This window comes from Andreprevotia lacus DSM 23236, from assembly GCF_900176275.1.
Taxonomy (GTDB): domain Bacteria; phylum Pseudomonadota; class Gammaproteobacteria; order Burkholderiales; family Chitinibacteraceae; genus Andreprevotia; species Andreprevotia lacus.
Window position 1 is genome coordinate 170,116 of sequence record NZ_FWXD01000003.1, and the last position, 57,671, is coordinate 227,786.

A 57,671-nucleotide genomic window follows, 5' to 3' on the forward strand; every position below is an offset into this window, starting at 1 on the left:
AATGCGGCGGACAGCGCGGCCCCCTTGATCTGTGCACCGGTCGCGGCCACACCTGCGAGCCGCTCCAGCGCCTGAGTGGCTAACAATCCATCGCCAAACAGCGTGCTCAATACGCGCTGCCAGATGGCAATGCGCGCGCTTGCATCCGGGCGTGGAAATTCAATTACATGGCGAATGCGGCGCAGGAATGCCGGATCGATATTTGCCTTGAGATTGGTGGCCATCAGCACGATGCCGTCAAAACTTTCCAGCGCCACCATCAGATGGCTGATGTCCATATTGGCGTAGCGATCCTGCGCATCGCGTGTTTCCTCGACGCGCTTGCCATACAGCGCATCGGCTTCATCAAAGAACAGCACAGCGTGCCGGCAGGCCGGCGAGGACAAGATGCGCTGGAAGTGCTGCGCCGTTTCCCCCACCCATTTACTCAATACCGCCGAGACATCGATGCGCAACAGGTCCAGCCCCAGCTCGCACGCGATCACCTGTGCCGCCATGGTCTTGCCCGTGCCGGGGGGACCGGCAAACAGCGCGGTGAGCCCGCGTCCGTAGGGATAGAGTCGCTGCGTGGCCGCATCGGCCCAGAAACGGTTGCGCTCGGCGGCCTCAAAAGCCAACTCGCCCAAGCGTTCGCGCACGGTCTCGGGCAGCACCAGATCATCCCAGCCCAGCTCGCCATCGATATGCTGGGCCAACCCGCCCAGGTCATCGCGGGTCAGTACGCGCGCATGTCGTGCGGCCTCTGCCGCCGCCGCAGGCTGCATGGCTGCCACCTGACGAATCTGTTGCTGGCTCAGTGCGTAGCGTGTAGCCAACTCGCCCAGCGGCGCAGCTGGCCAAGCCGCGGCCTGCGGCAAATGGTGCAGCCAGAGTTGATGGCGTGCTGCTGCATCGGGAGCCGGCAGCGATACCGGCAAACGCTGCAGCGCCGACGGAACCGGGGCAGTCGTACCAAGCGAGAACTGCAAGGGAAATACACTTAGCCCGTGTTGCAGCACCAGTTTGAGCAAGTGAGCGCCTTCTGCAGCAGCAAACACCGGTGCAACCCGATCCAGAAAGGCCTGCCGCTGGATGCGTATGGCAAGCTCCTTATCTGGCGCGTGCCCTTGCGGCAACACGCACAGCGCCGGCAAACCCAGCTGACCGGCGACTGCTGCGGCGAAGTCCAGCCCTGCCTGACTGTCGTCGCCCAACACCTCCACCAGCCAGCGCTCACCCGCCGGCAGTTGTTGTGCAATGCGGCTGGCCGTCTCGGCCACCGGCCAATCGGGTAACGCCACCGATGAATCAATGATCTGCACGCACCCGATCAGGGCGCGATCCAGCTCTGGTGCACCATCCAGCCATGCCTGGATATGCGGATCAAGCTGCAGTACGGCATTGCCGTCGCCGGTGTCGTGCTCGCTCACCAGCAGCCACAGCCGCAGCGGCGATTCGCTGGGCAGGCGCAGCCGCTCGGGGTGGCCGAAGGTGCGGCAAGCCACCAGCAGCGTGAGTTGCAAGGCCCACGGGTCGTGCTGCACCAGCTCGGCACGCAGTTGCGGCGCCAGGCTGGCCGTCCACAGCATGGCAACGACATCACGCTCCAGCACATTCAAGCCAAAACACTCGGCCAGTGCGCTCAGGCGCCCGCCCTCTGGCGCCGGTGCATCGCTCTGGCGTGCCAGCACGGCGCTGACATAAGCCTGCCAGGCCAGCCGTTCGTCGAGCGCGATGGTTTGCGCCTCGTGCACCGCATTCATGGCGCTACGCCCCAGTTCGGGCCGGATTCGGCGCCGCGCACAATTACGCGCAAGGGGACGAGACTGCCGGTGGTAATACCAGCCGGCAGTTTGAATTCGATGCGGTTGGGGCCGCTGCGTGGCCAGAACTGGCCGGCAGCGGGTGCGGCGGCAACGCGGGTGAGCTTGCTGGCGCCGGCATAGCATTGCAGATCGCTGCTGCCGAGCGCACTGGGGTCAAAGCCGTCGAGCATTAGCGTGCCCAGCCCGCCCCCACCAAAGCTGATCGCGCTGATGCGCGGTGCAATGGCCAGCGGCGCCGGGTTGGAGATGCTGTCGAAATCGCGCTGGCTGCCATCGGGCAAGGTCACGCGATCCACGGTGCGCACCTGCACGCTATAGATGCCGGGCAGCAGCGCCTGCGCACTGGCCGTGGGCTGCGCGGTGGCCGTCAGCACCGTGCCGTTGCCGGCCAGACCCCATGCGGCATCAGCCACCACGGGCGCGGCAAAGTCAGCGTGGCCGATCAGCAACTGGCTCTGGCTGTTGCCCAGCTCGCTGCCCAGCACGCTGAATGGCTGACCATAGGCCACTTCAGCCGGCGCGATGTCGACCTCGTGCAGCGAGGGGTCGCCGGGGATATTGAACTGCACGGTATTGCGCGTGGTATCGATCACCGGCCGGCCGCGCGTTTGCGCATGCACGCCCAGGCCCAGCACACGGCCGGCGCGCGTCTGCAGTACTTCCGGCTCCAGCAAGGCGGCGCTGATCTCGAAATAGGCCGCCATACGCATCGCCTGCGTGCCGGACTGCCAGTATTGCGATGACTCCTCCACTGCCACTGGCCGCAGGCTGATGCGCAGGCGGTTGCCCTGCCCGCGCAGTGCCAGCGGCAGCGCCTGCACCATGCCGCCCAGGCCGAGGTCGATCATGGTGTTGTCGTCGATCACCGGATAATCGTGCAAGGTCTTGACCGCCAGCCCCATCACCAGCTGATCGGCATAGGCACGCTTGGCAGGCTGCGCCATATTGCTGCGCGGGCAGAGCACGTAGTTGAGCGTCAGCCCCATGGGCTTGTAGCGCTGCGGCGTGCCGTCGTTGGTTTCCCAATCCTGCCCCTTGGTATAGGCATCCTCGCGCAGGTGGTAGAGGTAAAAGCTCAGCGCGTAATCACCACTGACCGCATCGGGTGGTGCGGGCGATACCTCCAGCGTGGCCGAGGCTGGCCAGTCGGCAAACAGCGGCAAGCGCTGCTCCAGCAGGTTGACGACGGTCTTGGTGATCAGGCTCAGGTCCAGCAGTGCCATGGTTTCCTCACAACTGACCGATGCCGAAGCGATAGGTGGACGTAACAATGCTGCTGGCCGTCGGTGCGGCGGCAGCCAGTACGGTGATGACTTGCGGCGATGGCGCAACACGCCCCGGCACAGGGGTGGTGGCCGGGCTTGCCGCAGCAACGGCTGCCTGCGCGGCTGCAGCTGCCACAGCGGGGTCTGCCGCAGAGGCCGGTGCAGCCAGCGGGGCCGGTGCTTCGGGCGGCTGCAGCTGTACTTGGCCAACCGGCTGCAGCGGCTTGCTTGCGTTCACAACGGCTTGCGGTGCAACGGCCTGCGGCGAATCAGCTCTCGGCGACGCCGCTTCGGCGTGCACTGGCGAGATGGCCTCGGGCATCAAGGGCGCAGCGAACAATGGCGAACCCAGCGCGCGCATGAAGGCATCGGCCTGCCCCAGTGCAGACAGCGGCTCGTCTGCGGGCACCATTGGCATCGCCGCGGTCGGCGCAAGGTCGGCGGGCGGCGTGATTTGGGCTTGTGCAGTTACAGGTACAGCGAGTAGCGATGCCGGCTGCAGCGCGGGTGGTTCAGGCCGGGGATGTGCTGGCGCATCCAGCGCAGCCGGCTCCGGCCAGATGGGTGCATCTGCTGCCGGGGGCGACAGCGGATCAATCTCGGCCGTGGATATCGACACCGCCGCGGCGGCCTGCGGCTGCACGAGGCGCGCAGCAGGCTCATCCAGCGGCCAGGGTGCTTCGTCGGCAAACGGGTCGTGCAGCACACCACCCGAGGTGGCGGGCGCTTCGAGCAGCGCACGGCGCAGCAGGCGTTCGAGGTAGTTCATGCCCTGCCCCAGCGCAGATTCCCGCGCGATGCCAACTGCCTTGCCACAGCGTCGCCGGTTTCAATCAATGCGCGGCGCGTGCTGCGCGGCAGCGCCAGGATTTCGCGCAGCGACCAACCATAGCTGCCGGCCAGGCGGTGGATTTCGGACAGCAACAACGCGCGCTCGCCCAGCAAACGTTGCAGCAGGAACGATTGCAGGTCGAAATGCGCATCCTGCACCGCGCCGCATTCGCTGCACGGTGCAGTCAGCTCGACATCGATGATGGGGGCCTGTGCCTCCAGCTCGGCGCAGGCAGCCGCCATGCCGGCAGGCGACATGCCCAGCACGGCAGCCAGCGCGGCCACACCATCGCGCGCGCCATGCTCGGCGGCGGTCATTTCCTCTTCCGCCGTCGGGGCACGCCAGTTGCTGCCCTGCGCCGTACGCCCTGCCGCCAGATGCTGCTGCAGCTCGCGCAGCGAGAACGACAAGTCATACTTGCTGTGGCAAGCCGGGCAGCTCAAGGTGGAAACGATACGGTCCCCCCACAGCTGGCGGTACAGCGCGGCCAGCAGCGCATCGCGCTCCGTAGCCGGCATGCTGCCGGCACGCGGCGCGGCGCTGTGGTCGAGCAGGCGGTCGAGCAAGGCCACCGCTGCACGCGTGTCCACGCCCTCCACGGCCAGCTCGTCGCGCCCGCTCAGCTCGCGCAGTGCCAGACGGCGCACCGGGCTGGCGGGCGTGCTTTGCAGGATTACCGTTTCCGATCGCATGGTCTGCCCGATCCGCGCCGCCTCAGCTTTCTGCCGGCTCGTTCACGTCGACGTCACGCTCCCAGCCCTCGTTCTGCAGCACCATGTGCTCGATGGCGATGGCGTGGCCATTGGCGTCCAGCTCGGGCAGGGCCTGGTATTCGGACACCCAGCAGCGGTAGATCTTGTAGGCCAGCGCCACCTTGCCCTGCTCGTTCAACAGCTCGATGGTGATGTCCTTGCGGAAATTCTTCAGCGAGATCGCCGCATCGCCCTGCGTGCTGTAGATCAGGTTGGCCCAGGCTTCGAACTCCGGGTCGTGGGTGAGGCCGCGCTCCAGCGTGATCGGCTCGAACTTCCACAGGCTGGGCGATACGCGCGAGCTGCTCGGATCGCCGCCCTCGCGGTGGGTGACGACCTCGGTCGAGCGCTTGAGCGCCGACACCTTGGACACGCCCGCCACATAGCGGCCGTCCCATTTCACCCGGAATTTCATGTTCTTGTACGGATCGAAACGTTGCGTATTGACCGGAAATTGCGCCATTTTTTAGGTTTCCTTGTCGTTGGGTTGCGTCGGTGCGGTCACGATCAGGTCTGAACCTGGCCGGCAATCTGCTGCAGCGACAGCACGACGAACTCGGCCGGCTTGAGCGGCGCAAAGCCGACCAGCACGTTGACGATGCCCAGATCGCGGTCGTTCTGCGTGGTGGTGCTGGCATCGCATTTAACGAAATACGCCTCGCGCGGCGTAGCGCCCTGGAACGCACCCTGACGGAACAGGTTGTGCATGAAGGCACCCACGTTCAGGCGGATCTGCGCCCACAGCGGCTCGTCGTTCGGCTCGAACACGGCCCACTTCAGGCCGCGATACAGGCTCTCTTCCATGTAGAGCGCCAGGCGGCGGATGGGGATGTATTTGTATTCCGAGCCAAAGCCGTCGTCGCCATCCATGGTGCGCGCGCCCCAGTTGACGATGCCGTTGGGGAACACGCGGATGGTGTTGACCGCCTTGGGGTTGAGCACGCCGTTTTCGCCGTCGGAGAAGCGGTACTGCACGCCCAGCACGCCGCGCAGATCGGCCTCGGTGCCGGCCGGAGCCTTCCACACGCCCCGGCTGCCGTCGATGCGGGCAATCAGGCCGGCAATGGCGCCGCTGGGGCCAACCAGCACTTCCTTGCCGTTGTCGTCGATCTTCAGGTTGGGGTAGAACACCGCCGAGTAGTCCTTGACCAGACCGACACGCAGCGTATTCACGCCCACGCTCACGTCGGTGGCCTTTTGCGAATCGCTCCAGTTGGCGGGCGGATCAATCAGCAGAAAGGCGCGGCGGCGTTGTGCGAACACAGAGGCTGGCCCCCACAGCTTGCGGGTGTCACCATCGCTGTGGCCCGCATCCTTGGGCAGCAGCAGCAGGTTGAACAGGTCGATCTCGCGGTCGGCCACCGTATAGGCTTTTTCGTAGTCGGACGGCTGCGGCGTGCCGCCGTCGTTGCCGCTGACGCCACCTTCATAGAAGGTGCCGCCCGGCGTAGCCGCCAGACTGTAGTAACGGGTATTGAGCACCGGCGAGGCAAATGCGGAGGCAGCACCGGTGGCCGACAGCGTGCTGGTCACACCATCTGCCAGGCTGCCCACCGGCAGGATGGCGAGGCGATTGCCCCATACCTCGGCGGTCCACTCGAAGGTCGGGTCGCTGGCGCGCTTGGCCACCACGGCGGCGGCCAGGATGGCGAGCTTCTCGCGCACGCCGCCACGACCGTCGTCGTCATTGGTGGCCGAGGCATCCTGGAACAGATGCGCCGGCGCGGTCACACCCGCAGCAGTGGTTGTTGCCAGGCTGCTGGCGCCGTTGAGCTGGATGGAGGCGCCACCGGTTGCCAGTGCCGTCGGCGCATTCTGCTTGGTGCCGGCAAACTGCAGGAAGTCCGAGCCGGCAGCCAGCAGGTTGTTCATGCGCGTGACCACGCCGCTCGGCGCCGGACGGCGCACGGCGGAGCGCGAGACTTCGATACCGCCCTGCGCGGCGCCCAGCAACAGCACGCTGGCCAGATCGGCGGTCGAGGCCGGGTCGATGAACACATCACCGCTGCTGCTGGCGATCTTGAGCAGATTGGTGGTGGCGTTGTTGCCCTCGCCCACCGGGCCGGGGATCAGGGTTGCGGCAATCGGCGTGGTGGACGGCAGCTGGGTGTTGATGAGTGCGGTGAGCGCGGTCTGGAAGTTGGTCGGGAAGCTGGCGTTGTTGGCCGGCATGGCCAGACTGCTGAGGTCGATCGGCCACGGCGCCGAGCCGTTCACGCTCAGGCGGAACCTGCTGCCCTTGGCCAGCAGCGCAATCAGGTTGGTACGCAGCACGGCCACCGTAGAAGCGCCGACGGCATAGCCGCTGAGCGAATACCCCTCGCCCGACAGCGGCGTGGCCTTGTTGGGGTCGGTGACGGCGATCAGCGCCGAGCTGCCGTTGACGACATCCTCGATGTAGCGCTGGTTGTCCTTGTCCATCGACAGGTTGAGGTAGGTTTCCACCCCGTTCTTGACCAGCGCGCCGTTGGCCAGCCGCACCCAGCGGAAGACTTCCAGATTGAAGGTCGCTTCCGGCTGCGCGGTGTTGTAGTTCACCGACAGGCGGATATCGTTGCCCAAGAGGCCTGCCGCGCGTGCAGCCACCTTGAGCGTGCCGCCGGCGGCGCCCGATTCATCGCGCAAGGTCAGCTGGGCCGGTGCGGCGCTGCTGTCGGCAATGCGGATCACCCAGGCTTGCGTGCCGCCATTGGTGAAGAACAGCTTGATGGCCCTAGCCAGATCGCTGCCGGCATACGTGGCCGAGAAAGCCCGTACGAAGTCCTCGTAGCTCAGGCACTGCACCGGGGCGAACAGGTCGCCGGTCTTGGCACGGCCGATGAACAGGGCAATCGACGTTCCGACGCCAACGATGGTCCGCACGCCGCTCGGTATTTCCTGGACGTACACCCCTGGATAACTGACTGCGACTGGCATTCACATCTCCTCAGGTCTTGATAGGCTGGCTGAATCGTCCACATGCGGCCCTTCCGCCGGGATCAGCGCACCAGTTGCAGTCGTTCGCGCCGGGTCGGCCAGCGCATAGCGCACGCGGCCATCGACAGCGGTGGACGCCACCACCACGCGGCGGCTCTCCAGCCAGGCCAGCAATTCGGCCAGCGCATCGGTGCTGATGGCGACTTCCGGTATCCACCAGGCGCGCATGCCCTCGACCGTATCGGCCGCCTGCGGATGGGCCTGCCAGTAGCGGGCCAGCGCCTGTATGGCGAGCTGATGTCTGGTGTCGTCCATCTGCGCCCTCGTGAACGCGACTGCAGCTGACTTCATGCAATTGCCATACCCGCACACCTACTGACGACAAACCCTTGAAGCTATGATTGTTTTTGAAAGCAATAAAAAAGCTGCGCGCATGAAAACATCCGGCATGTACACAGCCCGGCCGGCCGCAAAGCAAGCAGGCAGGCGTGCTGCGCCAGGTGGACACAATCAGCCATGCAGATGGATGTTTTTGTCCTACCCTGCACGTGGCGCGGGCGGGCAGCGCAAGCCCACGATGGCCAGGACGACAAAAACGACCCGGCAAGCCGTAACGCGGCGGCAAAAGGGAGATCAATGCTGGGGGAAATGCAGGCGAACGAGCGCTCAGCCGCGATAAAGGCTGGCGTCGATATGGTGTTTGCGGATCAGCTCGAACAGCGCGCGGCGGTTCTTTTGTGCCAGACGCGCCGCCTGGGTGATATTGCCTTCGCACGTTTGCAGCAGGCGCTCGATATAGCTGCGCTCGAAGCGTTCGACCGCGCGCGCCTTGGCCAGATTGAATGATTCCGCCTCATCCGTGACGAGGGGCTGGGGCAGGTCCAGATCGGCCGGCAACAGCATGCCGCCATTGCTCATCAGCACGGCCCGCTCCAGCACATGCTTGAGTTCACGCACATTGCCGGGCCAGTCATGCTCGCGCAGCGCCGCCAGGGCATCCGGGTGCAGCTGCGGCACCGGCAAACCCTGGTCACCGCAGAGTTGCGCCACGAAATGCACGGCCAGCAGGGGAATGTCCTCTGCCCGCTCGCGCAGGGCAGGCAGCGTGAGCGACAACACATTGAGGCGGAAAAACAGGTCTTGCCGGAAAGCACCAGTCGCCACCAGCAGTTTGAGGCAACGGTTGCTGGCCGCCAGCACGCGCACATTGGCCTTGTGCATGGTGTTGGCGCCCACCTGCCGGTATTGCTTGTCCTCCAGAAAGCGCAACAGCTTGGCCTGCGCGCCCAATGGCAACGAATCGATTTCATCCAGGAACAGCGTACCGCCTTCTGCCTCGCGCACCAGGCCGGGCCGGGCGGCATGGGCATGGGTGTAGGCGCCCTTCACGTGGCCGAACAGCTCGTCCTCGACCAGCTCCTGCGGGATGGCGCCACAATTGACCGCCACCCACGGCCCCCCCGCCCGCTGCGATGAATAATGAATGGTGCGCGCGCACACCTCCTTGCCGCTGCCGGTCTCGCCGAGGATCAACACCCCGGCTTCGGACTGGGCAATCCGCCCCAGCCGGGCAATCTGGCTGCGAAACGCCGGGCTCTGGCCTATGGGCTCGGGCAGATTGCCCGCCGGGCGCGGCAAGGGTGCAGCCTGGGGCGGGTTTGCCGGCATCGCGGCGCGGGTACTCAAGGCACGACGCAAGCGGGCCAGCAGCTCGTCGGCACGGAAAGGCACGCCCAGAAAATCACTGGCCCCGCTGGCCAGCAGGCCCAGCAGGCCCTCGCCCGGCAGATCGTCGGCCACTACCAGCACCGGAGTGGCGGGCTGCTCGCTGCGCCAGCGGGCGATCAGCGCGCTGGCGGCCGGCAACGCGGCCGCTCCGGTCACCACCAGCGCCAGTGCGGCCTCGGGCAGTGCCCGCCCATGATAGGGGCTGAGCGACTGGCAAAGGTCGGCCAGCGCCAGATCACGGCAGTCAGCCAGCGCGGCCCGCAGGGCAGGCAACGCAGCACTGTCCATGCACAAGGCGGTAACCGCAACCGAAAGAGGGGACATGACTTCTTGTACCTGCTGGGCAGCTGAATACGTGTGCGAGAGCCTGTTTTTTACCTCTAGCCCGGCACAAAATCCAGTGCAGCCGATACCCGTCAAGCCGCGAGAATGCTGGATTTTCAAACTTCATTTCAAGACAAGACAGTATCTATGTGCGCTGCTGCCAGCGCCGTTTGCCACGCAGCCTGCGGCCCGGCTGGCGCCGACAGTAAACCGCGACCGATCGCGCACACCGGAAAAACGTCAGCAAGCCGACATCAAAGACACGATGATGTTGTCATGAACTTGTGGCAGGTTTCACACTTTTTCAGGTGCACGCACAGGGCCCGGCGGGGAAATACCGTCCCTGTCAGCACGGGGATGGCATGCGCCCTCCCCGGTCAATCACACAAACCCGATATTCCAGCTGCTGGCATTGAAGTTGCGCAAATTGGGCAGTACGGTCAGCAGGTCGGTATTGGATATGCCGAACCAGCCGCCCAGCGTGGCGGCATACTGATCGACTGACAGCGTGGGTAGCAAGCGTCCCTCGCCCACATCATCCGGGCCATTGTTGGCAACGGCCGGCGGCGTGCCGTAGAGCTGCTTGCCCTTGACCGCGCCGCCCAGCACGAAATGCATGCTGCCCCAGCCATGATCCGACCCGTCGTTGTTGCCCGACAGGGTGCGACCGAAGTCCGATGCGGTAAAGGTGGTGACCTGGCTGGCCACGCCCAGATCGACGGTGGCGTTGTAGAACGCCGCCAGCGCGCTGGATACCGACGTCAACAGGCCCGGGTGCACATTCAGCAAGCCATCGTGCGTATCGAAGCCCCCTAGCGACACGAAGAACACCTGCCGCTTGGCACCAATGGCACCCGCACTGGCGATCATGCGCGCCACCATCTTGAGCTGGTCGGCCAGGCTGTTGCCGGTCGGAAACGCGGTGGTGATCGCGCTGGCCGGCACCAGATTGCTGGTCAGCTGGCTGCCGGTATCGAGCGCGCGCTTGGTCACCCGGCTGTATTCCGCTTCAAGCAACTGGGGGCTGGGCTGGGTGATCAGTGTTTGCAGCGCCGCGGCAGCACCGCTGGAACCGAACAGGCTGCTGGCAGCGCGCAGCGGCACCGGGCCGCTGGTCGATACCTGGTATTGCACCGCAGTGCCACCGGACAGATACACCGCATTGCCCGATACGTTCACGCAGGTAAAGGTGGCATTGCCGTTGCCCGCCATCACCAGATCGCCCATGCGGCCACCCCAGCCGGTGGTCGCCCCTTCGGGAGAGGACGATTGCCACACCGACTGCTGATCATTGTGCGAAAACAGCTTGGGCGGCAGCGGTACTGATTTGGCCTGGTATTGCGCCTTGGTGGTGGGCTGCACCAGCGTACCCACGTTCAGCACCGTCGCCATCTTGCCTGCATTGAAAATGGGCAGCAGCGGCGCCAGCTCGGGCGCCAGCGCATACTGGCGCCCCCCGGCGAGCGCCTGCGTGGGCACCAGCACTGTGCCATCGAGCGCACTGCGGGTGTACGCCAAGGTCGGGCGCAGGCCGTTGTAGAGGTTGTAGTTGGTCTGGTCGTAGGGAATCAGGGTGTTGGCGTAATCGTTGCCGCCATACAGAAACACGCAGACCAGTGCCTTGTAGTCGGTTGCACCGGCAGCTGCAGCCTCACCCATGGCCGCCAGGCTCATCGCCCACGGCGTGGCCAGTCCTGCCAGCGACAGAGCGGAAGCCTGCTTGAGAAAGGCACGGCGGGACGGGTCCATGACATCGCGTTTCATCGTCTTGTCTCCGTTCACTTCTGTACCAGATATTCGGGGGCGGCCATTGTCAGCAGGATGGCGGCATATACCCGGTTATTGCGCGTGGCATCGGTACCGGTGGGCATGCCGGCAATGGTGTTCTGCAGCAAGGACACGGTATTGGCCCCCAGTTGGTTGGCCGCCAGCAGCAGATTGGCCTGCGCCACCAGTGCAGCCGGGTTGTCGACCAGCGCCAGCAAGCTGGCGTACTGCCCCTTGATGTCACTGATACCGGTACCGATGGCCAGCTGCATGTAGTTGATGTAACCCAGCACCGACGACTCGTTGGTAATCTGGAATTCCGGCGCCACCAGCCCGGCCGTGGCAATTGCACTATTGGGCGGCACATAGCCGGGGCGAAAGAAATTGAACACGCTGGACGAACGCAGCGGGCTTTGCCCCAGCCGCGTGGCCGGATCCGAGGTATCGCCGATGGCCCAGGCATCGCTCGGTGATGTCGCCCCGAATGCGCGCGCCCAGGCAGTCAGCCGCAGGATCGGCTCGCGCAGCTTGCCAAAGCCAGTTTGCGCGGCGGTGGCGCTGTTGCGCGCCTCGTCGTCCAGCAGCAGCGCGCGGATCACCGCGCGCAGATTGCCCTTCACCCCGCTGCCATCATTATTGAACACAGCGGCGATGCGCTGCACATAGGCCGGGCTGGGGTTGCTGGTGACCAGCCGCTGGATCAACTGCCGGCTCACGAACGGCGCGACGTTGGGGTGCGCAAAAATGATGTCCAGCGCGGCATTCAGGCTGGCTGCGCCATCCAGCCCGGCCGGCACGGTGGCCCCCAGAAAGGTGCTGGCCCCGGTCTCGTGGCGGGCAGCCACCTGCACCATCGGGCGGCGTTGAAAGTCCGGCGTGTTGCCATTGCCCACCGACAGGTCCCAGTCCCAGCCGGTGAAAATGCGCGCCAGCCCGGTGATGTCGTCCAGCGTATAGGTTTCCTGCGTCTTGCCGTTTACCAGCCTGGGCGTGCCATCCGCATTGAGCTGCAAGAGGCCGATGGTGAACAGCTGCATCAATTCGCGCGCGTAGTTCTCATCCGGAAAGGCGCCAGTCTTGGCGTTGTATTTGACGTTGCCGCGAAAGGTCAGGTATTCGCCCATGGCCGCGCTGGTCGAGACTTGCTGCAGCAGGGTGCGGTAGTTGCCGAAGGCGTTGTTTTCGAGGATGTCGAGATAGTTGGCGGCGGCAAAGGCGCGCCAACCGCCTGACAAGCCATTGATCGATACCACCAGCAGCTCGGACAACGCCAGGGTCACACGCTGGCGCAAGGTATCAGGCGAGGCAATCAGCTTGCGCCATGCACAGGCATCGAAGCCATTCATGCCGTTTTTGTTGCCGGCCGTATCAAAGCTTTTGCTCGCCAGCCAGTCACAGCGGCTCATGCTCTGTGGCAACGCCATCTGCTCGTCGATCCACGCGGCATAGCCTATGGCCTGCACGCGCGTCAGTTGCGCGGTATCGGCCCCGGTGGATGCCTGCGCCAGAAAACGGGCCGCCTGCTGCGCACTCGGCGCAAGTTGCGGCGGCAAAGTGGGAACCGGGCTGGGGACAGGTGTCGCCCCCCCGCCGTTCGGACTGGGGCTTGGGCTGCTACTACCGCCGCCTCCGCCGCAAGCCGCCAAAGTGCCAGCCAGCGCAAGAACGACCGCCCCCTGTCCTGCCAGGCGAGCCAGACCATCGCCCTCTCCGGCGACAGGGCTTGGTGATGAAGGCTTGGTCTGCATCGGCAACTCCAACATGAAAGCGTGAGCAAAGCGACAGGCTAGCTCAACGGGGCAACAGGGTAGCCGGTTTACGCCACACGACCAACGAGGGTGCTCATAATTGCACGGCGGGCGATCAACCGGCGACGCAGCATGCGCCGCCGGTGGGGAAGATGCAAAGCAAGCCCGGCCGGGCAACGCCAACCAGGATTGCTTAGTCGCGCTTACAGCAACTCGACGGACGGCTGATTCACCGGCACCCGCAAACGGGTGGTCTGCTGCAATGCCGGCGACGGTGCCTGGCCATTGCTCAGCCGTGCCACCTTGCGGAACTCGACCTGCAGCTCGCCCGGCAGCACGGTGACCACCGCATAACCCTGTGCATCGGTATCGGCATACTTGATCCACGGGTTGTTGACCGGCGCCACGCCGGTCTGGCTGTTGGCAAACGGGTTGAGGCGCTTGGCCACTTCGCTGGCCGGCACATTGGCAGCCGGGATCTTCAACGCGGCAGCCAGTTGCTGCTGGATCAGCCCGGCCAGTGTCATTGCGGCGACCGAGCGCGATGCAGCAGCCAACGCGGCGATGGTGGTGGCAATGGTCGCTCCCATGGTGCCGCCGACGGTGTCGTTGAAGCTGTTGATCGGCGCAGCCGACAGGCTGGCGGTAGCAACAAACGCAGCGGCGGGCACCTTGCCGGCGGCAATCGCGGCCCCCACGGCCTGCTGGATGGCGCTGGTGTTGCTCAGGTCGGTCACGCCTGCGGCCATGGCGATGGCGGCGGACAGCATCTGGATGGCAATCGCCTCGGCCTTCTGCTCGGAAATCACCACCAGCGGCGCGGCTGCAGCAAAGGTCGGGTCGGACGTGCTGCTGGCAAAATAGCTGTAGAACGAATCGCTGCTGATGCCAGCCGTGACCAGATCGACCATGGTGGCCGCACCGGTGCTGTAGTCGTCATACACGCTGCCGGCATAGAAGCTGTGGATATCGCCGGTCAGCGCCACCACATTGCGGATGCTCTGGTTGCGCAGGAAGCCGACCAGGTTCTTGCGCTCGGCGTTATAGCCGTCCCACTGGTCGGCGTTGAGCACGAACTCGGTCTTGAGCGCGGCCGGCGCACCGGGAATGGTGCTGCCATCCAGACGCATGCGCAGCAGCGAGACCTCGTTGCCCCAGAACTTCCAGGTGGCCGGGCTTTGCTGCATGGTTTGCTGCCACCAGTTGCGCTGTGTCTGGCCCAGCATGGTCACCGGGCTGAGCGGGTCCAGCCCGGCGGCGGTTGCCGCAGCGATTTTCTTGCCTTCGATGGCGGCCAGCGTGGCAGCCGGCACCAGATAGCGGCTGCCGATGCTGCTGCCGACAGCGGCCTCCGGGATGACGTGGTCGGCGCGGTACAGGCGCTCGTCGGTCATCACCAGATGCGCCAGCTTGCCAAAGCGGAAGTCGCGGTAGAGCTTGATGTTGGTGAAGGCCGGGTTGCTGGCATCGAAGGTCACGTCAGCCGGCATGAACTCGAACCACGCCTGGTTGGCGCTGCGGCGGCGTGCGGTGTCGTGGTCGTTGTCACCCACACCGGTGGCTGCGTTATAGGTGCCATTGGTATAGGTGGTGGCATCACCCCAGCAATCGTCCGAGAACTCGTGGTCGTCCCAGGTGGCGATCAGCGGGAAGCGCGCGTGCACGGCCTGCAGGCGCGGGTCGCTGCGGTATTGCTTGTACAGCGCGCGGTAGTCGGCCAGGGTGGATGCGTAGCGCGCACCGCTGTTGCCGCTCTTGTACGGGCCATCCGGCAGGCTGAGCTTGCCGTGGCGGCTTTCCACGCTGCCGTTCTGGAACGATTCGCCGACGGTTTCGTAGATGTAGTCACCCAGATGCACGATGAAGTCGAGATCATCGGCCGCCAGCAGATCGAACGCGCCCCAGTGGTTGATGCTCCAGTCCTGGCAGGACAGGAAGGCAAACTTGAGCCTGGCCACTTCGGCATCGCTTGCCGGCGCGGTGCGGGTGCGGCCAACGGGCGAGCGGCTGTCGCCGGCAACAAACTGGTAGTAATAGGTGGTGGCCGGTGCCAGGCCGGTGATCTTGTGGCGCAGCGTGTGATCCCACGCTGTGAGCGCACTCAGCGCGACTTCGGTGGTGGCGCCGATCAGCGCATCGGTCTTGCCGATCTGACCGCTGGCATCGCTGCTGGTGATGATGAGCTTGACCGCGATATCGGCGCCACTGCTGACGGCAATCGGGTCGGAGCCCTGCGGCAGCACCCGGGTCCAGAACAGCACGCTGTCCGGGCGCGGATCGCCACTGGCGATGCCTTGCGGAAACTGGAACAACGCGGGTTTGCTGTTGTTGTCCGGCGTGGTGCCGTCGCTACCGCCGCTGGAACAGGCGGCCAGCATGCCGCCAAGGCTGGAAACAGTAATAAAGCCAGTCAGTTTGAGAAAGCCGCGCCGATCCATGGTGATATCCGTGCCAATGTAAAAGCACGCACACTACGACGCGAAGATGACCGGATTAAAACAGTTATTTGAATTTGTGTTGACGATGGGCACGGGCTGCAGCCGCCCCTATATGGGCGGCCCTGCCTGCGTGCAGCGAAATCAGATCGCGAGTTGGTCCAGCGCAGCGCCGGTAGCGAGGAAATCGACCACCCATTGCGGCTTGCGGCCACGGCCGGTCCAGGTCTGGCTGGCATCAGCCGGATTGCGGTATTTGGCGACGCCGGTCGAAGTCGATTTGCCGGCCTTGCCTGCAGCACCCAGCAGCTCTTCCAGCGAGAAACCGTTTTCGGCAGCCAGTTTCTTGATGGCGGCAATCGCGTCGCGCTTTTCGCTGACTTTGCGTTGCTCGATGGCTGCGGCAATTTCCTTTTGCAGGTCAAACAATTGTGGCAGGGTGTAGGCCGAAAAATCGGTCATGACGGACTCCAGTTGATTAGTCAGGCAAAGAATGAATCATACGTTAAGGAAAGCATTTACCGCTATCAACCTGACGGGCATTTTTTCACTCCCATCTTGATTGTTGTATAGCGCAAGTGCACAAACCGGCAGCAACAAACCGAAAAAACCAGATGGCTCAATGGATTGGCGAGCAATCGGCAATTATGTACAGCCCTATTCCCCTATCCGGACCTTAGGCAAACACACAACAAAAAAGGCGAGCCTTACGGCTCGCCTGACATGAATACCTATCCAGCTAGCTGGACTGTTTATTTGAGTGGCGTCGGCCCGTTGTTGTAATACCGTGCCGCCTGCACAAACCACCAGTGATCATCGGTCAGCTGCTGGCCACCCAGACCGATATTGTCGGTCGAGTCACCGACACCGGCACCAAACAGCGCGGTCACCACGCCGGCATCACGCGCTTCGGCCCAGTGATTGCCCCACACGATATTGCTGCCGCTGCTGCCGATCTTGCTGTCGCCAGCGGCATTGGTGGCGTAATAGGACGGTGCGAATACACTCGGGCTGGCACTGAAGGTATCGCCGAAGAAATACGTCGGGCCGGTATCTTCATAGTGCTTGCTGCTGTTATTGCCCAGCGTAGCAAACGGCGCGCCGGTATACGGGTTGTTGCCCACCGAGCCGTTGACATGGCCGGCCGGCAATTGCCACAGCACCACCGGTTTTTGCAGTGCCGCATGCAGCGTGCTCACGTAGTAAAGGTAGTTGTTCCAGTGGTCGGCATTGAACTGCCATTTGCTGTTGCCCGCTGCACCACCGTCATAACCATACTTGTCGAAGGAAATGAAGCTGGCGCCATAGCTGGTAATGCCGGCCGTGTTGTAATAATTGGCCACACGCTGGGCGCTGGCGGCAATATACGGACGGCCATTGGCCCAGCCATGTTCGGATGCATCGGTAATATGCATCAGGCCCTGGCCGGAAGCACCGCTTTGCGCATCGGACCAGACATTGATCTGCCAGCCATACCACGCATTTTTGCTGTACTTCTGGATGATGTAATTGACTGCCTTGACGAGGCCGCTGACCGTATTCGGGAATTGCGGATCGCTGGCGGTCAATACGCCGCTGGCATAAGCCTGATCGACACGCGCGGTAATCTGGTCAGCGCTCAGGCCAGAGTTCTGCATCAGGTAGCCGATGAAATCCGGCTCGATTACATAACCCACCGGATCATCACCCGCCTCGGTATTGGCGATGGTGATCACGTTCAGCCAGTCCTTGAAGTAGGCCTGCATGTACGTGGCGTCCTGCACGTGTGCCAGATCGGTCGGATAGCTCTCGCCACCATCCGCAATGTTGTAGAACACCAGGATGGGGATCATGCCCAGTTTCTTCGATTCGCGAATGAAGCTGGTTTCGCGGAAGCAGGGAATGGTCGTCCAGGTGCACCAGCTGGTATTGCCCGGCACCGATGCGCCGCCATTCAAATAGACATAGCGGAAATCGCTGCGGGTATTGAGGTCGCCATTGCCGAAGTTCTGCAGTGTCGCCAGCGAGGTTGCCGTGTCGTCCGATACAGTCCCCAGCGACAGATAGTTGGGCACGCCCGGCAGGCTGCCATCGGCGTTCTTGACGCGCACACCGATCAGCCGCACCGCACCGCTGGCATCGCTGATGCGGATGCCGGCCCGGCCCGGGGCCCTGGCCACGACGGTGAGCTTGCCGGCGCTGACGCTGACGGTAGCCACCGCCGGATTGTTCGATGCCACGGTGAACGACGGGCTGGATACCCCCGCCACCGACAGATCGACCACGCTGCTGCTGTTCAAGGCCACGGTCTGCTGCAGCGCCTGGCCATCGCCATCCCACTGCGCCACGCTGATCAGCGATGCGGCACCCACGGTGGTATAGGCGGCATCACTGAGGTTGCTGCCGGCCGAGTTGATCACCTTGACCTGATAGGTGTAGATGCCCAGCTTCTTGCCCGTCACCTGGATCGTGCCGGTCTGCGCGCCTGTAGTGGCAGGCACGCTGCCGCTTTGCACCTTGCTGCCGTTTTCATACAGCTCCCAGCTGGTGGCGGTATTGCCCGACCAGATGTTCCACTGGATGGGGAAGTCACCCGCGTGGTTGTAGTTCTGGATCTGCATGGTCGGCTTGTTGGGCACGCCGGCCACGACAGGTGTTGGCGTAACAACCGGCGTCGGGGTCGGCGTCGGGCCGCCGCTGACCGGTGTCGGCGTGACAACCGGCGTCGGGGTGGTGCCTGTGCAGTCACCGATCATCAGCCACGATTTGCCGCTGCCGACCGAACCGCTATCGCTGGCCGGGTTGCTGGTGGTCCACCAGTTGGCCTGATAGTTGAGACCCTGATAAGTCACCTTGTCGCCGGTGCTGTAGCTGCGGCTGGAATCCCACTGGGCAAAGCAGGAAGACGGCACCGGTGTGGCCGAGGGCTTGGGCGTTGCGGTGGGCGCCGGCGTGGCAGTCGGTACAGGGGTCGCCGTGGGCAGCGGTGTGGCGCTGGGCTTCGGCGTCGGGGCGGTCGTCGGCACCGGCGTTGCGGTCGGCTTGGTGGTCGGCGTTACGGTCGGGGTCGGCGCCGTGGTGGGTTTGGTAGTCGGCGTTACGGTCGGAACCGGTGTCGCGGTAGGCTTGGGTGTCGGGCTGGGCGTGCTGCCGGTATCCGGCCCCAGATCGGTCCACAGCGAGGCCAGCGCGGGCGTCCAGCCGGTACCGGTGTAGTCGGTCTGGCTGACCACGGCTTTGTAGTCGTGGCCGTTATACAGCACGATGGTACCGGCTGCGTAATAGGTATCCGGCTGCCAGGCCGGGTAGGCTGCGAACGCGTGCGTCGCTGCCAGGACGGCCGGAATGGCCGCCAGCATCAGGCGTTTCAACATGTTGTCCATCTCCTCCAGCCTTGGTGGGTCGGCTGCAAGAGCGGCCGTGGCGGGTGCCGGCCTTATCGGTGCCGTGTCTGCCCGCCTGCGGGAACGGCAAGCTGGTTGGTCCGTCCCCCGCAGCCATTAGCGGGAATATTCACAACGATGTCAAGCGTACGAAAGTACAGCCCAGCGGTGGGCACCAGCAGCGAGGGTTGGGGTGCCGGCAAACGAGCATGCGCGTGCAGCCCATGCGGGCCGGCAAGCCGGTGAATCAGGCGTGCTTGCGGCGGAAGTCATCCATGAAGCCAGCCAGCACCTCGACCGCCGGCAGGGTCAGTCCGTTGTAGAGCGAGGCACGCAAGCCGCCCACCGAGCGGTGCCCGCCCAGCCCGGACAACCCTGCTGCCGTGGCTTCGGCCAGGAACTGCTGCTCCAGCGCCGGCGTGGCCAGGTTGAACGACACATTCATGCTGGAGCGATCCTGCACACGCGCACGACCACGGTAATAGCCATCGCTGGCATCGAGCACGCCGTACAGCAGCTCGGCCTTGGCGGCATTGCGCGCCGCCATGTTGTGCAGCCCGCCCACCTCGTTCAGCAGCCAGCGCGTTACCAGCAGCACCACATAGATGGCGAACACCGGCGGCGTGTTGAAGTTGGAGTGTGCCTTGACATGGCTGCGGTAATCCAGAAAGCCGGGCAGATCGTCCGGCGCGTGCGCCAGCACTTCGTCACGCACCAGCACCACGGTGACACCCGCCGGGCCGATGTTCTTTTGCGCATGGGCATAGATCAGCGCAAAGCGCTCCGCCTCGCAGGGTTTGGACAGGAAGTCGGACGACATGTCGCACACGCGCGGCACATCATCGCGGCCCAGCACGCGCTGGAACTGCAGCCCTTCCACTGTTTCGTTGCTCACGTAATGCAGATATGGCGCATCGGCGGCGAAGGCCAGCTCACCGTCATCCGGCAAACGGGTAAAGCCGCTGTCCTGGCCACTCCACAACGTGCGTATCGGCCCTTCGCGGCGTGCTTCGGCCAGCACCTTGCCGCTCCAGTAGCCGGTATGCAGGTAGTCGGCCGGTGCGGTTGCGCCGTGCAGCAGGGTCATCGGCACCATGGAAAACTGCTGTGTGGCACCGCCTTGCAGCAGCAGCACGTGATAGCTGTCCGGCAGGCCCAGCAGGCTGCGGATATTGCGTTCCAGCTCGGCCACCACCGCGGCAAACCAGTCGGAGCGATGGCTGATGCCCAGCACCGACAGGCCGACCTCCGGCACGGCAATGATGGCCTGCTGCACCTGCTGCAGCACGCTTTCCGGCAGTGCGCCCGGCCCGCCGGAAAAATTAAGGCTGTTGGGATTCATCTGCGTCATGCTCATGCCCTCCATGGCCATCAGGCCGCAGCCTGGCCGGCTGCCTGCGTGCGCAACAGCAAATCGCGGAAGGCGTTGCGCACCTTGGCCATGTGGATTTGCTTGTACGGAAACATGTGCTCCTCATCCATGGCGTGCACCACCATGGCGTGGTCGATTTCAAACACCAGCAACTCGCCATCGCGGGTTTCAGCACAGTCGATACAGACATAGTCCAGCCCGGTGCGACTGGCGATCTCGTCCAGCGCAACACGATGGCGCGCCACAAAGTCGTCGAAGCGGTCCATGAAGGCCAGCTCCTGGGCGCGCTTGTCGGCGTCGTCATACATGCCGGCATTCAGGTAATGCACCATCCAGTGCGACGACACTGCCATATGGCAGGCAAACGCTTGCCCGCTGACCAAGGCCACGCGCGCCTTGCGAAACTGGCCGTCCGCGCCGCTGTAATCGACAAAGCGGGAGACATAGAAATCATCCCCGCCCTCGGCGGCCAGATAGGCCGCGAGCGCGGCCGTATCGGCAATGCGCGCCAGCCCATGCCCGCCGTGCGAGCCCACCGGCCGCACGATGAGCGGGAAATCGCAATCCGCCCAGCACGCCAGCGCAGCAGCGGTGCCGGCAGCCACTTGTTGTAAAGTGGCACGGTCAGTGCGCCAGGTCGGCGGCATCAGCAAGCCAGGCACACCCTGCAGCATGGCGCTGGCGTATTCGCGCCCCACCTTGGGGATATGGCTGGCATGGTTGAGCACCGGGCGCGGCCACTGCGCGAGGATTTCGGGCAGCGCTTGCAACATCACCTGCGTGGCATCGCTCTCGCCCATGCCCACCAGCAGCACGTCGTGCTCGGGAATTTCCTCGGCAAACCAGGCTTGCGGCGACAGGTAGTAATAGATCAGCTCGATGTCGGTGTTTTCCAGCAGGCATTCCAGCGGCGTATTGGCCGACAGTTCACCATCGGTCATCAGCACCAGCACCGTCAGGCGTGGCGGCTGGCTGGCTGCCGGGATGCGATAGGTGCGCGCCATAGACAGCGCCTGCCCCTGTATCGCCAGACCGGAATCACGCTGGCCGATGGCCAGCATCAGCGTCGAGAGCGTGAGCCACAGCGCGGCGTTGTCCGGCTCGGCGCCTGCCTGCGCCAGCATGGCCTGCGCCAACGGCCGCATGTCGACACCGGCAATGCTCATGCGCAAAAAGGGCGCCATGCCCTTGTAAGGCATGCTGAAACGGGAAGTACCGGCAAGCGGGCTGGAGGTGAAAGTCACGCTGGGATTCCGGAAGGAAAGCGGCCGAGCATACCGCTCTCTTGCAATTGGCGACAGTAGCTGCCTACAGCATGCAAGTAGACGCGCGGCATGGCAATCGCGGTTTGTCTGGATGGCGGCGCGCATGCAGGCAGCGGCCGACGGTGCTATCGTTGCACTTTAGTCCATCCTTTCGGCCCCGCATGGTCATCCTATCCGGCACTGGCAGCTGGCGCGCCCGGCTTGCACTCCCGCTGACGCAACGCGCGGCAACCGCACCGCAACACTTCATCGACTATTTCAGCTACGCCAACGCACTGACCGGCAACCCGCGCCAGTTGCGCCCGGTTGCGCTACCCACCGACTTCCTGGCCGACGTCGCCCAGGCCATCACCGAGCTGCCCGCCACGCTGCAGCAGCGGCTGGCCAGCAAGCTGCTGGGCATCTACTTTGTGGCCGGGCTGGGCTCGACCGGGCTGACCGACGTGCTGCTGGACGAGAGCGGTAACATCATCGGCTGTTTCGTATTGCTTGATGCCGAGGTGCTGATGCAGCGCACCGCCAACCAGTGGGCCAGCTGGAAGATCAACATCCCCTTCCGGCCCGGCAACGCCAACCTGGCATTGCGCATTGCCGATGGCGCCGACAACACGCGCAAGACCGCGATCCAGCACATCCTGCTGCATGAGTTTGCGCATGTGCTGTCCACCGGCGAAGCCATCCTGCCCGACTGGTGGCGCAGCAGCGCCGAGCTGGGCAATACGGCCGACTATGCCTTCCTGCAACTGGCGTGGACCATCAGTGCCGACAAGCGCATCGTCCCCACGCTGGCCAATACGCTACCGCTGCTGGACAAGGTGGATTACGCCGGAGACCGCCCGCTGGCGGCAACGGATGTGCAGCCCGTGTATCAGGCGCTGGCACAAAGCGCCTTCCCCACCTTGTATGCGGCAACCAGCGTGTATGACGACTTTGCCGAGTCATTCGCCGTCTACGTGCACACCGAGCTGCTGGGGCGCCCGTTTGAAACGACGCTGAGCGATGGCACGCGCACCGTGCTGCAGTTCAACGCAACAGACTGGCTGCAGCGCCAGCCAGCCCGGCGCGCGTTTTTGCGTCAGTACCTGACTGCGAACTAGGGCCTGTTAACACTTATTTCACGCTTGCGTTCGGGGTAGTTCGGGATGGAGCGCAAGGCGCAGAACGCGCCGCGGTACGGGTACCGCAAGCGGTTTGCAACGCAGCGAACCGCCCGAAATACCCCGAACCCGCAGGGCTGGGCCGCAAAGAGGCCATCTACGGCGTTACGCGCCTTGGCAATAACCGGTTATTGCCTGCGTTGCGTGCCTTGTAGCTGACCTCTTTGCGGCCCAGCGCAAGCGCGAAATAAGTGTTAACAGGCCCTAGGCCTCGTGCTCGGGGTACTCCCCGGCCCGTTTGTGTTGCCCCACGCGCTGTGCACGATAAATGCCGTGATGACCGGAAAAGAGATATGCCATGGTGCAAGCCAGCAAGGCATAGATACCGACATCGGCGCCGAACAGCTCCATGGCCATCAAAGTCGACGCCAGCGGTGTATTGGACGCGCCGGCAAACACTGCGACAAAACCCAAGCCGGCCAGCAACGGCAAGGGCTGGTGCAATAATGGCGCCAGTGCATTGCCCAGTGTGGCGCCGATATAGAACAGCGGCGTCACCTCACCCCCTTTGAAGCCAGTACCCAACGACAGCACGGTAAAGGCAAACTTGCCGGCAAAGTCCCACGGCGCCAGCGGCTGCTGGAAGGCCTGCACGATGGTCGGAATACCCAGGCCGATATAGCGGTCAGCCCCCAGCGCCAACACCGCTGCTGCGACAACTATCCCACCCAGCACGGGGCGCAACGGGGCATAGGCGATACGCCGCTTCATCCAGCCGGACAGGGCATGGCTGGCACGGGCAAAGGCCATGCCGACCAGGCCGAACAGCAACCCGGCCACCAGCACGGCTCCAAGGCTGTAGATGCCGATGGCAGGAATGCTGCCGATCGCATAATGGGTATGCAGCACGCCCCACCACAGCGCCACGCGGTCGGCCACGATGCCTGCAACCACGCAGGGCAGCAATGCGTCATAGCGCAGCCGGCCGATGGCGAGCACCTCCAGCCCGAACACCGCGCCGGCCAGCGGCGTGCCGAATACCGCAGCAAAGCCGGCACTGATGCCGGCCATCAACAGTAGCCGCCTGTCCTCGTGTTGCAGGCGGAACAGGTGGGTGAGCTGATCGGCCAGCGCACCGCCCATTTGCACCGCTGTTCCCTCGCGCCCCACCGAGGCGCCAAACAGATGCGAGATCACCGTGCCGCCCAGCACCAGAGGCGCCATGCGCAGTGGCACCACTTTCTGCGGGTCGTGGATTTCGTCGATCAACAGGTTGTTGCCGGCTTCGACACGGCTGCCCAAACGCAGATAAAGCCAGCCGACCACAAAGCCGGCCAACGGCAACAACAGCAGCAGCCAGCGGTGCGTTTCACGCGTATGCGTGGCCCAATCAAGCGCGAACAGGAATGCCGCGGTGGCAGAGCCAGTGGCAAGCGCAGCAACGCTGGCCAGCAGCACCCATTTGGCCAGATAGACGAGTTGGGACAACAGCGAGGAAATCTTGAACATGGCACCAGATTTGTCGTGTGGGCAAACCCGGCGGGTGATCGACAGGCGCACCTGCAGCGCGTCCGCCACCGGGAACGTGTGCAGGCATCATCAGCCGGTCAGGGCGGTTTGGGGAGGAATGCCATCTCCGTACCCTGCAGATTCTAGAACCGGCCCGCCCATGATGCAACGTCGGGGACAAATTCGCGCACTGCATTTATGCTGAGACATTACCGCTACTGCCCTGCCCCATGTGCGTCAACTACCGTTCGCTGCCCGCGCAAACCCTGCAGCAATACATGAACCTGCCCGTAATCGATAGCGGCTGGGCTGACGAGGTCTGGCAAGACTATGCAGCCCCCATCGTGGTGACCGGCGAGCGTGGCGATACCGAGGTGTTGCTCGCCAGCTATGGCATGGTGCCCAAGCGCAAGCTGCCGCCGGGCGCAAAACACTACGCCACCATGAATGCACGCGCCGAAACCGTGGGCCAGCTCAAGAGCTACAAAACGGCCTGGGCCAGGCAATACCGTTGTCTGGTGCCCATGCAGGCGTTTTATGAACCCTGCTATGAATCCGGTCGCGCCGAACGCTACCGCATTGCCATGGCGAATGAAACGCCGTTTGCCGTAGCCGGTATCTGGCGCCCGTGGGCAGAGGAAGACGGTGGCTACAGCTTTTCGTTCAGCCAGATCACCGTGAATGCCGACCAGCACCCGCTGATGCGGCGCATGCACAAGCCGGGGGACGAAAAGCGCAGCCTGGTCATTGTGGCCCGCGCAGACTACGACGGGTGGCTGAATGCCGCCACGCCGGAGGAGGCACGCAGCCTGCTGCGGCTGCCACCGGATGGAGCACTGTCCGCCCGGGCGGCCGAGCCGGCCCGCAATGCCAGCCTGTTCTGACTGATACGAAACAGGAACACCCGAATGCGCCGCACCCCACCCGAGAAAAAACGACTCAGCCTCGCCAAAGACCGCCGCAATGCCTATGGTGAATGCCCGACATCGAGCCGGCGCAACATCCGCCGCAACAAGCAGTTCAGCCGGCGCGCGGCACGGCACGGAGCCGACGCCATGCTGCGCACCGCCACGCTGGATGAGGAGAGCGCGGCAAACGCCGAGGTCCGCGCGCGCGGCAGCGCCGAGCTGAAGCGGCGGCAAGGCTTTCGCAAATCGCCGGATATCGCGCTGGCAACCATCATTGCCAGCAAGCAGGCCAGGCGCGCCAGATTGCGACTGCAGCCACGCCGTGGCAAACGCAGCATTAAGGCATCACACGAAGAGTAAGCTCAGCCAATTACCCTTGCCCGGGCCGGGCATAAAAAAAGCCTGCCGAACCGGCAGGCTTTTTGCGTCCATCGCGCTTACTTGCGTACGCGATTGAACACGATGCCTTCGCTATCGAACAGCAGGCAATCATCTTCCGGGAACAGTACGTGGATCGAATCACCGTACTTCAGCTCGGTGGTGTGACCCGGCAGCTTGAGGCTGAGGATGTCGTTGATGCCCGGGATTTCGATGTACGCCAGTACATGGTCACCCAGGTGCTCGATCAGGTCGACGCGGGCCGGCACGGCACCAGCTTCACCCATGGAGGCCACGCGCAGATGCTCCGGACGGATACCCAGCGTCACCTCATCACCGACCTTGCCGCGCTTGGCGTCAACGGCAGCACGCAGTGTCACGCCCTTGGGCAGGCGCACCACGGCGATACCCTGCTCAACGCCTACCAGCTGTGCCTTGAGCAGGTTCATCTTCGGCGAACCGAGGAAGCCGGCCACGAACAGATTGGACGGGTTTTCATACAGATCAAGCGGCGAACCGACTTGCTGGATGATGCCGGCGTTGAACACCACGATACGGTCGGCCAGTGTCATGGCTTCGACCTGGTCGTGGGTCACGTAGATCATGGTGGTGCCGAGGTCCTGGTGCAGCTTGGACAGCTCGACGCGCATGTTCAGACGCAGCGACGCGTCCAGGTTGGACAGCGGTTCGTCGAACAGGAAGACCTTGGGGTTACGCACGATGGCGCGGCCGATGGCCACGCGCTGACGCTGACCGCCCGACAAGGCCTTGGGCTTGCGCTCCAGCAGATGAGTAATCTGCAGGATTTCAGCGGCCTTGTTCACGCGCTGGGCGATTTCTTCCTTGGCAGTGCCGGCAAGCTTGAGCGCGAACGCCATGTTGTCGGCAACCGACATGTGCGGGTACAGCGCGTAGGACTGGAACACCATCGCGATACCGCGCTTGGAAGCGTGGATATCGTTGGACAGGGTATCACCGATATACAGGCTACCTTCCGTGATGTCTTCCAGACCGGCGATCATGCGCAGCAGCGTGGATTTACCGCAGCCCGACGGGCCGACGAAAACGACGAATTCGCCGTCCTTGATTTCCAGGTCCACACCCTTGATGACTTGAACATCCTTGGTGTAGTTCTTTTTGATGCCTTTGAGGGTAACCGAAGCCATTGAGTCGATTCCTTAAAATATCTGGTATGCGTGAGCCGTGGCTTACTTGACCGCGCCGTCGAGGCCGCCGATGAAGTAACGCTGGGTGAATGCGAAGAAGATGAGAACCGGAATCACCGTCATGACGATGGCGGCCATCACCAGGCTGGTCGACGTGGCAAACGGACCGGTCAGGTCGTTGAACACGCCCACGGCCAGCGGAAGTTTTTCCTTGCTGTTCATCACGATGGACGGCCACAGATAGTCGTTCCAGGCGTTCACCAGAGTGAAGATGGTCAGCGCGGCAATCGACGGAATCGACACCGGCACCATCACGCGCCACATGATCTGCAACTCGGTAGCACCATCGACGCGGGCCGCATCCACCAGATCCTGCGGGATCTGCTCGAAGGCCTGCTTCATCAGGAAGATACCGAAGGCACCGGCAAAGTTGGGGATAATGGCGCCGAAGTAGCTGTTCAGGCCCACCCACTCACGCATGTTCCAGTCCGACGGCAGATGCAGGTGCTCCTGCAGCGCAGCAGCCCACATGCCGAAGTTCTTCAGCGTGATGAAGTTCGGGATGATGTTGGTTTCAGACGGCAGCATCAGCGTGGCGATGATGCCGGCGAAGATCAGCCCGCGGCCCGGGAACTTCAGGCGTGCCAGCGGGTAGCCCGCCATGACCGAAACAGCGACCACACCGATGATGGTCCAGAAGGACATGATGGTGGAGTTCTTCAGATACACCATGAACGGCATTTCCGCAAACACGCGCTTGAACCACATGAAGCTGAAATCATGCGGCACGAAGGCATCCGGGAACAGCCAGATGTAGGACGGGTCAGCCGACAGTGCGACCGACAGCGCCCAGAAGAACGGGAAAGTGGTGAAGGCCATGAAGGCCAGCAAGCCTGCGTATTGAAGAATCAGGCCGATAATGCGACGAAGCGTATTGGATGCCATGTTGGTTACCTTGACCTGTTATTTCTTGTCGCCGAAGAAGCGGAACTGAACGACGGCCAGGATCATGCAGAAGAACGTCACCACCAGACTGGCGGCAGCTGCGCGACCGAAGTTGTAGTTCTGGAACGCTTGGGCATAGACGTAGAACAGTGCGGTATAGGTATCCGACTGACCACGGGTCAACACCGCGACTTCCTGGAAGATCTTGAGCGCGGCAATGGTCGACAGCAGGGTACACAGCAGGATGGTCGGCTTGACCATCGGCACGGTGATTTTCCAGAAACGCTGCCAGGCGTTGGCGCCGTCAAGCACGGCGGCCTCTTCCACTTCGGCCGGAATGGCCTGCAGACCGGCAAGGTACAGCACCATGTAGTAGCCGATGCCTTTCCAGAACACAAAGCCCATGACCGAGAAGATGGCGATCTTCGGATCACCGATCCACTGGATGTCCACCACCTGGCCAGCAGCCAGGATGTGCAGCTTCTGCAGGAACCAGGTCAGGACCAGGTTGAGCATGCCGTCATACTTGTAGACGTTGGTCCACACCACGGCAGCGATCGATACTGCTGTAATAACCGGGATGTAGTATGAGGCCCGGAACAGGGTGATAAAAGGCAGCTTGTCATTGACCAGCTTGGCCACAACCAGCGCGGCGAGCTGAATCACCGGCACGACGAGCAGACACAAGAGGGAGTTCTTGATGGCCTGGTGGAACAGCTCTTCGCCATAGATGTATTTGAAATGGGCGAAGTTGTTCCACGTCGACGTACCGTCGGCAAGACTGTAGTCCTGGAAAGCGAGATAAGTGTTAAACCCGACTGGCCAGAAAGTGAAGATGCCCATCAAAATCAAGGCGGGGGCCAAGAATAGATAGGCGATAGCGGTATAGCTGCTGGAAGTTTTCACGGCGCAACTCGACTGGATTTTTAATTCTTAGGTGGGGAAAAACGGAACTGCCGTTGCCGGCAGTTCCGTTTTTTTGAAGCTTGCTAACTCAAGTAAAAATTACTTGGCCAGCTTTTCGTTCCAGGCGGCAACAACTTCATCCAGAGCGGCCTTGACCGGCTTGCGGCCTTCGATCGCGCTTTGAACTTCGTCTTGCAGCTTCTTGGTCAGAGTAGCTTCGTCCGGCAGAACGCCCGGAGCCAGGTACAGTGTACGAGCGTTGTCCATCGAACCGGCAGCAACGGCACGAGCTTGGTCGACAACGTCAGCCGACTTGGCGCCAGCCTGGAAGTACGGATCCAGGTTGCCCTTCTTGGTGGACGGGAAGGTGGTTTCTGTCGCCTTCGAGAACAGAACTTGCTGTTCGTCGCCAGTCAGGTACTTGCCCAGCTTGGCAGCAGCGGCCGGATCCTTGGCACCCTTCGGTACCACGAAGTCCATCAGCCATGCGCCGAATGCTTGCTTGCCAGCATCTTCCGGGAACTTGGCAACGCCAGTCTTGTCGTAGATAGCCTTGGCATCGGTTTCAGTGCGCTTCAGAGCCTGCGGAGCAGTCGTCATCATCGCGATCTTGCCAGCGTTGTACAGGGCGATTTCTTGTTCGAATTCAACCTTGAACACGTCCTTCGGCAGCACGCCAGCCTTGTACAGGTCAGCGAACTTCTGCACGAATGCTACGTGCTTCGGCGAGTTGAACACAGCCTTGCCGTTTTCGATAACCGGCAGACCAGCGTAGTAGAACCAGCCCACGAAGTTGCCCAGCTTCGGCGCGAATGCCGGCAGGCCAGTCTTGGCAGTGATTTGCTTGCCGTCAGCAACCAGTTGGTCGAAGGTCTTCGGAGCAGCCTTCACGCCAGCCTTGGCCAGGATGTCCTTGTTGTAGGCAATGATCGAAACCGAGTTGTACCACGGGAACGCGTACACCTTGCCGCCGACGGTAACGTCCTTCAGGGCAGCGGTGGAGTAGTTGTTCTTGTCAGCGCCCAGGTATTGGTCCAGAGCGACCAGGTTGCCTTGAGCAGCGAACTCGTGCACCCAAGGCACGTTGAAGTTCACCAGCGCCGGCGGGTTGCCAGCAGCGATCGACGCAACCAGCTTCGGCTGGATTTGGTCCCAGTTCATGTCAACCCACTTGGCCTTCAGGCCCGGGTTGGCAGCGTTGAACTTGGTGACGGCTTGGTCAAAGTAACCGTTGAACTTCGGAGCCAGGTTCATGGTCCAGAATTCGAGTTCGGTGTCAGCGTGTGCTTGCAGAGCAGCAAAGCCGAACACGACCGCGCCAACGGCCAACATCTTCTTGAGCTTCATCTCTTGTCTTCCTCGAGGAGTTACCGACAAAAACGCCCGGAACAATTCCCGGCGATTACACCACATCTGACCCAGTGCTAAACCACTAAATCATGCGGATTTCTAATTTTGCAGCGGCAGTGTACCAGAGAAACTACCGCTGCAAATCTATTCAAACCATCCAAACTTACTTCTTGGCAGAGAACTTTTCGTTCCAGTACGCTGCTGCCTCATCCAGCGCCTGCTTGGCAGGAGTACGGCCGGTGATGGCTGCTTCCACAGCCTCGTCCAGCTTCTTGTTCATGGCAGCTTCGTCCGGCAGGCCCGACACGGTCAGCGTCTGGGTCACCTTGATCGAATCGGCTGCGGTCGACAATGCCTTGGCCACCGGATCGTTCGACTTGGCACCTGCCTGGAAGAACGCATCAGCCAGCGCCTTGTTGGTCGACGGGAAGGTGGCCGATGCCTTGGCAAACGCCAGCTGCGCATCATCCGAGGTCAGGAACTGACCCAGCTTGACCGCCGCATCCGCATGCTTGGAGGTCTTGGGTACAGACCAGACAAACAGATAGCCGCCGAAAGGCGTCTTGCCACGCGCCAGCGGGAACGGGGCCACGCCGGTCTGCGCATAGATCTTCGGTGCGTCGGTTTGCGTGCGTTTCAGCGCATGTGCGCCTTCGGCAAAAATGGCGACCTTGCCGCCGTCAAACGCTGCGATCTGCTCTTCGAAGCCCATCTTGTACGCATCCTTCGGGATGGCGCCAGACTTGTAAGCATCTGCAAACGCTTCAACCAGCTTTACATGCTCGGGGCTGTTGAACACCGCCTTGCCGTTTTTCACCACCGGCAAACCGTCATACAGGAACCAACCGGCAAAACCGTCGTTCAGCTTGGGCGCGAAACCGGTCACGCCCGTCTTTTCCTTCACCTGCTTGGCCACGCTCAGGAGCTCGGTAAAGCTCTTCGGCGCCTCTTTCACGCCGGCCTTGGTCAGCAGCTCCTTGTTATAGAACAACACGCCGGTCACCTGGTACCACGGCATGCCGTAAATCTGTTTGTCGCCTTCGTAGGTCACGTCCTTCAACGCGCCCTGGGTGTAATTGCCCTTGAAACCGGCCACCTGTTTGGTAATCGGCAGCAGCAGCTTCTTCTGCGCCAGCTCGTCCATCCACGGCTTGGGCAGATTCACCAGATCCGGCGCGGTACCGCCAGCCAGCGAGGCGGTCAGGCGCGGCAGGAAAGCATCCCAATCCACATCCACCCACTTGGCTTCGATGTCGCCTTGCGACGCATTGAACTTGCCAGTGAGATCCTTCATCACGGTATCGAACTTGGGCGACAGGCTGTTCGACCAGAATTCGATCTTGGTTTTCTCGGCCGCCATTGCCGTCATGGTCGTTACCGCAAATACGGCTGCAGTCAGTGCCAGCGAGCGTTTGAACTTCATCATCGATCTATCCTTGGACTAGGTTTTGGACTTTTTGCTCAACGCAGATCGCCAGGCGAAGTAACCATAATCACTCGCCACACGCCTCGTCAAATCGTTGTTATATGGCGCCAGCCACGCTGCGGGTCGACCTGGACGGGCCGCTGCATCTCGCCTGCCAGCGTTATCTGCACTGGTCTGGACGGAGCGCCGCAACTGGTATCGGCTGGGCCAGATTACAACAATTTTTGCGGGCAATGAATGTGCACTGCAGCAAGGTTTGACCTCTCTCAAGATCGCCCCGCCGCCATGCATGCAAGGCCCAAGCAACGCCGCTTGTAACCCAGGACGGAACGCACCAGATTGAAACTACAAAGCACAGCCACGGCGCAGCGCTTTCGCACTTTAAAAACAGCGAATTAGCCAATACCGAACAAGCGTTTTATGTAGTTCGGGAAATACCTGATGCACCAAAATGGCGTGCAACTACATTTTGTCATATAGCCGCAAGTGGCCAGCCACACAGCAAGACAACAATGGCAGCCGTAAACGCTGGCGCGCTTTGGCAGGCGCAATGCAGCAGCATGCGCAAAAAATTTGTTGCATTTTTACAACCATGACATGGAAATGAGCAGAAACCACAATTGACGCAGCCAGTCAGACTGCGGTTTCAGCGGTGCAGTTCGACCACGAAATCGTAGAAATCGCTGCGGAACCAGGAGTGAGTCAGCTCGACTGCCTGACCGTTGTCGCGATAGCCGACACGGATCAGATGCAGCATGGCGCCGCCCACGGGGATATCGACCAGCCCGGCCAGGCGCTCGTCGGCATTGACTGCAGCAATGTGCTGCAGCGCGCGCACCACGGCCAGCCGGTGCACACTGAGGAATTCATACAGCGAATCGCCAATCAGCTGCGGGTTGGGCACCAGCGTTTGCGGCAGCGCGGTTTCTTCCACCGCCATCACCGTATCGTTGGCGGTACGCACGCGCAGCAGGCGGCTGACCTGGCTGTTGGGGGCAAGATTGAGGCGGGAGGTTTCTTCCGGGCTGGCAGCCACCACTTCGCGGCTCAGCCATTTGGAGCCGGGCGTGAAGCCACGCTGCTTGAGCATCTCGGACAGATTGGTCAGCCGGGTCAGCGGCTGTTCAAGCTTGGGGGTAATGAAGGTGCCAGCGCCCTGCCGGCGCAGGATCAGCCCCTGTTCATAGAGCAGATCAAGCGCCTTGCGCGCGGTCACGCGCGAAACACCGAGCAGGTCGCAGAAATTGCGCTCGGACGGCAGCGGCTCTTCGGGGCGCCAGAAACCGGCCTGGATGGCGGCAGCCAGCTTGTGGGCCAGCTGCAGGTAGAGCGGTGTAGCGCTGTCCGGATCAGGCCGGAGCACTTGCAGTTTCTGGGTTGACTGCATGCGTTCGGCCCTCCTGCGGGATCAACGCCTCAAGCTCGGTTTAGTGCTGGTGTTTGTGAATCAACAGCAACGCGCCTGCGCACGAGTCTTTTTGCGGCCGGCTGGTGGTAGCGAGGAAGCTGGCCGGAATATACGGGCGCAATGCTTCGGACAGGCCACCACCGCAGATCGCCAGCGGCAGTTGCGGTGCGGTGGCACGCAGCGCCTGGCCGATGATCTCGACTTCGCGGCCGGCATCGAGCAGGAAGGATTTGGCCAGCTCGTCCTTTTCGCCAAATTCGACCACCACGTGCGACAGCGATGCGCACTCGGTCTGCTTCATCTTGCCCATCCACTCGAACACCTTCTCGCGCGTGTCACCGGTAATCGACAGCAGCTTGCGGCCAAAGTCGGTCAGCGGGCGGCGGCCGTCCATCAGGCGCTGCACGTGGTTGATGGCCTTCAAGCCCAGATAGGCACCCGAGCCTTCATCCGAAGTCGGGAAGCCCCAGCCGCCCACTTCAAGGCGCGAACCATCGGCCAGCCAGGCTTCACCGATAGAACCTGTCCCGATGGCGATGATGCCGCCATGCCCGCCATTGTGTGCGCCCAGCAGGGTGGAAAAGCCGTCCGTCTCGACCACGATCTGTGCAAAACCCGGGTTCTTGTTCTCGAACTCTTGCGCCCATGCCTTCACGGTGACGCCGGACAGGCCAAAGCCGACCGCGCACTCGTGGAAATCCGGGCGGTCGATGCCCAGTTTGCGAAAGCCATCGCGGATCGCCAGCGTGATATTGGTCCAGGCCTTGTCGACGCCCTGGCCGAGTGCCGACGGGCCACCTTCGGCGCGCACCAGTTCAACGCCATCAAGACCGGCGATACAGATACGGGTGCCGGTACCGCCACCATCAACGCCGATCAGATACTTGATACTCATTGCTTGTCCTTGTGAAAATGCTGTTTTCATCGCCGCTTGTTTGCGGCTGTTGGTTGGCGCAGCGCGCCTGCGTATGCCAAGCGCCTGATAGGTATATATAGACCAGAGCGCAAATCTAGTCAGCCAGCCCGGTTGCTGTCAACGCAGCAGACAAGACAACGGCGCAAAAAACGGACAGGACCTCCGTTTTTGCGCCGTTTTCCGGTGCCCGTATCGCAGCTCAGGGCTTGATGAGTGACGACACCTTGGCATGCAGGCCGCACTCTTTCAGATCGGGGTTTTCCCACCACCAGCGGCCGGCACGCACATCCTCGCCCATGGCAATGGAGCGCGTACAGGGCGCGCAACCAATCGACGGGTAGTGCTGATCGTGCAGTGCGTTATACGGTACGCCGTTATCGCGGATGTATTGCCAGACTTCCTTCTCGGTCCACTCGATCAGCGGGTTGAATTTCTCCAGCCCGTTGCCGCTGTCGAATTCCTTGATCTGCATCTCGGTACGTGTGGTCGATTGCTGGCGACGCAAACCGGTAATCCACGCCTTGCGGCCGGCCAGTGCGCGCTTGAGCGGCTCCAGCTTGCGGATGCGGCAGCATTCCTTGCGCAGGTCCACCGATTCATAAAAGGCATTGATGCCTTTTTCGTTCACGTACTGCTCTACCTGCGCCGCATCGGGGAAGTAGACCTTGACTGGTATTACCGGGTAACGCGTGGCGGTTTCCTGCATCAGCGTATAAGTCTCGGCCGGCAGGCGGCCGGTATCGAGGCTGAACAGATCGATCTTGAGACCATGCCGGGCGATCAGATCGGTCAGCACCATGTCTTCGGCGCCATAGGAATTGGCAAAAATCGCCGGGCTGTATTCGGCTTCGATCTGCTTCAGGCACGCCAGCGTATCGGCAATCTTCTGTTCCAGGCTCATTCCACTACTCCCTCTAGTCGCTAACAGGCGCAAAGCACTATTTAAACACGAGCATACAGCCAACGATGCCCAGCATCACCGCCAGACACGGGCGCAACACCTTTTCCGGCACTGCACCGGTCAGATGGCTGCCGACATAAATGCCCGGCAGCGAGCCACACAGCAGGTTCAACAGCAAAGCCCAGTTCAGGTTGCCAAGGCCGGCATGGCCAAGGCCGGCCAGCAAGGTCAACGGCACCGCGTGGGCGATTTCAGTGCCCACCAGTCGTGCCGTCGGCATGCGCGGATACAGCAGGAACAAGGCCACCGTGCCTAGCGCCCCGGCGCCGATCGACGAGAGCGTAACGATCACGCCCAGCAAGACGCCGACACCAATGGTGGCCCACAGCAGGGTGCGCGGTGGCAAATCCAGCCAGTCACTGGCGTGCTGCTGCGCAAACGCCAGCAAACGGTTTTTACACAGAATGGCCAGCGCGGTAATCACCAGTGCGATGCCCAGCGTGAACTTCATCAGCTTGGTAATCGTAGATGGGTCTGCATGCGACAAATGCAAGACGAGAATGGTCAGCGCTGCAGCCGGCAAACTGCCCATCGCCAGGCGGCCGGTGATGTCCCAATCGATATTCTTGTGCTTCTGGTGCACATAAATGCCGCCGGACTTGGTAATCGCGGCATACAGCAGATCGGTACCAACCGCCGTCGGCAGGCCGACGCCCAGCCGTGCCAGGATGGGCGTCATCAGCGAACCGCCCCCTACCCCGGTCATGCCGACGATGAAACCCACCGCCAAACCGGAAACCACATAAACCCAATTAAGCTGCGCCAGCAGCTCGGACAACCATGCCATGATGCCCATACCCAGTTGCAAATAGCCGGCGATCATAACATCATGTTTATAAGTCCTTAGACTGTTATGTTACGATGATAGACGCATCGGTTATTTATTCGGATAGGCCATGAAGCTGCAGCAACTGCGTTACCTCGTCGAAGTCGCCAAGCAAGGTTTGAACGTGTCGGAAGCAGCTGAAAAGCTGCACACGTCGCAGCCGGGCATCTCCAAACAGATCCGTCTGCTGGAAGACGAACTGGGCGTACAGATCTTCATCCGCAACGGCAAGCGCGTGGTGGACGTAACCGCGCCGGGGCGCGAAATCCTGCGCATCTCCGAACGCATGCTGATGCAGGCGCAGAACCTCAAGCGCATCGGCGAGGAATTCGTCAATGTCGAGGGCGGCAGCCTGACCATTGCCACCACGCACACGCAGGCGCGCTACGCTCTACCCAAGGCCATCAAGGCTTTTCTGGCGCGCTACCCCAAGGTGCGACTGTCGATCAAGCAAGGCAGCCCGACCCAGATCAGCGAAATGGTCGTCGATGGCAGCGCCGACCTCGCCATCGCCACCGAGGGCATCGATCACTACCCCGAGCTGGCCATGCTCGATTGCTACAACTGGAATCGTGACGTGGTCGTGCCCGTGGGCCACCCGCTGGCAGCATTGGATCACCCGATCACGCTGGACGAAATCGCTGCCTATCCGCTGATCACCTACGATTTCGCCTTTACCGGTCGCAACAAGATCAACCGCGCCTTTGAAAATGAAGGGCTGACGCCGAATGTGGTGCTCACCGCCATCGACACCGACGTGATCAAAACCTACGTCGGCCTCGGCCTGGGTGTCGGTATCATCGCCAGCATGGCGTTCGAACCGGAACGCGACACCGGCCTGGTTGCCATCGAAGCTGGCCATCTGTTCGACCCCTCCACCACCCGCATTGGCATCCGCCGCGATGCCTATCTGCGCGGCTACGCCTTCGACTTCATCGAACTCTTCGCCCCGCACCTCACCCGCAAGCAGGTGCAGGATGCGTTGCTGTGCGAGATCAGCGATGGAAATGAGGGCTAAGTTCGAGGACAACAGCCCGCTGAGCACTACCCGATCACACATGGAAACCAACGAAGAATGATCGGATGGCTCATGCAGCACGTCTACTTAGTATTCGGATTTGGTTTGGTTTGCGTGCTGTGGGCCCTGCTGTACGTGCTCACACATCGTGACAACGATCAGGAGCAGCACCCAGCATTAGATTTTTGTTTGGTGTGGCCAATATTGCTGAGGTAATACCGACAACATGCCAGCAAGAGATCAGGCGTTGTTGTGGCCACAGGCTTGATCATTATGCTGGCGATAATCCTGCTGGATCTTTGGCTAAACCCGTCACGCTAACAAGCGTTGACCTACCGTTGCAGGCTCTGCGAGGTTCAACAATCGTGCGGGGATCTAGCGCGCCTGTGCTGGTGTGCTGTCCAGAGATCGCTGAGCACAGGAATGTCGCGTCGTTGCGCTTCGGCAAACAAGTCTGCCGGCCAGCGCCAGCCCGTCAGCGGCAAGCGGATTTGCTCATCTGACATCAGTTGAACGAAGCCATCCCTGTCCATGAGGAAGCCGGTTTCACCCACCGTTTTGATGTCGGACCAAGGCACGTAGCGACGTTTCCTGCCCAGACGACGAATACTGACGCCTTGATCATCGATGGCGACGCGCGTAGCCAGCAGCGTATTGGCAACCAGAAACGGCAGCACACACAAGACGATGAGCACCGGCAGAGGGATGGCGAGCAGTGCCACCACGAGCGCATGGAGTCGCCATCGCAGGCAGCGCCACAGGCCAGTCGCCGCCAGCCAGGGCTGACGTACTGCCTGACGGCGCACGTTACTCAAGTCGCCGGGCAAGGAGGCCGCATAAAACTGCCAGCGCGACCGCAAGCCCCTGATGGCGTTATGCAGCAACTCAGTACGTGTCGGCCCCGGAAGACGCCACCACCGCCGCAGGTCATGCATTAGCAATCCTGCACGCAGCAGCAGTCCCAGACTCCATAGCCAAGCCAGAATGCTGAACACGAGATGCATCAGTTTGCTGCCTCCAGTTGACATCAATGTCGTCAAACCAGCGTCCGGGGGTCTGAGCCCGCACGAGGGCATTACGCGCCAAGCCGCGCCATCAGTGCCTTGACCTCGTCCAGCCAAGGGTCAAGCTGCCCAGCTTCCAGCCATAGCTCGCGCGTTTCGGACTCATGCATTACCGCCCGGGTTATCCGTCTGGCATTGGCAAGCACATAGGGAGGTGGTGGCGCGGTCTGAGCAAGCCACTGCGCCATACTTTCAGGCACCCCACTTGCCGGGCGCCCGAGCGCTCCGGCAACCAGTTCGGCAGCACACAGCGCGGCACTGGCGGTGCGGTCTGATGCGCCGCCGTCTTGCGCCACCTCACCGGCAGCTACGTCCAGCACCCGCTCAACCGCTTTCCAGCCAGATGCCGATGTCAGCTCTGCCATCGTATCCAGCGCCACATCATTACCCAGTGTGCTCGTATCCCATGCACCCATATCGTCGCCCACAATCAAACCAACTGTTGCTCACCGCAAACGCTGCCATAGCCCCGCCAGATACAAAGCCCGCTCCATGGCAACGTCTGCACTCATGGCATCCAGCGCATTCTTCAACTGCGGGATGAAATGATCGACCACGACATCCGGCGACGCGCCTGCGTTGGCTACCCAATTTGCCAATAATGATGGCAAGCCGTCGCACGGCTTGCCCAGCCCTGCGGCCAGCATTTCTGCAGCAATCAGCACCTCCGGCGCCAGATCGTTCGCCACGGCGGAGGAATCAGCCCAGGCAAACAAGCTGTGCCAGCCTTTCAACTGACCTGCCTGCGATACCAATTCACCATGCGCAAACACCATCAACGCTTGCGGCTTGGTTGGCCCATGTTTCGGCCAGCAACCGACCCGATAAACCGGAATGCCCCGCTCTGCCGCCCCTTGCAGCAAGGTTTCGATATGGGCAAAGGCATCGAGTGCGACATGTTCGCCATCTTGTAATACCAACGAGGCGGACACATTCTTGCCACCGTCATGGCGCAATAGCACTTCGCTGACGGACGCCCACGAGATAGACCGTTTGCGTCGCCACGGCCAGACGATGGTGATGTCCACCGCTTCATTGCGTACACGGGCGCCAGCAAGCCAGCACCACACCAGACTGAGTGCAATGCCCAGGCAATACTGCGGCAGCAACAGCAGTTGGAGCAAAACACCTAACCCACCCAATAGAACACGCCACGGCCATGCGGTCTCGGCCCACGCCCCACCCTGCCGCACCGCTTTGCAGGATGGCTGGGTGGTGGCATGTCGGGCGCTCAGCATCTACATCACTAGCGTTGAGATTTAGCCAACAACTGATCCGCCCAAAAAATGCCGGTCGTGGTCTTGCCATCCGTCACGCGGCCATCCAGCACGGCGGCTTTGAGCTCGTCCAGCGACATTTCGATCAGTTCCAGAAACTCGCCCTCATCCAGCCGCGCTTCGCCAGCGACCAAACCCTTGGCCAGGTAGACCTGGATTTCTTCGGAGCTGTAGCTGATCAGCGGGTGAATCACGCCGAGGTATTGCCACTCGCTGGCGGTGTAGCCGGTCTCCTCCAGCAACTCGCGGCGGCCGCATTCCAGCGGGTCTTCGTTCGGGTCGAGCTTGCCGGCGGGGAATTCGATGAACACGCGGTTAAGCGGAAAACGGAACTGCCGCTCCATCAGCAGCTTGCCGTTGGGCAACACCGGGATGATCATCACGGCGCCGGGGTGCACCACGTATTCGCGTGTGGCGCTGCCGCCGTCGGGCAGGCGCACGGTGTCGCGGTTGATGTGCAGCAAGGCGCCGTCAAATACGCGCTCGCTCGCAGTCTGGATTTCAATCAGGTGGCTGTCGTCTTGCATGGTCTGGTTCCCGGGGCGAAGAAAAGCGGCGGCCGAAGCCGCCGCGTGATATTGCGAGTGTAATCAAGCAGGCGCCACGAACAAAACCCAGCGCAACAGCGCTGGCAAGGCACGCGTAATGCAGCCAGCGGGGTTTTGTTCGTGAGTGCTCAGAGCTTGACGGGCGTCACGTTCCAGATATCGGTCGCATACTCGTTGATGGTGCGGTCGGCGGAGAACTTGCCCATGCCGGCGATGTTGAGTACCGCCTTGCGCGCCCACTCGTCCTTGTTGCGGTAGAGCGCGTCCACCTGATCCTGCGTGTCCACATAGCTGCGGTAGTCGGCCAGCAGCTGATAGTGATCGCCCCAGTTCACCAGCACATCGAAAATCTGCCGGTAACGTGCCGGGTCGTCCGGACTGAAGGTGCCGGAGGCCAGCATGTTGAGCACTTCGCGCAGCTCGGCATCGTTTTCGTAGTATTCGCGCGGGTTATAACCATTGCGGCGCAGCGCTTCCACCTTGTCGGCGGTGTTGCCGAAAATGAAGAAGTTGTCGGCCCCCACTTCCTCGCGCATTTCCACATTGGCGCCATCCAGCGTGCCGATGGTCAACGCGCCGTTCAGCGCAAACTTCATGTTGCCGGTGCCCGATGCCTCGGTGCCGGCGGTGGAAATCTGTTCGGACAGGTCAGCGGCCGGGATGATCAGCTCGGCCAGCGTCACGCCATAGTTCGGCACGAACACCACCTTGAGCTTGTTGCCCACGCGCGGGTCGTTGTTGATCTTCACGCCCACGTCGTTGATCAGTTTGATCACCAGCTTGGCCATGTGATACGCCGAGGCCGCCTTGCCGGCAAACACCACCACGCGCGGCACAATGTCGGCATTGGGGTCTTTGAGGATGCGGTTGTAGCGCGTGATCACGTGCAATACGTTCAGCAACTGGCGCTTGTATTCGTGGATGCGCTTCACCTGCACGTCGAACAGTGCGTTCGGGTCGATCACGCCGCCCAGCTTGCGCGCCACGAACTGCGCCAGCCGCTGCTTGTTGGCCAGCTTGGCCTCGGCCACGGCGTTGACGAAGGCGGGAAAATCGATGTGCTGCCGCAGCTCGGCCAGCTCGCCCAGATTGCTGCGCCAGGTCTTGCCGATGTAGTGGTCGATCACGCCGGCCAGTGCCGGGTTGGCCTGCGCCAGCCAGCGGCGCGGGGTGATGCCGTTGGTCTTGTTGTTGAAACGCTCCGGGTAGAGCTTGGCGAAATCGGCAAAGATGGATTCGACCATCAGCTGCGAATGCAGCGCCGACACGCCATTGACCTTGTGGCTGGCCACTACGGCCAGATAGGCCATGCGGATCTTGCGCTCGCCGCCCTCGTCCACCAGCGATACACGGCGGATCAGCTCGGCGTCGTCGCCCAGGCGCACGCGCACTTCCTTGAGGAAGGCGTCGTTGATTTCCAGAATCAGCTTGAGGTGGCGCGGCAGCACGCGGCCCAGCATGTCCAGCGGCCAGGTTTCCAGCGCTTCGCTCATCAAGGTGTGGTTGGTATACGAGAACACCTGACGGGTAATGCCCCAGGCATCGCGCCACAGCATGCCGGCATCATCGATCAGGATGCGCATCAGCTCGGGAATGGCCAGCACCGGGTGGGTGTCGTTCAGGTGGATGGCGACTTTTTCATGCAAGCGGGTCAGGTCTTTCGCTTCCGGGTGGCCCTGGCGGTAGCGGCGCAGGATGTCCTGTAGGCTGGCCGACACAAAGAAATACTCCTGGCGCAGCCGCAGCTCCTTGCCCGAATAGGTCGAATCATCCGGGTAGAGCACGCGCGAGACGTTTTCCGATGCGTTCTTTTCCTCGACCGCAGCAAAGTAATCACCCTGGTTGAACTTGGACAGGTTGATTTCATTGCTGGCCTTGGCCGACCACAGGCGCAGGGTGTTGGTGGCCGTGGTGTCGTAGCCCGGAATGATGTGGTCGTTGGCCGAGGCAAATACGTCCTGCGTGTCCAGCCAGCGCACCTTGTGTTCGCCCTCGTCCTGCAGCCGGCCGCCAAAGCGCACCAGATACTGCACCTCGGGGCGCGAGAACTCCCACGGATAACCGTTGGCCAGCCAGTAGTCCGGTGATTCCACCTGGTTGCCGTCGACAATGCGCTGCTTGAACATGCCGTAGTCGTAGCGGATGCCGTAGCCATAGCCCGGCAGGCCCAGCGTGGCCATCGAATCGAGGAAGCACGCAGCCAGACGGCCCAAGCCGCCGTTGCCCAGCGCGGCATCGGGTTCGATGTCGTCGATCTCGTCGTAATCGATGCCGAGTTGGTCCAGCGCGGTGCGCACTTCGTCGTAAATACCCAGCGCCAGCAGGCCGTTGGTGAGCGCGCGGCCCATCAGGAATTCCATCGACAGGTAGTAAACCCGCTTCACATCCTGCGAATACTGCGCGCGGGTAGTCGCCATCCAGCGTTCGATCAGGCGATCGCGCGCGGCCAGCATGGTGGCAAACAACCAGTCACGCGGGTTGGCGGTGATCGGGTCTTTGCCGATGGCAAACATCAGCTTGTTGGCAATCGAGCGCTTGAGCGCTTCGACATCATTGCTGGGGGAGTTGTGTTCAAACGCGGCCGTCATGGTTGCTCCACTGCTCATGTCTTGAATATGGTGTCGCTGCCGGCGCGCTCATGCGGCCAGCAGGCGGGTATACAGGTCGGTATAGGCGTGCGCGGCAGCCTGCCAGCCAAAGTCGCGGCGCATGGCGCTGCGGCGCACGGTTTTCCAGCTTTGCGGCTTGGCCCACAGTGCAAAGGCGCGGCGAATGCCGGCGGTGAGGTCGGCGGCGGTGAAGTCGTTGAAGACGAAGCCGGTCGCGGTTTCATCGGCCAGGTTTTCCAGCGCCACATCGACCACGGTATCGGCCAGCCCGCCCACCTTGCGCACCAGCGGCAGCGCGCCGTACTTCAGGCCGTAAAGCTGGGTCAGCCCGCACGGTTCGAAGCGGCTGGGCACCATGATCACGTCGGCACCGGCCATCACGCGGTGCGATTTGTCCTCGTCATAGCCGATACGCACGGCCACCTGCTGCGGGTTGGCGGCAGCCTTGGCCACAAATGCGGCTTCCTTGTCCGGATCGCCCGAGCCCAGCAGCACGAACTGCCCGCCACGCGACACGATTTCGTCCAGCGTATCCAGTATCAGGTGCAGGCCCTTTTGCTCGGTAATGCGGCTGACCACGGCAAACAGCGGCCCGTCACTGTCGGTGGCCAGGCCCAGCGCTTCTTGCAGCGCCTGCTTGCATTTGGCCTTGCCCGCAGGCTTGTCGGCGGTATAGCTGGCGGCAATCAGCACATCGGTCGCCGGGTTCCAGACCGCGTCGTCCACGCCATTGAGCACCCCCGAGAGCTGCGCGCCGCGATCACGCAGCAAGCCATTCAGGCCGCAGCCCTGTTCTTCGGTCGTGATTTCATGCGCATAGGTGGGCGATACGGTGGTGATGTGGTCGGCGTAATACAGCCCGGCCTTGAGGAAAGACACCTTGCCATGGAATTCCAGCCCTTCAATGTCGAAGAAATCGGCCGGCAGACCCAGCTCACCAAAGGCGTCGGCCGGAAACAGGCCCTGGTACGCCAGATTGTGCACGGTCAACACGCTGCGCGCCGGCCGGCCGCGTGCGGCCAGATAAGCCGGCGCCAGCCCCGCATGCCAGTCATGCCCATGCACCACTTCGGGCCGCCAGTACGGGTCCAGCCCGCTGGCCAGCTCGGCCGCCAGCCAGCCCAGCAGGGCAAAGCGGCGGTGATTGTCGCCATAGGGTTGCTGCGCGTCGTCCTGATACGGGTTGCCCGGCCGGTCATAGAACTGCGGCGCGTCGATCACGTATACCCCGGCGCCGCTGCCCGGCAGGTGCGAATAAACCAGCCGCACATGGCCAAACGGGGTATCCAGCTGCGCGACGTCGCCCTCTTCCGGCAGACCAGCCTTGATGGCGGGAAAGCCCGGCAACAACAGCCGGACATCAACACCCAGCCCGGCCAGCGCCCCCGGCAGTGCGCCGGTGACATCAGCCAGACCGCCGGTTTTCAACAAGGGGAACAATTCCGAGCAGACGTGCAGTACGCGCATTGCAGACCTTCCTTGAAAGACAAGCCTGCCCAGTGTGGGCAGGCTTTTTTACAGCAGTACGTTGCCTCAGCAGGTGGTCTGCTGGCCCAGCATGCTCTTGGTAATCAGCACCACGCCGCTGTCGGTGCGGTGGAAACGGCGTGCATCTTCCTCGGCATTCTCGCCGACGATGGTGCCCTCGGGAATGATGCAGCCCCGGTCGATCACGCAGCGGCGCAAGCGGCTGGAGCGACCTATCACCACCTCGGGCAGGATGACGGCCGAATCGACGGTGCAGAACGAGTGCACGCGCACCTTGGAGAACAGCACCGAGTTGAGCACCAGCGAGCCGGATACGATGCAGCCGCCCGATACCAGCGAGTTCAGCGTCATGCCGTGGCTGCCGTTGTGGTCCTGCACGAACTTGGCCGGCGGCAGTTGCTCCTGGAAGGTACGAATCGGCCAGTCCTGGTCGTACATGTCCAGCTCGGGCATGACCGAGGCGAGGTCGAGGTTGGCTTCCCAGTACGCGTCGACTGTACCGACGTCGCGCCAGTAATCCTTGGCAGCCGGGTCGGACTTCACGCATGACATCGAGAACGGGTGCGCAAAGGCGCGGCCTTCGCCGACGATCTTGGGGATGATGTTCTTGCCGAAGTCGTGCTCGGACTTGGGGTCGGCCAGGTCTTCGTCCAGCAGGCGATACAGGTAATCGGCGTTGAATACATACACGCCCATCGATGCCAGCGAGGTATCGGGCTTGCCCGGCATGGCTGGCGGATCGGCCGGCTTTTCGACGAAGGCAGCAATCTGGCGGGTTTCGGTCACGTCCATCACGCCAAAGGCACTGGCCTCGGCACGAGCGACCTCGATGCATGCCACGGTGCAATCCGCCCCCAGCAGCACGTGATCGACCAGCATGCGCGCGTAGTCCTGCTTGTAGATATGGTCACCGGCCAGCACCACGACGTATTCGGGGCGATAGCTGCGCAGGATGTCGAGATTCTGGTACACCGCGTCGGCAGTGCCGCGATACCAGTGTTCTTCATCCACACGCTGCTGCGCCGGCAGCAAGTCGACGAACTCGTTCATCTCGTTGCGCAGGAAGGACCAGCCACGCTGGATATGGCGCAGCAGCGAGTGCGACTTGTACTGCGTCACCACGCCGATGCGGCGGATACCCGAGTTCAGGCAGTTGGACAGCGCGAAATCGATGATGCGGAACTTGCCGCCAAAATACACCGCGGGCTTGGCGCGGTGATCGGTCAGCGCCTTCAGGCGCGAGCCACGCCCGCCGGCCAGCACCAGCGCCACGGCCTTGTTGGGCAGTTGGCGGGCCAGCGTGGCCTTGTCGATCAATTGCATTTCCATGGCTTACATCCTCTATCGACTGTGATGGCCCGGCGATACATTGCCGCCGGGCCGGTTTGCAGGCCGCGCTTGCGGCCGGAATGCCTGTGGATGCGGTGTGCCGATCAGGTCACGACGGTCGGCGTGGTGCGACCGGTGCGGCCGGCAATATCGGCCAGCTCACCGGCGACCTTGATCAGCCCTGCCAGCGCAGCCTGGGTTTCTTGCCCGTGCTGGGCAGGATCGGCCTCATATCTTTCAAGATAGACCCGCAAGGTCGCACCTTCCGTGCCGGTGCCGGACAGGCGGTAGACAATGCGGCTACCGTCGTCGAACACAATGCGGATGCCCTGCTTGCCCGAATGGCTGCCATCGACCGGATCGTCGTAGGCAAAGTCATCCGCCAGTGCAACAGTCTTGCCGCCCAACTGCGTGCCGGCCAAGGTAGTGACCTTTTCGCGCAGCGCCGCCAGCAGCGCGTTGGCGGGCTCGACATCGAGCGCCTCGTAATCATGGCGCGAGTAGAAGTTACGGCCGTAGGTGGCCCAGTGTTCACTCACCAGCTGGTTCACCGACTTGCCGGTGGCGGCCAGCAGATTGAGCCAGAACAGCACCGCCCACACGCCGTCCTTCTCGCGTACGTGGTCAGAGCCAGTGCCGTAGCTTTCCTCGCCGCACAAGGTGGCCTTGCCCGCATCAAGCAGGTTGCCGAAGAATTTCCAGCCGGTGGGGGTCTCATAGCAGGCAATACCGAGCGCCTTGGCCACGCGGTCTACCGCGCACGAAGTCGGCATCGAGCGTGCCACGCCAGCCAGCCCGCGGGCATAGCCCGGCACCAGCTTCGCGTTGGCTGCCAGGATGGCCAGGCTGTCGGACGGGGTAACCACCAGATTGCGGCCGACGATCATGTTGCGGTCGGCATCGCCATCGCTGGCGGCGCCGAAATCCGGCGCGGTCGCGGCATTCATGGTGGCGATCAGCTCGGTGGCATGGGCCGGGTTCGGGTCCGGGTGATGGCCGCCAAAATCCTCCAGCGGCACACCGTTGACCACGGTGCCGGCCGGCGCGCCCAGCAGCCCTTCGATCACGCGCGTGGCATAGGGGCCGGATACGGCAGAGAGCGAATCAAACTGCATGGTGTGGCCAGCAGCAAACCAGGCACGGATGGCCGGGAAGTCGAATAGCTGCTGCATCAGCGCTGCGTAATCAAGCACCGAATCGATCACCTCAACCGCCATGCCGGCCAGCTGGCCGCTGCCCAGGGTGTCGATGTCGTAAACCGCCGCATCCAGCGTCTTGTATTCACTGATGGTGGTAGTGCGTGCGTAGATGGCGTCGGTGATTTTCTCCGGCGCCGGGCCACCGTTGTCGGTGTTGTACTTGATGCCGAAATCCTCGTCCAGGCCGCCGGGGTTGTGCGAGGCCGACAGGATGATGCCGCCGAAGGTCTGGTATTTGCGGATCACGCAGCTGGCCGCCGGCGTGGACAGAATGCCGCCCTGCCCGACGATGACTTTGGCAGCGCCATTGGCGGCCGCCATGCACAGGATGGTCTGCACCGCTGCGCGGTTGTGATAGCGGCCGTCGCCGCCCAGCACCAGCACCTTGCCGGCAATGCCGCCCAGCGCATCGAAGATGCTCTGCACGAAGTTTTCGAGATAGTGCGCCTGCTGGAACACGCGCACTTTCTTGCGCAACCCGGAGGTGCCGGGCTTTTGCCCTTCAAACGGGCGGGTTGCGATGGTCTGGATGGTCATACGATCTTGTCCGACGGGATGGTTGAATGGTGGAGCAGTACGGCGACGCTGCGCGCTGAGGCGCGGTATTCACCGTTGGAAATGCAGGTAGGCAGGTCATCAGTGCTGGACAGCTCCAGGCACCAGACGCCGGTAGGCAGGCGGAACGGTACCTGGTTGGCCGAGCCGTTGACGACGATCAACCACTCGCCCGACAGCTGCACCATCATGGCGCGGCCGGCGCTGTCTTCCCAGTCGTGCGCCTTGAGCGCTTCGCCCGAGGCATTGAGCCATTGCACGTCCGGGTGGTTTTCGCCGTCGTCGATCTGGCCGTCCCACCAGTTGGGCTCGACCAGCGCGGCAATGCGCGCGCGCACGGCCAGCACGCTGGAGATGTAATCGGTCAGGTCGCCATCGGCACTGGCCCAGTCCAGATGGGTGATGTCATTGTCCTGGCAATAGGCGTTGTTGTTGCCCTGCTGGGTGTGCGCCAGCTCGTCGCCGGCCAGCAGCATGGGCGTGCCCTGCGACAGCAGCAAGGTGGTCAGCAGCGCCTTTTTCGAGCGTTTGCGCACCAGCAGCACCGAGGGATCATCGCTGGCGCCTTCGACGCCGCAATTCCAGCTCTGGTTCTCGTTGTGGCCGTCGCGGTTCTGCTCGCCGTTGGCCTCGTTGTGCTTGTTGTTGTACGACACCAGATCGCGCAGGTTGAAACCATCATGCGCGGTGATGAAATTGACCGACGCATACGGCTTGCGGCTGCGCTTGTGGAAGAAATCGCTCGATGCGGCAAAGCGCTTGGCAAACTCGCCGCGCGTGACGCCGTCATGCAGCCAGAAGCGGCGCATGGTGTCGCGATACTGGTCATTCCACTCGGCGAAGCGATCGGGAAAGTGGCCGAGCTGATAGCCGCCGGGGCCGATGTCCCACGGCTCGGCAATGAACTTGGTCTTGTTGAGTAGTGGTTCCTGCACAATGGCGGCAAACAGCGGTGCATAACTGGAAAACTGCGGCATGCGCCCCAGTACCGGGCCCAAGTCGAAACGGAAGCCATCGACATGGCATTCGCCCACCCAGTAACGCAGGCAGTCCATCACCAGTTGCACCATGCGAGGGTGCGCCAGGTTCATGGTATTGCCGCAGCCGGTCCAGTTTTCATACTCGCCCTGCTCGTTCAGGTGGTAATAGCTGGCGTTGTCGATGCCGCGAAAGCTCAGGGTCGGGCCGCTGGCATCCAGCTCGGCACTGTGGTTGAACACCACATCGAGGATCACCTCGATACCGGCCGCGTGCAGCGCCTTTACCGCATCGCGGAACTCGGTCAGTGGCGTGGTATGGTCGTGGCCACTCCAGTAGCGCTCGTCCGGCGCAAAAAAGCCCAGCGTGTTGTAGCCCCAGTAGTTGACCAGCCCCAGCCGCTGCAAGCGTGGCTCGTCGGCATGCGCATGCACCGGCAGCAGCTCCAGCGCGGTAATGCCCAGCCGCTGCAAGTGCGCGATCAGCGCCGGGTGGGCCAGCGCGGCGTAGGTGCCACGGATGTCGGCCGGAATATCCGGGTGGCGCGCGGTCAGCCCTTTGACGTGCGCCTCGTAGATGACGGTCTTGTGCCAGGGCGTGGCCGGCGGGGTATCGCCACCCCAGTCGTAGCGGCCCGATACCACCTTGCCCTTGGGCGCCAGCGCAGCGCTATCCAGCGGGTCCGGCTTGCCGGGGTTTTCCAGATCGTCACCGTTGAAATCGGGGTGGTCGATGGGCGCGCCGACGATGGCCCGTGCATACGGGTCCAGCAGCATCTTGTGCGGGTTGAAACGGTGCCCTTGTGCCGGCGCGTAGGGGCCATCCACGCGATAGCCATACACCAGCCCCGGTACGCCGTCGGGCAGATAGCCGTGCCAGACGCCATCGGTGCATTCGGGCAATTCCAACTCGCGATATTCCTTGCCGCCGTGCGCATCGAACAGGCACAGCTGCACCCGCGTGGCGTTCTCTGAGAACAGCGCGAAGTTGATGCCGTCGCCGTCCCAGGTTGCGCCCAGCGGATAAGGCGTGCCGGTTTCCAGCTTCATTCAGCCACCCGCTGCAGATAAATCGTTGCCAGCGGCGGCACCGCCAGGGTCAGCGATTGCGCAAAGCCGTGGCTGCCATGCGGCTGCGTTTCCAGCGTGTCGTTGCCGGCGTTGCCGCCGCCGTAGCAGGCGGCATCGGTATTGAGGATTTCGCGCCAGCGGCCTGCCAGCGGGACGCCCACGGTGTAGGCGTGGCGCGGCACCGGGGTGAAGTTGGCGATGACGATCACCTCGCAGCTGGGCTGTTCGCCCTTGCGGATGAAGCTGAACACCGAATTTTCGGCATCGTCATGCGCAATCCACTGGAAACCGCTGGGGTCGAAGTCGATCTGGTGCAGCGCCGGCTGCGCCTTGTACACCGCATTCAGGTCGCGCACCAGCATCTGCACGCCGCCATGCCAGCCACCACCCACCGCCGGGTCAAGCAGGTGCCAATCCAGACTGTCTTCGTGATTCCACTCGCGCCCTTGCGCGAACTCGCCGCCCATGAACAAGAGCTTCTTGCCCGGGTGCGCCCACATGAAGGCGTAATAGGCGCGCAGGTTGGCAAACTGCTGCCAGGCATCGCCCGGCATGCGTGCCAGCAGCGAGCCTTTGCCGTGCACGACTTCGTCATGCGACAGCGGCAGCACGAAATTCTCGTTGAAGGCGTAAACCATCCCGAAAGTCATCTTGTGGTGATGGTATTTACGATGCACAGGGTCTTGTTGCATGTATTCGAGCGTGTCATGCATCCAGCCCATATTCCACTTGTAGTGGAAGCCCAGACCGCCCATGGCCGGCGGGCGGCTGACAGCCGGAAAGGCGGTCGACTCCTCGGCCAGCGTGATCGCTTCGGGCCGCGCGGTGCCGACTGTTTCATTCATGCTGCGCAAGAACTGGATCGCTTCCAGATTCTCGCGCCCGCCAAACTGGTTGGGGATCCACTCCCCTTCCTTGCGGCTGTAATCGCGGTACAGCATGGACGCCACTGCGTCCACGCGCAGGCCGTCGATGCCATAGCGCTCGATCCAGTACAGCGCATTGCCGGTGAGGTAGTTGCGCACCTCGTTGCGGCCGTAGTTGTAAATCAGCGTGCTCCAGTCCTGATGGAAGCCCTCGCGCGGGTCGGCATGCTCGAACAGGTGCGTGCCGTCAAAGCGCGCCAGACCATGACTGTCGGTCGGAAAGTGCCCCGGCACCCAGTCGAGCAACACGCCGATGCCGTTGGCATGCGCTGTCTCGATGAAATAGCGGAAATCGGCCGGCGTGCCAAAACGGCTGGTCGGCGCATACATGCCCAGTGGCTGGTAACCCCAGGAGCCATCAAACGGGTGCTCGTTCACCGGCAGCAATTCGAGATGCGTGAAGCCCAGGTCCTTCACATAGGGGATCAGCGTATCGGCCAGCTCGCGGTAGCTCAGCCAGCGATTGCCCTGCTCGGGGATGCGCCGCCACGAGCCCAGGTGTACCTCGTAGATGCTGACCGGCGCATTGAAGGCATTGGCCGTGCGGCGCGCATCGCTGGCCGGCACCACCTCGGGCAGCGCGGCCACTTTCGACGCAGTGCCCGGCCGCAGCTCGGCCGAGAAACCATACGGGTCGGCTTTCAGCTCGATATGGCCTTCGGCAGTGAAAATCTCGTATTTGTACAGCGCGCCCTGCTGCACGCCGGGCAGGAAGATTTCCCACACGCCGCATTCGCGACGCAGCCGCATCGGGTAGCGGCGGCCATCCCACAGATTGAAATCGCCGACGATGGATACACGGCGCGCATTGGGCGCCCACACCGCAAACGCCACGCCGGCCACGCCTTCCATCACCGCCGGATGCGCACCCAGGCGCTGGAACGGCCGCTGGTGCGTGCCTTCGGCCAGCAGCCAGGCATCGACATCGCCCAGCACCTCCCCGAAACGGTAAGGGTCTTCGATATCGAAAGTGCCATCACCCCAGCGCACCGACAAGCGATACGGAAAGGCATTCTTGCGGCGGGGAATCTTGCCGGAGAAAAATCCGCGTGCATCGACGCGATCAAGCGTAGCCAGCGTGCGCTCGTTCTTGGCGTCGATCACCGAGACTTCGCCCGCATCGGGCAGCAGCGCATGCAGCCACAGGCTGCCATCGTGCTCGTGCAGGCCGAGGATGGAAAACGGATCGGCATGACTGCCGTTGAATAGCGCGTCAATCGCGGCCTGATCTGGAAGGGCGTACATGCCTCACCTATTGTTGTTGTGTACCACTGCAGGCATGCAGAAGCAGGAGCTTTGTTTATAGGCCAATCTTGCCTGCGCGGCCAATGCAAGGCAACAATCAGCATCACGAACGAAAGCTTGCTGCGTCATGCTTTCCAGCCCATTTTGTACGACAAGGAACAGCCGCATATGGAAACCAAGGACTGGTGGCGCGGCGCGGTGATCTATCAGGTCTATCCGCGCAGCTTCATGGACAGCGACGGCGATGGCGTCGGCGACCTGCCCGGCATCATCGACAAACTGCCCTACCTCGCCAGCCTGAATGTGGATGCGGTGTGGATTTCCCCGTTCTTCAAAAGCCCGATGGCGGACTTCGGCTACGACGTATCCGACTACCGCCAGGTGGACCCGCTGTTCGGCACGCTCAAGGATTTCGACAAACTGCTCAAGCAGGCGCACAAGCTGGGCATCAAGATCATCATAGACCAGGTGTTGTCGCATACATCGGAGCAGCACGCGTGGTTTATCGAAAGCCGCAGCAGCCGCGACAACCCCAAGGCAGACTGGTATGTCTGGGCCGACGCCAAACCCGATGGCACACCGCCCAACAACTGGCTGTCGGTGTTCGGCGGCAGTGCCTGGCTGTGGGACAGCCGGCGCCGCCAGTATTACCTGCACAACTTCCTGACCAGCCAGCCCGACCTCAATTTCCATAACAAGGACGTGCAGAAGGCCATCCTGGGCGAGGTCGAATTCTGGCTCAAGCGCGGGGTGGACGGTTTCCGCTTCGATGCCTGTATTTTCCAGTTCCACGACAAGAAACTGCGCGACAACCCGCCAGCCAAGGTGGCCGACAGCAGCTCGGTGCCGGCCACCAACCCCTATGGCATGCAACGCCACAAGTTCGACAAGTCGCGCCCCGAGAACCTCAAGTTTTTGCAGAAACTGCGCAAGTTGCTGGACCAATACGGCGCCAGCAGCCTCGGTGAAATCGGCGACGACGATTCGCCCAGCCGCATGGCGCAATACACGGCCGACAACGACAAATTCAATCAGGCTTACAGCTTCAACCTGCTGACCGAGGAATTCTCGGCCGCCTTCGTGCGCGAGCAGGTCGAGATCATGGAACGCCGGCTGGCCGAATACGCCATCCCCGGCTGGGCCTGCTGGTCAATCGGCAATCACGACGTGGCGCGCGTGGCCACCCGCTGGGGCCACAACCAGGGCGGGCCGGCCTTCTCCAAGCTGATGCTGGCGCTGGTGACCACCTTGCGTGGCTCCAGCTGCCTGTATCAGGGCGATGAACTGGCGCTGCCCGAGGCCGAAATCGCCTTTGAAGACCTGCAAGACCCGTATGGCAAGGCCTTCTGGCCCGAATTCAAGGGGCGTGATGGCTGCCGCACCCCCATGCCGTGGAGCAAATCAGGCAGCAATGCCGGTTTCTCTACCGGCAAGCCGTGGCTGCCCATCCCGGCCGAACACGTGGCGCTGGCCGTGGACACCCAGGAAAAACCGCGCGAATCGGTGCTCAATTTCACGCGGCGCTTTCTGGCCTGGCGCCGCCGCCAGACCACGCTGATCGACGGCGACCTTGCCTTCCTGAACGCGCCGGAGCCGCTGCTGGTATTCACCCGCAAATCGGGCAAGGAAACCATCGTGGTCGCGCTTAACCTCGGCAACAGCCCGCAGCGCTGGAAGCTGCCCAAGGCCCTGCAGGACGCCAAGGCGCTGGACGGGCACGGCCTGCATGGCGGCGTACTGGAGCGCGGCGAGCTGCAGTTGCAAGGCTACGGCGCCTATTTCGGCCGGCTATAGATAGGCCCCCGACGAGGGCTGACGCAAGCGGGTAAAGTCGAGTAAAATACTCGGCTTTACCCACCCGGACGCCGTACGCCATGCTCGAGGCCCTGCGCGAAACCATACGCGTTATCAAGGAACGCGATCCTGCTGCCCGCTCGCACTGGGAAATCGTGCTGTGTTATCCGGGCCTGCACGCCATTGCCTTCCACCATGTCGCGCATGCGCTGTGGCAGTCCGAGTGGCCTGTGCTGGCGCGTTTCGTGTCGCACCTGGGACGCTTTTTCACCGGCATCGAAATCCACCCTGGCGCGACCATTGGCCGGCGCGTGTTCATCGACCACGGCATGGGCATCGTGATTGGTGAAACTGCCGTGGTGGGCGACGATTGCACGCTCTATCAGGGCGTGACCCTGGGCGGCACCTCGCTCAACGGCGGCAAGCGCCACCCCACGCTGGAAGCCGGCGTCATCGTCGGTGCGGGCGCCAAGATCCTGGGCGGTTTTACCGTAGGCGCCGGCGCCAAGATCGGCTCCAATGCGGTGCTGAACAAACCGGTGCCACCCGGCGCCACCGCCGTCGGCATTCCGGCACGCATCCTCGAAGAAACCGAGGCCACGCGCGAACAGAAAGCCAAGTCGTTGGGTTTCTCGGCCTATGGCATTTCCGGCGACGTGAACGACCCGATGGTGAAAGCCATCCACGCGCTGCTCGATCATTCGGTCACCACCGATCACAAGATCGACGCGCTGCTGAAAAGACTGGAAGCGATGGGCGTGGACTGCGCCGAGGCCCGCGCCAGCAAGGATCAGTTCGATCCGCAATACCTGAACAAGATCGTGGATTGAGTGCAACTGCAACGGTGCGAACCAAGCCCCGTTTTAGTTGACTAAAACACTAGGGTATTTTACCATTCGCTTCAGTCGCAGCCCGTACACCACGGTGTACAGGCCGCCCGAACCGCTCTCACTCAGGACCCGAACCGCCGATGCGCCTCACCACCAAAGGCCGATTTGCCGTTACCGCCATGCTTGATCTGGCCATGCGCCAGTCTGGCGGCCCGGTCACGCTGGCGGGCATCAGCGAGCGTCAGCGCATTTCGTTGTCCTATCTGGAGCAGTTGTTCGGCAAGTTGCGTCGCCGCGAACTGGTGGACAGCGTGCGCGGCCCGGGCGGTGGCTACTGTCTGGCCCGCGCGGCCGAGGAAATCACCGTCGCTGCCATCATCTGTGCCGTGGACGAGCCGCTGGATGCCACGCAGTGCGGCGGCAAGGAAAACTGCCACGACGATGGCCGCTGCATGACGCACGACCTGTGGGCCAGCCTGAACCACACCATTTACGACTATCTGAAGTCGGTCACGCTGGCGCAACTGGTGCAAGAGCAGCACGAGAAGCAACGCAAGCGCAGCGAGTGCAGCAGCAAGGTGCTGCTCGATGCGCGCAGCAAGCCGGCGGAACTGACCGCGCCGCAGTAAGGCGCCCCGCCAGCCAACGTATCACGGAATGAACACGGCGCCAGCCAACCCAAGGAAACCGCAATGAGCAAGCCGATCTACCTCGATTATTCCGCCACCACCCCGGTTGATCCGCGCGTGGCGCAGGCAATGATCCCGTACCTGACCGAGTTGTTCGGCAACCCGGCCTCGCGCAGCCATGCGTATGGTTGGGAAGCGGAAGACGCCGTCGAATCGGCGCGTGAAGAGGTGGCCAAGCTAGTCAATTGCGATGCGAAGGAAATCATCTGGACTTCGGGCGCCACCGAATCGGACAACCTCGCCATCAAGGGCGCGGCGCAGTTCTACAAGACCAAGGGCAAGCACCTGATCACCGTCAAGACCGAGCACAAGGCCGTGCTTGATCCGATGCGCGAGCTGGAGCGCCAGGGTTTTGAAGTCACTTATCTGGACGTGCTGGAAAACGGCCTGATCGATCTGGATGCGCTGAAGGCGGCTATCCGCCCGGACACCATCCTGATCTCGGTCATGTTCGTGAACAACGAAATCGGCGTGATCCAGGACATCCCGGCCATCGGCGAGCTGTGCCGCGAAAAGGGCATCGTGTTCCACGTCGACGCTGCACAGGCCACCGGCAAGGTCGTGATCGACCTGCAGGCACTGAAGGTCGACCTGATGAGCTTCTCGGCCCACAAGTCGTATGGCCCCAAAGGCATCGGCGCGCTGTATGTACGCCGCAAGCCGCGCGTGCGCCTCGAAGCGCAAATGCACGGAGGCGGCCACGAGCGCGGTTTCCGCTCCGGCACGCTGGCCACGCACCAGATCGTCGGCATGGGCGAATCGTTCCGCATTGCCCGCGAGGAAATGGGCACCGAGCTGGAGCGCACCCGCATGCTGCGCGACCGCCTGTGGGCCGGCCTGAACGACATCGAAGAAGTGCACCTGAACGGTGACATGGATCAGCGCGTGCCGCACAACCTGAACGTGAGCTTCAACTATGTCGAGGGCGAGAGCCTGATCATGGCGCTGAAGGAACTGGCGGTATCGTCGGGCTCGGCGTGTACTTCGGCCTCGCTGGAACCGTCCTACGTGCTGCGCGCACTGGGCCGCAGCGACGAACTGGCACACAGCTCGATCCGCTTCACCATCGGCCGCTTCACCACCGTGGAAGACATCGACTTCACCATCAAGCTGGTGCACCAGAAGATCGGCAAGCTGCGTGAACTCAGCCCGCTGTGGGATATGTACAAGGAAGGGATTGATCTTTCCACCATCGAATGGGCCGCCCACTGATTTTTGGCGCGTCTCGCAGCACCATGCTGCGTTGCGTCGCCGCTCGTTTACAGCAGTAAACGTCGCGACACCGCGCCTTGCCTGGCACAGCGATCCACACCAAAAAACGTGGACGTGCCTGGCAAAAACCGAACTGACTGAATTGGAGATACACCATGGCATATAGCGAAAAGGTTCTCGACCATTACGAAAATCCGCGCAACGTCGGCGCGTTCGAGAAGGGTGACGACACGGTCGGCACCGGCATGGTCGGTGCGCCGGCCTGTGGCGACGTGATGAAGCTGCAGATCAAGGTCGGCAGCGATGGCGTGATTCAGGATGCCAAGTTCAAGACCTACGGCTGTGGTTCCGCCATTGCGTCGTCGTCGCTGGTGACCGAATGGGTCAAGGGCAAGACGCTGGACGAAGCGATGGCCATCAAGAACACCCAGATCGCCGAAGAACTGGCCCTGCCGCCGGTCAAGATCCACTGCTCCATCCTGGCGGAAGACGCCATCAAGGCCGCAGTGGAAGACTACAAGAAGAAGCACGGTTAATCAGAACGGGTTGCTGCACGCCCCGGTGTGCCGCCGCCCCCCGCATTGGAGTTGAACACGATGGCGCTCACGCTTTCCGAACGCGCAGCCAACCACGTTGCCGGCTTCCTTGCCCGCCGCGGCAAGGGTCTGGGCGTGCGTCTGGCCGTGAAAACCGCCGGCTGCTCCGGCATGGCCTACAAGCTTGAATTCGTTGACGAATCGCTGGATACCGACATGGTATTCGAGAGCTTTGGCGTGAAGATTTTCACCGATGCCAAGTCGCTGCCCTATATCGACGGCACCGAGCTGGACTACACCAAGGAAGGGCTGAACGAGGGTTTCAAGTTCAACAACCCGAACGTGAAGAACGAGTGCGGCTGCGGCGAAAGCTTCCACGTCTGACCCGCAGCAGCGCAAGCCAGCCACGAGGGGCAAGGTGCAAACCGCCCCTCTTGCTTTTGCCAGGCCCGCAGCGGAGTAACCCGGTTTCGCCATGAGCTTCGATTTCACCCAGTCCCACTTTGCCCTGTTCGGCCTGCAGGCCGGCTTTACGCTGGATCGTGCCGCGCTGGACGCGGCCTATCGCGCGCTGCAGACCGAATACCACCCGGACCGCTTTGCAGCGGCCAGTGACGCGCAAAAACGCCTCAGCCTGCAGATCGCCACGCAGATCAACCAGGGTTACCAGACGCTGAAAAACCCGCTGTCGCGCGCGCGCTATCTGCTGCAGCTGCACGGCGTGGATACGCAGGAAGAGACCAACACCGCCATGCCGGTGGAGTTCCTGATGCAGCAGATGGAATGGCGAGAAACCATTGCCGACGCCAAAACGCAGCGCAACGGCGACACGCTGGAAGCACTGAGCAGCGAACTGGCCGGCGAGCATCGTACGCTGGTGAACGAGCTGGCGGTGCTGCTGGACGAGCAGCAAGACTGGCCCGCCGCTGCCGAGGCAGTACGCAAGCTGCGCTTTCTGGACAAGCTGAGCGAAGAAGTCGATAACGCCATCGACGCCGTAACCTTTTAAGTTGTGTACCGGCGCTGCCGCGCCCTAGCCAAGAGCCTGAACCCGATGTTGCTGCAAATCTCCGAACCCGGCATGAGCGCCGCCCCCCACCAGCACCGGCTGGCGGTCGGCATTGATCTGGGCACCACCAATTCGCTGGTTGCCACGGTACGCAGCGGCAGCCCGGCGTGCCTGCCGGATGAAAATGGCCGCACCCTGCTGCCCTCGGTAGTGCATTACGCTGCCGGCGGCGCAGTCACCGTCGGCCATGCGGCACAAGCCGGGCAGAATCAGGACCCGGCCAATACCATCGTCTCGGTCAAGCGCTTCATGGGCCGTGGCCTGACCGACGTGGCCGATGCGGCCACGCCTTACCGCTTCGTTGATGAACCCGGCATGCTCAAGTTGCAAACTGCGGCCGGCATCAAGAGCCCGGTGGAAGTCTCGGCCGACATCCTCGCCAGCCTGAAAGCCCGCGCCGAAGCCAGCCTCGGCGGCGAGCTGGTCGGCGCCGTCATTACCGTGCCGGCCTATTTCGACGATGCACAGCGCCAAGCCACCAAGGATGCCGCACGGCTGGCTGGCCTGAACGTGCTGCGCCTGCTGAACGAACCCACCGCCGCCGCCATCGCCTACGGCCTCGACAACGCCGCCGAAGGCACTTACGTGATTTATGACCTTGGCGGTGGCACCTTCGACGTGTCGGTACTGGAGCTGACCCGCGGCGTGTTTGAAGTGCGCGCCACCAGCGGCGATTCGCAACTGGGCGGCGATGACTTCGACCACCGCCTGCATTGCTGGATTCTGGAGCAAGCCGGCCTGTCGCAGCTGAACGACAAGGACCACCGCCTGCTGCTGACCAAGGCGCGCCAGGCCAAAGAAACCGTTACCGATCACGACCGCACGCAGATCACGGCCAAGCTGTCGGATGGCACACTGGTCGATGTCG

At 62.5% G+C, this 57,671-nt stretch carries 47 protein-coding genes, 1 pseudogene and 1 riboswitch (2 of these 49 only partly in view); of the genes and pseudogenes, 13 read left to right on the top strand and 35 right to left on the bottom strand.

Annotated elements, in window-relative coordinates:
- From B9A19_RS03860 to B9A19_RS03895, 8 genes are all read right to left on the bottom strand, one after another.
- Window positions 1-1,742, bottom strand: the 5' portion of a protein-coding gene (locus tag B9A19_RS03860) for an ATP-binding protein (RefSeq protein WP_176216753.1). It extends 127 nt beyond the left edge of the window; the window shows 1,742 of its 1,869 coding nt (coding positions 1-1,742); the start codon lies at window positions 1,740-1,742; its stop codon lies off the left edge, out of view.
- Entirely contained in the window at window positions 1,739-3,028 is a 1,290-nt protein-coding gene (locus tag B9A19_RS03865; protein WP_084089229.1) for a Pvc16 family protein, read from the bottom strand. Before B9A19_RS03865 ends, B9A19_RS03860 begins: the two co-directional genes overlap by 4 nt.
- Before the next feature lie 7 nt (window positions 3,029-3,035).
- A complete protein-coding gene (locus B9A19_RS03870; protein WP_084089230.1) occupies window positions 3,036-3,839 on the bottom strand; it encodes a hypothetical protein in 804 nt (267 codons plus the stop codon).
- Entirely contained in the window at window positions 3,836-4,594 is a 759-nt protein-coding gene (locus B9A19_RS03875; RefSeq protein ID WP_084089231.1) for a hypothetical protein, read from the bottom strand. Before B9A19_RS03875 ends, B9A19_RS03870 begins: the two co-directional genes overlap by 4 nt.
- Before the next feature lie 22 nt (window positions 4,595-4,616).
- Window positions 4,617-5,117, bottom strand: coding sequence for a phage tail protein (locus B9A19_RS03880; protein WP_084089232.1), 501 nt, complete (start codon window positions 5,115-5,117; stop codon window positions 4,617-4,619).
- 44 nt (window positions 5,118-5,161) lie between these two features.
- Entirely contained in the window at window positions 5,162-7,570 is a 2,409-nt protein-coding gene (locus B9A19_RS22755) for a phage tail sheath C-terminal domain-containing protein (protein ID WP_084089233.1), read from the bottom strand.
- On the bottom strand, window positions 7,571-7,885 hold the full coding sequence (locus B9A19_RS03890; RefSeq protein WP_084089234.1) for a hypothetical protein: 315 nt from the start codon (window positions 7,883-7,885) through the stop codon (window positions 7,571-7,573).
- A 351-nt stretch (window positions 7,886-8,236) separates the two neighbouring features.
- Window positions 8,237-9,622: a sigma-54 interaction domain-containing protein gene (locus B9A19_RS03895; protein WP_084089235.1), complete on the bottom strand. Its 1,386-nt coding sequence runs from the start codon at window positions 9,620-9,622 to the stop codon at window positions 8,237-8,239.
- Between B9A19_RS03895 and B9A19_RS21975 the strand changes: the two genes are divergently transcribed.
- Window positions 9,621-9,902, top strand: coding sequence for a hypothetical protein (locus B9A19_RS21975; RefSeq protein WP_139798633.1), 282 nt, complete (start codon window positions 9,621-9,623; stop codon window positions 9,900-9,902). The two genes, B9A19_RS03895 and B9A19_RS21975, sit on opposite strands and share 2 nt — an antisense overlap.
- Window positions 9,903-10,003: 101 nt before the next feature.
- Here the strand turns inward: B9A19_RS21975 and B9A19_RS03900 are convergent, their stop codons facing one another.
- The 7 genes from B9A19_RS03900 to B9A19_RS03930 form a co-directional block, all read right to left on the bottom strand.
- Window positions 10,004-11,386, bottom strand: coding sequence for a DUF1501 domain-containing protein (locus tag B9A19_RS03900; RefSeq protein WP_084089236.1), 1,383 nt, complete (start codon window positions 11,384-11,386; stop codon window positions 10,004-10,006).
- 14 nt (window positions 11,387-11,400) lie between these two features.
- Window positions 11,401-12,942 (bottom strand): DUF1800 domain-containing protein, encoded by a 1,542-nt coding sequence (locus tag B9A19_RS03905; protein WP_217806981.1) that lies wholly within the window; start codon window positions 12,940-12,942, stop codon window positions 11,401-11,403.
- A 398-nt stretch (window positions 12,943-13,340) separates the two neighbouring features.
- Window positions 13,341-15,575: an alkaline phosphatase D family protein gene (locus B9A19_RS03910; protein ID WP_084089237.1), complete on the bottom strand. Its 2,235-nt coding sequence runs from the start codon at window positions 15,573-15,575 to the stop codon at window positions 13,341-13,343.
- Between the two features lie 141 nt (window positions 15,576-15,716).
- Entirely contained in the window at window positions 15,717-16,034 is a 318-nt protein-coding gene (locus B9A19_RS03915; RefSeq protein WP_084089238.1) for an H-NS histone family protein, read from the bottom strand.
- Between the two features lie 290 nt (window positions 16,035-16,324).
- On the bottom strand, window positions 16,325-18,925 hold the full coding sequence (locus B9A19_RS03920; protein ID WP_176216754.1) for a carbohydrate-binding protein: 2,601 nt from the start codon (window positions 18,923-18,925) through the stop codon (window positions 16,325-16,327).
- Window positions 18,926-19,181: 256 nt separating this feature from the next.
- Window positions 19,182-20,285, bottom strand: a complete 1,104-nt coding sequence (locus B9A19_RS03925) for a phosphoserine transaminase (protein WP_084089281.1) — start codon at window positions 20,283-20,285, stop codon at window positions 19,182-19,184.
- 20 nt (window positions 20,286-20,305) lie between these two features.
- A complete protein-coding gene (locus tag B9A19_RS03930; RefSeq protein ID WP_217806982.1) occupies window positions 20,306-21,550 on the bottom strand; it encodes an ATP-grasp domain-containing protein in 1,245 nt (414 codons plus the stop codon).
- Window positions 21,551-21,732: 182 nt separating this feature from the next.
- Here B9A19_RS03930 and B9A19_RS03935 point away from each other — a divergent pair, with 182 nt between their 5' ends.
- Window positions 21,733-22,668: a hypothetical protein gene (locus tag B9A19_RS03935; protein ID WP_084089241.1), complete on the top strand. Its 936-nt coding sequence runs from the start codon at window positions 21,733-21,735 to the stop codon at window positions 22,666-22,668.
- Window positions 22,669-22,932: 264 nt separating this feature from the next.
- On the opposite strand, the gene B9A19_RS03940 is transcribed toward B9A19_RS03935, so the two are convergent.
- The gene (locus tag B9A19_RS03940) at window positions 22,933-24,177 is read right to left on the bottom strand and encodes a voltage-gated chloride channel family protein (protein ID WP_084089282.1); all 1,245 of its coding nucleotides are present in this window, start codon (window positions 24,175-24,177) and stop codon (window positions 22,933-22,935) included.
- A 74-nt stretch (window positions 24,178-24,251) separates the two neighbouring features.
- Window positions 24,252-24,315, bottom strand: a riboswitch (Fluoride riboswitch).
- 140 nt (window positions 24,316-24,455) lie between these two features.
- Here B9A19_RS03940 and B9A19_RS03945 point away from each other — a divergent pair.
- Complete coding sequence (locus B9A19_RS03945) at window positions 24,456-25,061, top strand: SOS response-associated peptidase (protein ID WP_245804259.1); 606 nt, start codon at window positions 24,456-24,458, stop codon at window positions 25,059-25,061.
- Between the two features lie 24 nt (window positions 25,062-25,085).
- Window positions 25,086-25,445: a hypothetical protein gene (locus tag B9A19_RS03950; RefSeq protein WP_084089243.1), complete on the top strand. Its 360-nt coding sequence runs from the start codon at window positions 25,086-25,088 to the stop codon at window positions 25,443-25,445.
- Between the two features lie 77 nt (window positions 25,446-25,522).
- On the opposite strand, the gene B9A19_RS03955 is transcribed toward B9A19_RS03950, so the two are convergent.
- From B9A19_RS03955 to B9A19_RS03995, 9 genes are all read right to left on the bottom strand, one after another.
- Window positions 25,523-26,629, bottom strand: a complete 1,107-nt coding sequence (locus B9A19_RS03955) for an ABC transporter ATP-binding protein (protein ID WP_084089244.1) — start codon at window positions 26,627-26,629, stop codon at window positions 25,523-25,525.
- Between the two features lie 42 nt (window positions 26,630-26,671).
- Window positions 26,672-27,574, bottom strand: a complete 903-nt coding sequence (locus B9A19_RS03960) for a carbohydrate ABC transporter permease (protein WP_245804260.1) — start codon at window positions 27,572-27,574, stop codon at window positions 26,672-26,674.
- A gap of 18 nt (window positions 27,575-27,592) precedes the next feature.
- Entirely contained in the window at window positions 27,593-28,480 is an 888-nt protein-coding gene (locus B9A19_RS03965) for a carbohydrate ABC transporter permease (RefSeq protein WP_245804261.1), read from the bottom strand.
- Window positions 28,481-28,579: 99 nt separating this feature from the next.
- On the bottom strand, window positions 28,580-29,827 hold the full coding sequence (locus B9A19_RS03970) for an ABC transporter substrate-binding protein (RefSeq protein ID WP_084089245.1): 1,248 nt from the start codon (window positions 29,825-29,827) through the stop codon (window positions 28,580-28,582).
- 166 nt (window positions 29,828-29,993) lie between these two features.
- Window positions 29,994-31,256, bottom strand: coding sequence for an ABC transporter substrate-binding protein (locus B9A19_RS03975; RefSeq protein ID WP_245804262.1), 1,263 nt, complete (start codon window positions 31,254-31,256; stop codon window positions 29,994-29,996).
- A gap of 646 nt (window positions 31,257-31,902) precedes the next feature.
- Window positions 31,903-32,643 (bottom strand): GntR family transcriptional regulator, encoded by a 741-nt coding sequence (locus B9A19_RS03980; protein WP_084089246.1) that lies wholly within the window; start codon window positions 32,641-32,643, stop codon window positions 31,903-31,905.
- A gap of 40 nt (window positions 32,644-32,683) precedes the next feature.
- Window positions 32,684-33,559: a glucosamine kinase nucleotide-binding domain-containing protein gene (locus B9A19_RS03985; RefSeq protein WP_084089247.1), complete on the bottom strand. Its 876-nt coding sequence runs from the start codon at window positions 33,557-33,559 to the stop codon at window positions 32,684-32,686.
- A gap of 220 nt (window positions 33,560-33,779) precedes the next feature.
- The gene (locus B9A19_RS03990; RefSeq protein ID WP_084089248.1) at window positions 33,780-34,481 is read right to left on the bottom strand and encodes a phosphoadenylyl-sulfate reductase; all 702 of its coding nucleotides are present in this window, start codon (window positions 34,479-34,481) and stop codon (window positions 33,780-33,782) included.
- A 37-nt stretch (window positions 34,482-34,518) separates the two neighbouring features.
- On the bottom strand, window positions 34,519-35,364 hold the full coding sequence (locus B9A19_RS03995) for a sulfite exporter TauE/SafE family protein (RefSeq protein WP_245804263.1): 846 nt from the start codon (window positions 35,362-35,364) through the stop codon (window positions 34,519-34,521).
- A gap of 73 nt (window positions 35,365-35,437) precedes the next feature.
- Here B9A19_RS03995 and cysB point away from each other — a divergent pair, with 73 nt between their 5' ends.
- Window positions 35,438-36,385, top strand: coding sequence for an HTH-type transcriptional regulator CysB (cysB, locus tag B9A19_RS04000; RefSeq protein ID WP_084089249.1), 948 nt, complete (start codon window positions 35,438-35,440; stop codon window positions 36,383-36,385).
- A 356-nt stretch (window positions 36,386-36,741) separates the two neighbouring features.
- On the opposite strand, the gene B9A19_RS04005 is transcribed toward cysB, so the two are convergent.
- The 10 genes and pseudogenes from B9A19_RS04005 to glgB all read right to left on the bottom strand — a co-directional run.
- Window positions 36,742-37,389 (bottom strand): PH domain-containing protein, encoded by a 648-nt coding sequence (locus B9A19_RS04005; RefSeq protein ID WP_084089250.1) that lies wholly within the window; start codon window positions 37,387-37,389, stop codon window positions 36,742-36,744.
- Between the two features lie 71 nt (window positions 37,390-37,460).
- On the bottom strand, window positions 37,461-37,877 hold the full coding sequence (locus B9A19_RS04010; protein ID WP_245804269.1) for a DUF4259 domain-containing protein: 417 nt from the start codon (window positions 37,875-37,877) through the stop codon (window positions 37,461-37,463).
- A gap of 18 nt (window positions 37,878-37,895) precedes the next feature.
- On the bottom strand, window positions 37,896-38,477 hold the full coding sequence (locus B9A19_RS04015; protein ID WP_139798635.1) for a hypothetical protein: 582 nt from the start codon (window positions 38,475-38,477) through the stop codon (window positions 37,896-37,898).
- Between the two features lie 218 nt (window positions 38,478-38,695).
- Window positions 38,696-39,253, bottom strand: a complete 558-nt coding sequence (locus B9A19_RS04020) for an NUDIX domain-containing protein (protein ID WP_084089253.1) — start codon at window positions 39,251-39,253, stop codon at window positions 38,696-38,698.
- A gap of 149 nt (window positions 39,254-39,402) precedes the next feature.
- The gene (gene glgP, locus B9A19_RS04025; RefSeq protein ID WP_084089254.1) at window positions 39,403-41,862 is read right to left on the bottom strand and encodes a glycogen/starch/alpha-glucan family phosphorylase; all 2,460 of its coding nucleotides are present in this window, start codon (window positions 41,860-41,862) and stop codon (window positions 39,403-39,405) included.
- Window positions 41,863-41,910: 48 nt separating this feature from the next.
- Complete coding sequence (glgA, locus tag B9A19_RS04030; protein WP_084089255.1) at window positions 41,911-43,350, bottom strand: glycogen synthase GlgA; 1,440 nt, start codon at window positions 43,348-43,350, stop codon at window positions 41,911-41,913.
- Between the two features lie 66 nt (window positions 43,351-43,416).
- Window positions 43,417-44,700, bottom strand: coding sequence for a glucose-1-phosphate adenylyltransferase (gene glgC / locus B9A19_RS04035; RefSeq protein ID WP_084089256.1), 1,284 nt, complete (start codon window positions 44,698-44,700; stop codon window positions 43,417-43,419).
- Window positions 44,701-44,804: 104 nt separating this feature from the next.
- On the bottom strand, window positions 44,805-46,436 hold the full coding sequence (locus tag B9A19_RS04040; protein WP_084089257.1) for an alpha-D-glucose phosphate-specific phosphoglucomutase: 1,632 nt from the start codon (window positions 46,434-46,436) through the stop codon (window positions 44,805-44,807).
- Window positions 46,433-48,481 (bottom strand): glycogen debranching protein GlgX, encoded by a 2,049-nt coding sequence (glgX, locus tag B9A19_RS04045; protein WP_084089258.1) that lies wholly within the window; start codon window positions 48,479-48,481, stop codon window positions 46,433-46,435. Before glgX ends, B9A19_RS04040 begins: the two co-directional genes overlap by 4 nt.
- A pseudogene (gene glgB / locus B9A19_RS04050) lies at window positions 48,478-50,658 on the bottom strand (1,4-alpha-glucan branching protein GlgB); the annotation flags it as partial. The pseudogene glgB and the gene glgX, both read right to left, overlap by 4 nt.
- Before the next feature lie 132 nt (window positions 50,659-50,790).
- Here glgB and B9A19_RS04055 point away from each other — a divergent pair.
- The 8 genes from B9A19_RS04055 to hscA form a co-directional block, all read left to right on the top strand.
- Entirely contained in the window at window positions 50,791-52,467 is a 1,677-nt protein-coding gene (locus tag B9A19_RS04055) for an alpha-glucosidase (protein ID WP_245804264.1), read from the top strand.
- An 80-nt stretch (window positions 52,468-52,547) separates the two neighbouring features.
- A complete protein-coding gene (cysE, locus tag B9A19_RS04060; RefSeq protein ID WP_084089260.1) occupies window positions 52,548-53,297 on the top strand; it encodes a serine O-acetyltransferase in 750 nt (249 codons plus the stop codon).
- Between the two features lie 140 nt (window positions 53,298-53,437).
- Window positions 53,438-53,926 carry a Fe-S cluster assembly transcriptional regulator IscR gene (gene iscR, locus B9A19_RS04065; protein WP_084089261.1) on the top strand — a complete coding sequence of 163 codons (489 nt, stop codon included), beginning with the start codon at window positions 53,438-53,440 and terminating at the stop codon, window positions 53,924-53,926.
- A 63-nt stretch (window positions 53,927-53,989) separates the two neighbouring features.
- A complete protein-coding gene (locus B9A19_RS04070; protein WP_084089262.1) occupies window positions 53,990-55,198 on the top strand; it encodes an IscS subfamily cysteine desulfurase in 1,209 nt (402 codons plus the stop codon).
- A 155-nt stretch (window positions 55,199-55,353) separates the two neighbouring features.
- Window positions 55,354-55,734, top strand: a complete 381-nt coding sequence (iscU, locus tag B9A19_RS04075; RefSeq protein ID WP_084089263.1) for a Fe-S cluster assembly scaffold IscU — start codon at window positions 55,354-55,356, stop codon at window positions 55,732-55,734.
- 60 nt (window positions 55,735-55,794) lie between these two features.
- Window positions 55,795-56,118 carry an iron-sulfur cluster assembly protein IscA gene (iscA, locus tag B9A19_RS04080; RefSeq protein ID WP_084089264.1) on the top strand — a complete coding sequence of 108 codons (324 nt, stop codon included), beginning with the start codon at window positions 55,795-55,797 and terminating at the stop codon, window positions 56,116-56,118.
- Between the two features lie 91 nt (window positions 56,119-56,209).
- Window positions 56,210-56,743: a Fe-S protein assembly co-chaperone HscB gene (hscB, locus tag B9A19_RS04085; protein WP_084089265.1), complete on the top strand. Its 534-nt coding sequence runs from the start codon at window positions 56,210-56,212 to the stop codon at window positions 56,741-56,743.
- A 72-nt stretch (window positions 56,744-56,815) separates the two neighbouring features.
- Window positions 56,816-57,671, top strand: partial view of a Fe-S protein assembly chaperone HscA gene (gene hscA / locus B9A19_RS04090; RefSeq protein WP_245804265.1) — the start only. Its footprint extends 971 nt past the window's final position; 856 of the gene's 1,827 nt are visible here — the first part of the coding sequence; the start codon lies at window positions 56,816-56,818; the stop codon falls past the right edge of the window.

Excerpts from the sequence above, each read along its gene's own strand:
- cysE (WP_084089260.1), top strand. The coding sequence starts at position 52,548 with ATGCTCGAGGCCCTGCGCGAAACCATACGCGTTATCAAGGAACGCGAT.
- glgA (WP_084089255.1), bottom strand. The coding sequence starts at position 43,350 with ATGCGCGTACTGCACGTCTGCTCGGAATTGTTCCCCTTGTTGAAAACC.
- cysB (WP_084089249.1), top strand. The coding sequence starts at position 35,438 with ATGAAGCTGCAGCAACTGCGTTACCTCGTCGAAGTCGCCAAGCAAGGT.
- B9A19_RS03875 (WP_084089231.1), bottom strand. The coding sequence starts at position 4,594 with ATGCGATCGGAAACGGTAATCCTGCAAAGCACGCCCGCCAGCCCGGTG.
- B9A19_RS03890 (WP_084089234.1), bottom strand. The coding sequence starts at position 7,885 with ATGGACGACACCAGACATCAGCTCGCCATACAGGCGCTGGCCCGCTAC.
- B9A19_RS03995 (WP_245804263.1), bottom strand. The coding sequence starts at position 35,364 with ATGATCGCCGGCTATTTGCAACTGGGTATGGGCATCATGGCATGGTTG.
- B9A19_RS04070 (WP_084089262.1), top strand. The coding sequence starts at position 53,990 with ATGAGCAAGCCGATCTACCTCGATTATTCCGCCACCACCCCGGTTGAT.
- glgP (WP_084089254.1), bottom strand. The coding sequence starts at position 41,862 with ATGACGGCCGCGTTTGAACACAACTCCCCCAGCAATGATGTCGAAGCG.
- glgX (WP_084089258.1), bottom strand. The coding sequence starts at position 48,481 with ATGAAGCTGGAAACCGGCACGCCTTATCCGCTGGGCGCAACCTGGGAC.
- B9A19_RS03990 (WP_084089248.1), bottom strand. The coding sequence starts at position 34,481 with ATGAGCCTGGAACAGAAGATTGCCGATACGCTGGCGTGCCTGAAGCAG.
- B9A19_RS03865 (WP_084089229.1), bottom strand. The coding sequence starts at position 3,028 with ATGGCACTGCTGGACCTGAGCCTGATCACCAAGACCGTCGTCAACCTG.
- B9A19_RS22755 (WP_084089233.1), bottom strand. The coding sequence starts at position 7,570 with ATGCCAGTCGCAGTCAGTTATCCAGGGGTGTACGTCCAGGAAATACCG.
- B9A19_RS03870 (WP_084089230.1), bottom strand. The coding sequence starts at position 3,839 with ATGAACTACCTCGAACGCCTGCTGCGCCGTGCGCTGCTCGAAGCGCCC.
- B9A19_RS03900 (WP_084089236.1), bottom strand. The coding sequence starts at position 11,386 with ATGAAACGCGATGTCATGGACCCGTCCCGCCGTGCCTTTCTCAAGCAG.
- B9A19_RS03880 (WP_084089232.1), bottom strand. The coding sequence starts at position 5,117 with ATGGCGCAATTTCCGGTCAATACGCAACGTTTCGATCCGTACAAGAAC.
- B9A19_RS03980 (WP_084089246.1), bottom strand. The coding sequence starts at position 32,643 with ATGCAGTCAACCCAGAAACTGCAAGTGCTCCGGCCTGATCCGGACAGC.
- B9A19_RS04040 (WP_084089257.1), bottom strand. The coding sequence starts at position 46,436 with ATGACCATCCAGACCATCGCAACCCGCCCGTTTGAAGGGCAAAAGCCC.
- iscU (WP_084089263.1), top strand. The coding sequence starts at position 55,354 with ATGGCATATAGCGAAAAGGTTCTCGACCATTACGAAAATCCGCGCAAC.
- B9A19_RS03935 (WP_084089241.1), top strand. The coding sequence starts at position 21,733 with ATGGTCATCCTATCCGGCACTGGCAGCTGGCGCGCCCGGCTTGCACTC.
- B9A19_RS03915 (WP_084089238.1), bottom strand. The coding sequence starts at position 16,034 with ATGACCGATTTTTCGGCCTACACCCTGCCACAATTGTTTGACCTGCAA.
- B9A19_RS03955 (WP_084089244.1), bottom strand. The coding sequence starts at position 26,629 with ATGGCTTCGGTTACCCTCAAAGGCATCAAAAAGAACTACACCAAGGAT.
- iscR (WP_084089261.1), top strand. The coding sequence starts at position 53,438 with ATGCGCCTCACCACCAAAGGCCGATTTGCCGTTACCGCCATGCTTGAT.
- iscA (WP_084089264.1), top strand. The coding sequence starts at position 55,795 with ATGGCGCTCACGCTTTCCGAACGCGCAGCCAACCACGTTGCCGGCTTC.
- B9A19_RS04020 (WP_084089253.1), bottom strand. The coding sequence starts at position 39,253 with ATGCAAGACGACAGCCACCTGATTGAAATCCAGACTGCGAGCGAGCGC.
- B9A19_RS03985 (WP_084089247.1), bottom strand. The coding sequence starts at position 33,559 with ATGAGTATCAAGTATCTGATCGGCGTTGATGGTGGCGGTACCGGCACC.
- B9A19_RS03960 (WP_245804260.1), bottom strand. The coding sequence starts at position 27,574 with ATGGCATCCAATACGCTTCGTCGCATTATCGGCCTGATTCTTCAATAC.
- hscB (WP_084089265.1), top strand. The coding sequence starts at position 56,210 with ATGAGCTTCGATTTCACCCAGTCCCACTTTGCCCTGTTCGGCCTGCAG.
- B9A19_RS03910 (WP_084089237.1), bottom strand. The coding sequence starts at position 15,575 with ATGGATCGGCGCGGCTTTCTCAAACTGACTGGCTTTATTACTGTTTCC.
- B9A19_RS21975 (WP_139798633.1), top strand. The coding sequence starts at position 9,621 with ATGACTTCTTGTACCTGCTGGGCAGCTGAATACGTGTGCGAGAGCCTG.
- B9A19_RS03950 (WP_084089243.1), top strand. The coding sequence starts at position 25,086 with ATGCGCCGCACCCCACCCGAGAAAAAACGACTCAGCCTCGCCAAAGAC.
- B9A19_RS04005 (WP_084089250.1), bottom strand. The coding sequence starts at position 37,389 with ATGCATCTCGTGTTCAGCATTCTGGCTTGGCTATGGAGTCTGGGACTG.
- B9A19_RS03945 (WP_245804259.1), top strand. The coding sequence starts at position 24,456 with ATGAACCTGCCCGTAATCGATAGCGGCTGGGCTGACGAGGTCTGGCAA.
- B9A19_RS03975 (WP_245804262.1), bottom strand. The coding sequence starts at position 31,256 with ATGATGAAGTTCAAACGCTCGCTGGCACTGACTGCAGCCGTATTTGCG.
- B9A19_RS03920 (WP_176216754.1), bottom strand. The coding sequence starts at position 18,925 with ATGTTGAAACGCCTGATGCTGGCGGCCATTCCGGCCGTCCTGGCAGCG.
- B9A19_RS03925 (WP_084089281.1), bottom strand. The coding sequence starts at position 20,285 with ATGACGCAGATGAATCCCAACAGCCTTAATTTTTCCGGCGGGCCGGGC.
- glgC (WP_084089256.1), bottom strand. The coding sequence starts at position 44,700 with ATGGAAATGCAATTGATCGACAAGGCCACGCTGGCCCGCCAACTGCCC.
- B9A19_RS03940 (WP_084089282.1), bottom strand. The coding sequence starts at position 24,177 with ATGTTCAAGATTTCCTCGCTGTTGTCCCAACTCGTCTATCTGGCCAAA.
- B9A19_RS03895 (WP_084089235.1), bottom strand. The coding sequence starts at position 9,622 with ATGTCCCCTCTTTCGGTTGCGGTTACCGCCTTGTGCATGGACAGTGCT.
- B9A19_RS03970 (WP_084089245.1), bottom strand. The coding sequence starts at position 29,827 with ATGAAGCTCAAGAAGATGTTGGCCGTTGGCGCGGTCGTGTTCGGCTTT.